The organism is Sphingobium rhizovicinum (genome assembly GCF_042647625.1).
Lineage (GTDB): Bacteria > Pseudomonadota > Alphaproteobacteria > Sphingomonadales > Sphingomonadaceae > Sphingobium > Sphingobium rhizovicinum.
This window is the reverse complement of sequence record NZ_JBHRVU010000005.1, coordinates 519045-576568: the sequence shown is the minus strand read 5'-3', so window position 1 is coordinate 576568 and position 57524 is coordinate 519045. Positions and strand designations below refer to the sequence as shown.

Annotated in this window: 51 protein-coding genes and 1 riboswitch (1 of these 52 only partly in view); of the genes, 29 read left to right on the top strand and 22 right to left on the bottom strand. The window is 64.2% G+C overall.

Annotated elements, in window-relative coordinates:
* Positions 1–996, bottom strand: the 5' portion of a protein-coding gene (locus tag ACFOKF_RS21310) for an FAD-dependent oxidoreductase (RefSeq protein WP_380798554.1). Its footprint begins 402 nt before the window's first position; only the first 996 of its 1398 coding nucleotides appear in the window; its start codon is at positions 994–996; its stop codon lies off the left edge, out of view.
* Positions 997–1165: 169 nt separating this feature from the next.
* Here ACFOKF_RS21310 and ACFOKF_RS21305 point away from each other — a divergent pair, with 169 nt between their 5' ends.
* Positions 1166–2287: an alcohol dehydrogenase catalytic domain-containing protein gene (locus ACFOKF_RS21305; protein WP_380798553.1), complete on the top strand. Its 1122-nt coding sequence runs from the start codon at positions 1166–1168 to the stop codon at positions 2285–2287.
* 6 nt (positions 2288–2293) lie between these two features.
* Here ACFOKF_RS21305 and ACFOKF_RS21300 read toward each other — a convergent pair whose 3' ends face one another.
* Positions 2294–3076: an IclR family transcriptional regulator domain-containing protein gene (locus ACFOKF_RS21300; RefSeq protein WP_380798551.1), complete on the bottom strand. Its 783-nt coding sequence runs from the start codon at positions 3074–3076 to the stop codon at positions 2294–2296.
* Between the two features lie 200 nt (positions 3077–3276).
* Here ACFOKF_RS21300 and ACFOKF_RS21295 point away from each other — a divergent pair, with 200 nt between their 5' ends.
* The 4 genes from ACFOKF_RS21295 to ACFOKF_RS21280 are packed head-to-tail and all read left to right on the top strand — an operon-like array spanning position 3277 to position 9075.
* Positions 3277–4470, top strand: a complete 1194-nt coding sequence (locus ACFOKF_RS21295) for an FAD-dependent oxidoreductase (RefSeq protein ID WP_380798550.1) — start codon at positions 3277–3279, stop codon at positions 4468–4470.
* Positions 4471–4486: 16 nt separating this feature from the next.
* On the top strand, positions 4487–5116 hold the full coding sequence (locus ACFOKF_RS21290) for an isochorismatase family protein (RefSeq protein WP_380798549.1): 630 nt from the start codon (positions 4487–4489) through the stop codon (positions 5114–5116).
* Between the two features lie 31 nt (positions 5117–5147).
* Positions 5148–7190, top strand: a complete 2043-nt coding sequence (locus ACFOKF_RS21285) for a hydantoinase/oxoprolinase family protein (RefSeq protein WP_380798547.1) — start codon at positions 5148–5150, stop codon at positions 7188–7190.
* 19 nt (positions 7191–7209) lie between these two features.
* Positions 7210–9075, top strand: a complete 1866-nt coding sequence (locus ACFOKF_RS21280; protein WP_380798546.1) for a hydantoinase B/oxoprolinase family protein — start codon at positions 7210–7212, stop codon at positions 9073–9075.
* A gap of 61 nt (positions 9076–9136) precedes the next feature.
* On the opposite strand, the gene ACFOKF_RS21275 is transcribed toward ACFOKF_RS21280, so the two are convergent.
* The 6 genes from ACFOKF_RS21275 to ACFOKF_RS21250 all read right to left on the bottom strand — a co-directional run bounded on the left by ACFOKF_RS21275 (position 9137) and on the right by ACFOKF_RS21250 (position 14435).
* The gene (locus ACFOKF_RS21275) at positions 9137–10381 is read right to left on the bottom strand and encodes an MFS transporter (protein ID WP_380798544.1); all 1245 of its coding nucleotides are present in this window, start codon (positions 10379–10381) and stop codon (positions 9137–9139) included.
* Positions 10378–11091 carry a hypothetical protein gene (locus tag ACFOKF_RS21270; protein ID WP_380798543.1) on the bottom strand — a complete coding sequence of 238 codons (714 nt, stop codon included), beginning with the start codon at positions 11089–11091 and terminating at the stop codon, positions 10378–10380. The genes ACFOKF_RS21275 and ACFOKF_RS21270 overlap by 4 nt, the downstream gene beginning before the upstream one ends.
* Before the next feature lie 205 nt (positions 11092–11296).
* Positions 11297–11623 (bottom strand): hypothetical protein, encoded by a 327-nt coding sequence (locus ACFOKF_RS21265; protein WP_380798542.1) that lies wholly within the window; start codon positions 11621–11623, stop codon positions 11297–11299.
* A complete protein-coding gene (locus tag ACFOKF_RS21260) occupies positions 11623–12372 on the bottom strand; it encodes a class I SAM-dependent methyltransferase (RefSeq protein WP_380798541.1) in 750 nt (249 codons plus the stop codon). Before ACFOKF_RS21260 ends, ACFOKF_RS21265 begins: the two co-directional genes overlap by 1 nt.
* Before the next feature lie 11 nt (positions 12373–12383).
* Positions 12384–12755, bottom strand: coding sequence for a hypothetical protein (locus ACFOKF_RS21255; protein ID WP_380798540.1), 372 nt, complete (start codon positions 12753–12755; stop codon positions 12384–12386).
* Between the two features lie 327 nt (positions 12756–13082).
* Positions 13083–14435 (bottom strand): FAD/NAD(P)-binding protein, encoded by a 1353-nt coding sequence (locus ACFOKF_RS21250; protein ID WP_380798539.1) that lies wholly within the window; start codon positions 14433–14435, stop codon positions 13083–13085.
* 100 nt (positions 14436–14535) lie between these two features.
* On the opposite strand from ACFOKF_RS21250, the gene ACFOKF_RS21245 reads away from it, so the two are divergent.
* Genes ACFOKF_RS21245 through ACFOKF_RS21230 form a run of 4 tightly spaced genes read left to right on the top strand, consistent with a single transcriptional unit; the run spans position 14536 to position 17800 of the window.
* On the top strand, positions 14536–14679 hold the full coding sequence (locus ACFOKF_RS21245; RefSeq protein WP_380798538.1) for a hypothetical protein: 144 nt from the start codon (positions 14536–14538) through the stop codon (positions 14677–14679).
* Complete coding sequence (locus ACFOKF_RS21240) at positions 14657–15658, top strand: ABC transporter substrate-binding protein (RefSeq protein WP_449325400.1); 1002 nt, start codon at positions 14657–14659, stop codon at positions 15656–15658. The genes ACFOKF_RS21245 and ACFOKF_RS21240 overlap by 23 nt, the downstream gene beginning before the upstream one ends.
* Positions 15659–15663: 5 nt before the next feature.
* Positions 15664–16851, top strand: a complete 1188-nt coding sequence (locus tag ACFOKF_RS21235; RefSeq protein WP_380798537.1) for an acyl-CoA dehydrogenase family protein — start codon at positions 15664–15666, stop codon at positions 16849–16851.
* Position 16852: 1 nt separating this feature from the next.
* The gene (locus ACFOKF_RS21230) at positions 16853–17800 is read left to right on the top strand and encodes an NAD(P)-dependent oxidoreductase (RefSeq protein ID WP_380798535.1); all 948 of its coding nucleotides are present in this window, start codon (positions 16853–16855) and stop codon (positions 17798–17800) included.
* 139 nt (positions 17801–17939) lie between these two features.
* Here ACFOKF_RS21230 and ACFOKF_RS21225 read toward each other — a convergent pair whose 3' ends face one another.
* A complete protein-coding gene (locus ACFOKF_RS21225) occupies positions 17940–18776 on the bottom strand; it encodes a LysR substrate-binding domain-containing protein (RefSeq protein ID WP_380798533.1) in 837 nt (278 codons plus the stop codon).
* Positions 18777–19067: 291 nt separating this feature from the next.
* On the opposite strand from ACFOKF_RS21225, the gene ACFOKF_RS21220 reads away from it, so the two are divergent.
* From ACFOKF_RS21220 to ACFOKF_RS21195, 6 genes are read left to right on the top strand one after another with little or no spacing between them, the layout of a single operon-like run.
* On the top strand, positions 19068–19901 hold the full coding sequence (locus tag ACFOKF_RS21220; RefSeq protein WP_380798531.1) for an ABC transporter permease: 834 nt from the start codon (positions 19068–19070) through the stop codon (positions 19899–19901).
* A 2-nt stretch (positions 19902–19903) separates the two neighbouring features.
* On the top strand, positions 19904–20683 hold the full coding sequence (locus ACFOKF_RS21215; protein ID WP_380798530.1) for an ABC transporter ATP-binding protein: 780 nt from the start codon (positions 19904–19906) through the stop codon (positions 20681–20683).
* Complete coding sequence (locus tag ACFOKF_RS21210; protein ID WP_380798529.1) at positions 20680–21306, top strand: cysteine dioxygenase family protein; 627 nt, start codon at positions 20680–20682, stop codon at positions 21304–21306. The genes ACFOKF_RS21215 and ACFOKF_RS21210 overlap by 4 nt, the downstream gene beginning before the upstream one ends.
* Positions 21303–22577: a rhodanese-like domain-containing protein gene (locus ACFOKF_RS21205; RefSeq protein ID WP_380798528.1), complete on the top strand. Its 1275-nt coding sequence runs from the start codon at positions 21303–21305 to the stop codon at positions 22575–22577. The genes ACFOKF_RS21210 and ACFOKF_RS21205 overlap by 4 nt, the downstream gene beginning before the upstream one ends.
* A gap of 19 nt (positions 22578–22596) precedes the next feature.
* Positions 22597–23685: an LLM class flavin-dependent oxidoreductase gene (locus ACFOKF_RS21200; protein WP_380798526.1), complete on the top strand. Its 1089-nt coding sequence runs from the start codon at positions 22597–22599 to the stop codon at positions 23683–23685.
* A gap of 3 nt (positions 23686–23688) precedes the next feature.
* Complete coding sequence (locus ACFOKF_RS21195; protein ID WP_380798525.1) at positions 23689–24672, top strand: ABC transporter substrate-binding protein; 984 nt, start codon at positions 23689–23691, stop codon at positions 24670–24672.
* Between the two features lie 439 nt (positions 24673–25111).
* Here the strand turns inward: ACFOKF_RS21195 and ACFOKF_RS21190 are convergent, their stop codons facing one another.
* The 8 genes from ACFOKF_RS21190 to ACFOKF_RS21155 form a co-directional block, all read right to left on the bottom strand.
* Positions 25112–27172, bottom strand: coding sequence for a TonB-dependent receptor plug domain-containing protein (locus tag ACFOKF_RS21190; RefSeq protein ID WP_380798524.1), 2061 nt, complete (start codon positions 27170–27172; stop codon positions 25112–25114).
* Positions 27169–27936, bottom strand: a complete 768-nt coding sequence (locus ACFOKF_RS21185; protein ID WP_380798523.1) for an energy transducer TonB family protein — start codon at positions 27934–27936, stop codon at positions 27169–27171. Before ACFOKF_RS21185 ends, ACFOKF_RS21190 begins: the two co-directional genes overlap by 4 nt.
* The gene (locus tag ACFOKF_RS21180) at positions 27936–28286 is read right to left on the bottom strand and encodes a DUF3325 domain-containing protein (RefSeq protein WP_380798522.1); all 351 of its coding nucleotides are present in this window, start codon (positions 28284–28286) and stop codon (positions 27936–27938) included. Before ACFOKF_RS21180 ends, ACFOKF_RS21185 begins: the two co-directional genes overlap by 1 nt.
* Positions 28283–28600: a DUF3649 domain-containing protein gene (locus ACFOKF_RS21175; RefSeq protein ID WP_380798520.1), complete on the bottom strand. Its 318-nt coding sequence runs from the start codon at positions 28598–28600 to the stop codon at positions 28283–28285. Before ACFOKF_RS21175 ends, ACFOKF_RS21180 begins: the two co-directional genes overlap by 4 nt.
* The gene (locus ACFOKF_RS21170; RefSeq protein ID WP_380798519.1) at positions 28597–30201 is read right to left on the bottom strand and encodes a PepSY-associated TM helix domain-containing protein; all 1605 of its coding nucleotides are present in this window, start codon (positions 30199–30201) and stop codon (positions 28597–28599) included. Before ACFOKF_RS21170 ends, ACFOKF_RS21175 begins: the two co-directional genes overlap by 4 nt.
* Positions 30202–30232: 31 nt before the next feature.
* Positions 30233–32725, bottom strand: coding sequence for a TonB-dependent siderophore receptor (locus ACFOKF_RS21165; protein WP_380798517.1), 2493 nt, complete (start codon positions 32723–32725; stop codon positions 30233–30235).
* Between the two features lie 157 nt (positions 32726–32882).
* Positions 32883–33884 carry a FecR family protein gene (locus ACFOKF_RS21160; RefSeq protein ID WP_380798516.1) on the bottom strand — a complete coding sequence of 334 codons (1002 nt, stop codon included), beginning with the start codon at positions 33882–33884 and terminating at the stop codon, positions 32883–32885.
* 77 nt (positions 33885–33961) lie between these two features.
* On the bottom strand, positions 33962–34570 hold the full coding sequence (locus ACFOKF_RS21155; RefSeq protein ID WP_380798515.1) for an RNA polymerase sigma factor: 609 nt from the start codon (positions 34568–34570) through the stop codon (positions 33962–33964).
* Positions 34571–34693: 123 nt separating this feature from the next.
* On the opposite strand from ACFOKF_RS21155, the gene ACFOKF_RS21150 reads away from it, so the two are divergent.
* From ACFOKF_RS21150 to ACFOKF_RS21125, 6 genes are all read left to right on the top strand, one after another.
* Positions 34694–36118 carry a sensor histidine kinase gene (locus tag ACFOKF_RS21150; RefSeq protein ID WP_380798514.1) on the top strand — a complete coding sequence of 475 codons (1425 nt, stop codon included), beginning with the start codon at positions 34694–34696 and terminating at the stop codon, positions 36116–36118.
* Positions 36085–36795, top strand: a complete 711-nt coding sequence (locus ACFOKF_RS21145) for a response regulator transcription factor (RefSeq protein ID WP_380798513.1) — start codon at positions 36085–36087, stop codon at positions 36793–36795. The genes ACFOKF_RS21150 and ACFOKF_RS21145 overlap by 34 nt, the downstream gene beginning before the upstream one ends.
* Positions 36796–37063: 268 nt before the next feature.
* Positions 37064–38761, top strand: coding sequence for a methanol/ethanol family PQQ-dependent dehydrogenase (locus ACFOKF_RS21140; protein WP_449325404.1), 1698 nt, complete (start codon positions 37064–37066; stop codon positions 38759–38761).
* A gap of 121 nt (positions 38762–38882) precedes the next feature.
* Complete coding sequence (locus ACFOKF_RS21135; RefSeq protein ID WP_380798509.1) at positions 38883–39533, top strand: pentapeptide repeat-containing protein; 651 nt, start codon at positions 38883–38885, stop codon at positions 39531–39533.
* Positions 39534–39592: 59 nt separating this feature from the next.
* Positions 39593–39842: riboswitch (cobalamin riboswitch) on the top strand.
* A gap of 180 nt (positions 39843–40022) precedes the next feature.
* Positions 40023–42146, top strand: coding sequence for a TonB-dependent receptor (locus ACFOKF_RS21130; protein WP_380798508.1), 2124 nt, complete (start codon positions 40023–40025; stop codon positions 42144–42146).
* Positions 42133–43638, top strand: coding sequence for a hypothetical protein (locus tag ACFOKF_RS21125; RefSeq protein ID WP_380798507.1), 1506 nt, complete (start codon positions 42133–42135; stop codon positions 43636–43638). The genes ACFOKF_RS21130 and ACFOKF_RS21125 overlap by 14 nt, the downstream gene beginning before the upstream one ends.
* A gap of 206 nt (positions 43639–43844) precedes the next feature.
* Here ACFOKF_RS21125 and ACFOKF_RS21120 read toward each other — a convergent pair whose 3' ends face one another.
* Both ACFOKF_RS21120 and ACFOKF_RS21115 read right to left on the bottom strand, forming a co-directional pair.
* A complete protein-coding gene (locus ACFOKF_RS21120) occupies positions 43845–44951 on the bottom strand; it encodes a phosphotransferase family protein (protein ID WP_380798506.1) in 1107 nt (368 codons plus the stop codon).
* Complete coding sequence (locus ACFOKF_RS21115) at positions 44948–46180, bottom strand: acyl-CoA dehydrogenase family protein (protein WP_380798505.1); 1233 nt, start codon at positions 46178–46180, stop codon at positions 44948–44950. The genes ACFOKF_RS21120 and ACFOKF_RS21115 overlap by 4 nt, the downstream gene beginning before the upstream one ends.
* Before the next feature lie 162 nt (positions 46181–46342).
* On the opposite strand from ACFOKF_RS21115, the gene ACFOKF_RS21110 reads away from it, so the two are divergent.
* From ACFOKF_RS21110 to ACFOKF_RS21095, 4 genes are all read left to right on the top strand, one after another.
* Complete coding sequence (locus tag ACFOKF_RS21110) at positions 46343–47149, top strand: enoyl-CoA hydratase/isomerase family protein (RefSeq protein ID WP_380798503.1); 807 nt, start codon at positions 46343–46345, stop codon at positions 47147–47149.
* Positions 47150–47184: 35 nt separating this feature from the next.
* On the top strand, positions 47185–47934 hold the full coding sequence (locus ACFOKF_RS21105) for an SDR family NAD(P)-dependent oxidoreductase (RefSeq protein WP_380798501.1): 750 nt from the start codon (positions 47185–47187) through the stop codon (positions 47932–47934).
* A 17-nt stretch (positions 47935–47951) separates the two neighbouring features.
* Entirely contained in the window at positions 47952–49406 is a 1455-nt protein-coding gene (locus tag ACFOKF_RS21100) for an aromatic ring-hydroxylating oxygenase subunit alpha (protein WP_380798500.1), read from the top strand.
* A 289-nt stretch (positions 49407–49695) separates the two neighbouring features.
* Positions 49696–51417, top strand: a complete 1722-nt coding sequence (locus ACFOKF_RS21095) for an acyl-CoA dehydrogenase (RefSeq protein WP_380798498.1) — start codon at positions 49696–49698, stop codon at positions 51415–51417.
* A 113-nt stretch (positions 51418–51530) separates the two neighbouring features.
* Here the strand turns inward: ACFOKF_RS21095 and ACFOKF_RS21090 are convergent, their stop codons facing one another.
* Positions 51531–52469: an ABC transporter substrate-binding protein gene (locus tag ACFOKF_RS21090; protein WP_380798497.1), complete on the bottom strand. Its 939-nt coding sequence runs from the start codon at positions 52467–52469 to the stop codon at positions 51531–51533.
* Between the two features lie 224 nt (positions 52470–52693).
* On the opposite strand from ACFOKF_RS21090, the gene ACFOKF_RS21085 reads away from it, so the two are divergent.
* The 4 genes from ACFOKF_RS21085 (at position 52694) to ACFOKF_RS21070 (ending at position 55857) form a co-directional block, all read left to right on the top strand.
* Positions 52694–53572, top strand: coding sequence for a LysR family transcriptional regulator (locus tag ACFOKF_RS21085; protein ID WP_380798495.1), 879 nt, complete (start codon positions 52694–52696; stop codon positions 53570–53572).
* Between the two features lie 131 nt (positions 53573–53703).
* Entirely contained in the window at positions 53704–54693 is a 990-nt protein-coding gene (locus ACFOKF_RS21080; protein ID WP_380798494.1) for an alpha/beta fold hydrolase, read from the top strand.
* A 64-nt stretch (positions 54694–54757) separates the two neighbouring features.
* Complete coding sequence (locus tag ACFOKF_RS21075; protein ID WP_380798493.1) at positions 54758–55387, top strand: pyridoxamine 5'-phosphate oxidase family protein; 630 nt, start codon at positions 54758–54760, stop codon at positions 55385–55387.
* A complete protein-coding gene (locus ACFOKF_RS21070) occupies positions 55387–55857 on the top strand; it encodes a nuclear transport factor 2 family protein (RefSeq protein WP_380799320.1) in 471 nt (156 codons plus the stop codon). The genes ACFOKF_RS21075 and ACFOKF_RS21070 overlap by 1 nt, the downstream gene beginning before the upstream one ends.
* A 123-nt stretch (positions 55858–55980) precedes the next feature.
* Here the strand turns inward: ACFOKF_RS21070 and ACFOKF_RS21065 are convergent, their stop codons facing one another.
* Positions 55981–57357: a glycoside hydrolase family 27 protein gene (locus ACFOKF_RS21065; protein ID WP_380798491.1), complete on the bottom strand. Its 1377-nt coding sequence runs from the start codon at positions 57355–57357 to the stop codon at positions 55981–55983.
* 5 nt (positions 57358–57362) lie between these two features.
* Positions 57363–57494, bottom strand: coding sequence for a hypothetical protein (locus ACFOKF_RS21060; protein ID WP_380798489.1), 132 nt, complete (start codon positions 57492–57494; stop codon positions 57363–57365).
* Between the last annotated feature and the right edge of the window lie 30 nt (positions 57495–57524).

Here is a 57524-nt window from a genome sequence, read left to right as displayed (position 1 = left end):
CAATTGCGCAAGCTGCTCTGGCTCGAACTTGAAGAGTTGCGGCGATTCCCGCCGCGCCTTTTCGTCATAGACGACCCAGAAGGCCCAGCCGGGCTGCCGCATGATCGCCCGCTCGCGCGCGTCGATGATCTCCTCATCCTCCGGCATGAAGCGTTCGCCATCGGCATTGAGGTAGATTTCCCACGGCGGGCGCAGGATCGGGTTGATGACGGTGTTCATCCATGCCGATGCCGGCGCGCCCAGATTGCGCGTGCCGCCGAAGGAGGGGAGCAATGTGTCGCGATACCAGATGTCGCCGCCCGCCGCTGTCGCCAGATCGATGCCGTCGCCGACCACCGTGTCGATATGATAGCGTAGCGGGGTGATGCCATGGATTTTCTGCCAATGATCCGCGCTGCCGCTGAAGCCGCCGGTGGTGAGGATCACGGCGCGCGCATCAAGGCGTATTTCGTCCTCGCCGCGTGTCGCAATCACGCCGCTGGCGACGCCGTCGTTCACGATCACTTCCCGCACCCGCGTGCCCAGGAACAGCGTGAGATTGCCCGTATCCGCCAGTTGCGCCAGCGCGTTGCGATAGGCGTGGATCAGCGAGAAACCCTGCTGCGTGCTGCGATAGGTGCGCGGCGTGGTGTAGAGATCATGTTCCGGGGCGAAGACCGGCTCGAACGGGGTGCAGGTCCAGCCCTTGTCCAGCAACCAGTCGATCGTGTCGGCCGCGCGGTCGATCCAGGCGCGCAGCAGCACATGGTCGCCGGTGCCATGGTTGATCCGCAGCGCGTCGGCGAAATGGGCGTCGGTGCTGTCCTCCACCCCGGCCGCCTTCTGCATCGGCGTGCCCGCCGCGCTGATCGACCCGCCCGACAGGACCAGCGTGCCGCCAATATCCTGCGCCGCCTCCACCAGTGCTACGCGCAGACCGCGTTCGGCCGCGGCGACCGCAGCTGGCACCCCGGCGGTTCCCGCGCCCACCACAATGACATCGAAAGTCTGGCTCACTCGCTACTCCGCTTGGCTGATCGGGACAGGCTGTCATCTTGTCGAGGACCGCCTGTCCCCGCGAGTGGACAGACATCAATGTTCGTCACGCGAACAAGATGGTACGGAGCCAGCCCCATGTCGGCGCGTTCGTGCGACAGCGGCGATGGGTCAGAGCAGGAGAGCGACCATGAAGATCAGAGCGGCCATGCTGGCGCAAAGCGGGGACCATGCCCTGCCTTATGAACAATCGCAGCCGCTGACCCTGCCGCAGCTGACGCTCGATCCGCCGGGGCCGGGCGAAGTGCTGGTGCGCATCGACGCGGCGGGGCTGTGCCATTCCGACCTGTCGGTCATCAATGGCGATCGACCCCGCCCGATGCCGATGGTGATCGGCCATGAGGCGACCGGCATCGTTGAGTCGCTGGGCGAGGGGTGCGACGGACTGGCGGTGGGGGACCGGGTGGTCTTGGCCTTCCTGCCTGCTTGCGGCCATTGCCCCCGCTGTCTGGCCGGGGAGGTGTGGCTGTGCGGTCCCGGCACGGTGGCCAACGGGCGCGGCACATTGCTGTCGGGGGCCTGCCGGCTGCATGACGATCATGGTCCGGTCCATCATCATCTGGGCATTTCCGCCTTTGCCAGTCACGCCGTGGTCGACGCCCGGTCGGCGGTGAAGGTGGACAGCGACATTCCGGCCGAAATCGCCGCTTTGTTCGGCTGCGCGGTGCTGACCGGCGTGGGGGCCGTGGTCAACGCCGGGGCGCTGCGTCCGGGCGAAAGCGTCGTCATCCATGGTCTGGGCGGGGTTGGCCTGTCCGCGTTGCTGGGCGCGAGGGCCGCCGGCGCGGCGACGATCCTGGCGATCGACCCGTCTGCCGAGAAGCGCGCCATCGCGCAGGAACTGGGCGCCCATGCCTGCGCGCCGGAGGAGGCTGCGCACCTGTCCACTTCGCTGTTCGTGGAGGGCGGGGCGGACCTGGTGATCGAGACGGTCGGCCATGCCGCCGTGCTGCGCGCCGCCATCGCATCGGGCCGCCGGGGCAGCCGGATCGTGACCGTGGGCCTGCCCCATCCCGACCAGATGATTGACCTGCCCGCGCTGACACTGGTGGCGGAGGCCAAGACGCTGATCGGCAGCTATCTGGGCTCCTGCGTGCCCGCGCGCGACATTCCCCGCTTCATCGCCCTGTGGAAGGCCAGGCGGTTGCCGGTGGAACGGCTGCTGACCTCGGTCGGGCCGCTCGACACGATCAACCATCTCCTTGATGAAATGCAGGCGGGCAGGGCGATCCGGCAGATCGTGAAGCCCTGATAGGGTTCAGGCGCGCCCGATCATGTCGGTGCCGATGCTGTGGGCCGTCGCCCGCAAATGCGGCAGGTATCGGGTGACGGCGTCGTCCAGCGTCATCGCCGCTGCAAAGAAGACCAGCGTGAGCGTGCCCAGCACTTCCTCCTCGCAGAAGATCGGCACGGCGAAGGAGGATGTGCGCCCCGGATTGGCGGAATAGGCGGTGCGGGCGACCGCAGCATAGCCCTGCCGCCGGATCTTGTCCGCCTCACCGCTCGATTCGAAGGCGCGCAGCATGCGGATTTCATGCTCGGTCCCCGAATCCTCGATATGCGCGATCAGCGTGTCGCGAATGTCCTTGCTGGTATGGGCCAGAAAGGCGCGTCCGGACGCGGACTGGATCAGCGGCACCTGCCAGCCGGGATAATAATGGTTGAAGGTCATCGGCGTCTGGGTGCTGGTCGAATCGCGCACCACCATGAAATTGCCGACGCGGGTGACCACGCTGATCGGCCAGTGCACCGATTTGGTCAGCGCTTCGATATGCGGGCGCGCCTGGGTGACGAGCGCGTCATGACTCTGGAAACCATAGGCCAGCGCCTGCACCAGCGCGGTCGCGCGATAGCGTTTGCGGTTCGGCTCCCGCTCTATCACCCCTTCCTCGATCAGCGCGCGCACGATGCGCAAAGCCGTCGGATAGGGCAGGTCGACCGCCTGCGCGATCTGCGTCATGCTGGGCGCGCCCTGAAGGTTGATCACGCGCAATATGTCGAGCGCGCGCCCGATCACCCGGATTGATGCGTCTTCGGTCAAGTCGGACCCTGTCTTTCTTCCGCCAGCGGCGCGTTTCGGCGCGTTTCTCTGTGCCAGTAGAGCCTGACTTCCTTCACCACGCAAAGACATTTGTTCATCAGACGAACATCGTCGGGAACGGCGCTGGTTTCGCGTGCGCACGTTCCGCAAGCCTTGCCTTGTCGACGCACAGGGGCGTCGCCTTTCCACAAGGGGGCCAAGTGCTTCAGACCGAAGTTCTTATTGCGGGCGCTGGCCCGGTCGGCGCGATCGGCGCGGTGCGGTTGGCGTCGATGGGCGTGGACGTCATCTGCTGCGAAAAGACCGACAGTTTCGCCAGCGACCTGCGCGCATCCACCTTTCATCCGGTGACGGTAGAGATGCTGGATCAGGTCGGCGCGGCGGCGCCGCTGATCGAACGGGGGCTGAAGGCGCCGGTCTATCAATGGCGCGACCGGCGCAGCGGCCAGTTCCTCAATTTCGACATGGCGGAGATTGCCGACGCGACCCGCTTCCCGTTCCGCCTGCAATGCCCGCAGCATCATATGGCGGCGATGCTAACCGATCATCTGCCCACGCTGGCCAATGCCGACATGCGTTTCGGCACGACGCTGGTCGCGGCGCGGGAGGATGGCGAGGGGGTCGTCGCCACCGTGGTGCGCGACGGGCGCGAGGAAGAGATACGCGCCAAATTCCTGATCGGTGCCGATGGCGCGCGGTCGACCGTGCGGTCGATCATGGACGTGCCGTTCGACGGCTTCACCTATGAGGAGAAGTTCGTCAGCATTTCGACCGCGCATCCGATCGAACAGACGCTGACCGACATCGAATATGTGAATTATATCGCCGATCCGGACGAATGGCTGGTGCTGCTGCGCGTGCCGGGATTGTGGCGCATTCTGGTGCCCGCCAGCGTCGATGCGGACAATGACGCCCTGCTGTCCGACGAAAGCGTCGCCGCCATATTCGACCGGATCGTGCCGGGCGTGCCCATCGAGACGGTGTTCCGCAAAATCTATCGCGTGCATCAGCGCGTGGCGCGATCCTTCCACAAGGGGCGGATGATGCTGGTGGGCGATGCCGCCCATCTCAACAATCCGCTGGGCGGGTTCGGCATGAACAGCGGCATCCATGATGTGTGGAACCTGGCCGACAAGCTGTGGAGCATCTTGCGCAAGGATGGCGACGCGGCGTTGCTGGAGCGGTTCGACCGGCAGCGGCGCGGCATCACCACCGCCTTCATCCAGGCGCAATCGATCGAGAACAAGGCGTTCATGGAGCATGGTCCGGGCGAAAGCCATCAGGGCCGCATGGACAAGATGGAGGCGATCGCCGCCGATCCGGCGCTGCGCCGCCGCTATCTGTTGAAGCAGGCGATGATCCAGAGCCTGGCCGACGCCGACAAGATCGCATGACCCGGAAGGACCGCATATGAGCGACGAGCTGAACGACAATTACCAGCGCGCCTATGGCCGTTCCGTGGGGTTCGGCCAGCGACCCGCGCTGATCCTGATCGATTTTGCGCAAGGCTATTTCGATCCGGCCTGCGATCTCTATGCGGGCGTGGACGATGCGCTGGCGTCCGCCCTGCGGGTGCGGGAAGCGGCAAAGGCGGCGGGCGTGCCGGTGATCCTGACCAATGTGGTGCTGCACCCCAATGGCATGGATGGCGGGCGCTTCTTCGAAAAGTCCAAGCCGATGCGCTATTTCATCCGCGGCAATCCGATGGGCGACTGGGCCAAGGGGCTGGTCCCGGACGACGACGAACTGGTCGTGTCGAAACAATATGCCAGCGCTTTCTTTGGCACGTCGCTGGCGGCGACGCTGACCTCACTGGGCGTGGACAGCGTGCTGCTGACGGGCCTGACCACCAGCGGTTGCGTGCGGGCGACCTGTGTCGACGCGATGCAGCATGGCTTTCGGACGCTGGTGGTGGAGGAAGCCTGTGGCGACCGCCATCCCGATCCGCACCGGGCCAACCTGTTCGACATGAACGCCAAATATGCCGACGTCGTCAGCGAAGCCGACACGATCGCTTATCTGGCCGCGCTCCGCGCCTGATCCCATCCTCCATCGAAAGAGGGTTCTGACCATGACCTATCGTCTCGGCGTCGATGTCGGCGGCACATTCACCGACCTGCTGCTTTTCAACCAGGCGTCCGGCGCCTTCTGGCGACACAAGACCCCGTCCACCCCGCATGACAGTTCGCAAGGCATATTGAACGGCCTGACCGCGATCTGCGAGAAGGCGGGGATCACGCCGGCCGCCATCGACTATTTCCTGCACGGCACCACCGTCGCGACCAACGCCATATTGGAAGGCAAGGGATCGCGCGTCGGCCTGATCGTGTCGGAAGGCTATGGCCAGGTGATGCAGATCGCCCGGTCCTTCGTGCCCGGCGGCCTTGCCGGCTGGATCGTATGGCCCAAGCCCGAACCGCTCGCCGCGCTGGAAGATACGGTGGAAATCACCGGCCGCATGGACGCCCAAGGCAATGAACTGCGCCCGATCGATGAGGACGGCATTCGCGCGGCATTGAGCCGCTTCACCGGGTTCGAGGCGCTGACCGTCAGCCTGATGAACAGCTACCTCAATGGCGCGCATGAAAAGCGGGTGGGCGAGATTGCCGCGGAAATGCTGCCCGGCGTGCCTGTGTCGCTCAGCCATGAAGTGCTGCCCGAAATGCAGGAATATGAGCGGACGCTGACGACGGTGGCCAATGCCGCCGTGCGGCCGGTCGTCGGCAAATATGTCCGCAACCTGCGCGCCAGCCTGCGCGATGGCGGGATGGCGGGATCGCTGTCGCTATTGCGGTCCGACGGCGGCCTCATGTCGTCGGAAAAATCGGAGGAGCATCCCGTCGCGCTGCTGATGTCCGGCCCGGCGGGCGGCGTCACCGGCGCGCTGTGGGTGGGCAAGAATGCCGGCATCCGCAACATCTTGACGCTGGACGTGGGCGGCACCTCCACCGACGTCGCGCTGATCGAAAATCTGGAGGCGCGCCGGGTGCGCACGACCGAGGTCGGGCATCTGGCGGTGCGGGCCTCCGCACTGGACGTCAAGACGGTGGGCGCGGGCGGCGGATCCATCGCTTATGTCCCCGAACTGACCGGCGCCCTTCGGGTAGGCCCGCAATCAGCGGGCGCGGTGCCGGGGCCGGTCGCCTATGGCAAGGGCGGTACGTTGCCGACCGTGACCGACGCCAATGTCGTGCTGGGCTATCTGCCCGAAAATCTGCTGGGCGGCGCCTTCAAGCTGGACCGCGAAGGGGCGACCCGCGCGGTCCAGACCATCGCTGACCGGCTGGGCATCGGCCTGATGGAGGCGGCGCGCGGCATCATCGACATCGTCAACGAGAATATGTTCGGCGCGCTGCGGATGATTTCGGTGCAGCAGGGCTATGACCCGCGCCATTTTGCGGTGATGGGCTTTGGCGGCGCGGGGCCGCTGCATGTAAATGCGATCTCGAAACTGATGGGCGCCTGGCCCGCCGTGTCGCCGGTCAGCCCCGGTGTGCTCTGTGCGCTGGGCGATGCGACCACGCGGATGCGGACGGAAATCGCGCGCAGCTTCTCCCGCCGGTTCGATGAAACCGACGAGGGGCAGGTGACGGCGCTGCTGGCCGAGATGGCGACGCAGGTCACGGCCGAACTGACCGGAGAGGGCATCGCCCCCGCCGACATCACGGTCCAGTTCGAACTGGACGTCCGCTATGAAGGGCAGGCGTTCGAAGTGCCGCTGGCGATTGATCCGGCCATGCTGGCCAGCGACGGTCTGGCGGGGGTCGCTGCGCGCTTCGATACCGAGCATAAACGCCTCTTCACCTTCAACATGGACAGCGCGCATGAGCTGGTGAACCTGCGCGCCGTGGCGCTGGGGCCGCTGCTGGAACTGGAGGCGCAGCGCCTGCCGCAGGGCGATGGCGATCCGATCGCCGCCAAGCTGCGCGATCATCAACTCTGGGCCGACGGGGCGATGGCGCCCGCGGTCATCTATGATCGGGCCAGATTGCGGGCGGGCGATGTGATCCCCGGCCCGGCCATCGTCACCGAAATGGATTCGACCACCCTGATCGAAGCGGACTGCGTCGGCACGGTGGACGCATTCGGCAACATCCTCATCAACCTGGCCTGAGCGCGAAGGAGCAAGACCCATGCCGGCACAGATCATCCAGGCGAACCAGACCCCCTTCCAGAGCGTGGACATCGATCCGGTGACGTTGGAAGTCATCGAAAATGCCCTGCGCAACGCCCGCATCGAAATGGACGCGACATTGGTGCGCACCGCCATGTCGCCGGGCATCCGCGAACAGGGCGACGCCTTCCCGCTGATCGCCGACCATCAGGGTCGCATGATCGTGGGCCAGTTCGGCAGCTATATCGGCCCGTTCCTCGACGGCTATGACGGCACAGTGGAGGATGGCGACCTCATCTTCCTGTCCGATCCCTATTCGGTCGGCGGCGCGATCAGCCATTGCAACGACTGGCTGGTGCTGCTGCCGGTGTTCAAGGATGGCCGCCTGATCGCCTATACGTCGATGTTCGGGCATCAGTCCGACATTGGCGGCATGGTGCCCGGATCGATGCCGATCCACGCGACCGAAATCTTTCAGGAAGGCGTGCGCATTCCGCCGGTCAAGATCTGGAAGAAGGGCGAATATAATGAAGATCTGGTCCGGCTGGTCATGCACCAGTCGCGCACGCCCGACTGGTGCAAGGCGGACCTTAACGCCCTGATCGCATCCTGCCGCGTCGCCGCCCATCGCGTGGTGGAGATGGCTGGGCGGTTCGGCGACGATGTGTTCGTGTCGGCCACCGAATTGCTGCTCGATCGCAATTACCGGGCGATGCAGCATCTCATCGAAACCTCGATCGGCGAAGAGAAGGTCAGCTTCGAGGATTATATCTGCGACGATGGCATGGGTTTCGGCCCCTATCGGATCAAATGCACCATGTGGCGGGAAAATGGCCGGGTGGTGCTGGATTTCGACGGCACCGATCCGCAGTCCAAAGCGTCGATCAACATGTTCCTCAACGAGAACATGATGCGGATGTTCTTCGGCATCTACATGATCATGGTGTTCGATCCGCAGATCCTGTTCAACGACGGCTATTATCCGCTGATCGACGTGCGCATTCCCGAAGGATCGCTGCTCAAGCCCAAATTCCCCGCCGCCCTGTCGGGCCGCACCCATGTTCTGGGCCGGCTGTTCGACATTCTTGGCGGGCTGCTGGGGCAGAAGACGCCGCAATTCCTCAATGCCGCCGGCTTTTCCTCCTCGCCGCATCTTTTCTACGCCGGGACCGACCGGAACGGGAAATGGTTCCAACTGTTCCAGATCGGCTTTGGCGGCATTCCGGGTCGGCCGCTGGGCGACGGGCCGGATGGCCATTCGCTCTTCCCCGGCTTCACCAACGTGCCCAACGAGTTTCTGGAACGCTATTTCCCGCTGATCATCGAAAGCTATGCGACGGTGGCCGACAGCGGCGGGCCGGGCCTGCATCGCGGCGGCAACGGCATCGACATGGTCTATCGTTTCCTGGAGCCGGGCGTGATCGCCATTCATGACGATCGCTGGTTCGTGCCGCCCTGGGGCGTGAATGGCGGCCTGCCCGGCGCCCGCGCCCGCAAGCTGCTGGTGAAGGCGGACGGGACGGAAATCGTCGTCGGCAACAAGCTGGAGGATTATCCGGTCGAGGCGGGCGACAAGCTGCATTTCATCACCTGGGGCGGGGGCGGTTGGGGCGACCCGCTGGACCGCGATCCGGCGTTGCTGGCCAAGGAACTGACGCAGGGGCTGGTGAGCGCGCAGGGCGCGCGGCGCTATGGCGTGGTGCTGGTCGACGGCGCGGTGGATGAGGCCGCGACCGAGGCGTTGCGGGCCGAGATGCGCAGCGCGCGCGGCGATGTGTCGGTGTTCGATTTCGGACCTGATCTGGAGACGTTGCGGGCCAACTGCCTGGAAGAAACCGGCCTGCCCGCGCCAAAGGCGCCGCAATGGGTTCGCCCGATCGCCTGATCCGGCGACCAGCCGGTTGCGAAAAGCCTCCTCCCTCGGATCGAGGGAGGAGGCTTTTTCGTTACTTGTTCTGCGTAAATTCGGCGGGGTAGCGCCCCAGCGTGAAGAACAGCATCGCCGCCCCCGCGAGCATCGCCGCCGACAGGAACAGCAGCAGATCATAGCTGCCAGTCTGCGCGCGCAGATAGCCGAACAGGATCGGCGCGACGCCCGAACCGATCGCGAAGATCGCGAATTGCAGTCCGAAAATCTCGCTATAGTGGCGACGGCCGAAATAGCGGCCGGTGATGAAGGCCATCAGGTCGAACTCCGCGCCGGTGATCAGGCCGACCAGGATGACGCAGCCGATCGCCATGGCCGGATGGATTGCATCGGTGGTGAGCAGCAGCGCCCCCGCCATGGCCGGCACGATCAGCGCCAGCGCGGCGACCGGCGCCCAGAGCCGGTCCAGCAGCAGGCCGCACAGTAATCGCCCGCCGGTAATGCTGAGCGCCAGCACCGACAGCGCCTGCAACGCCTGTTCATGGGCCAGGCCCGCTTCGGTCAGCAGCGGCAGGAAATTGGTGAGCAGGCCGCCGCTCGCCGCATTAAGCAGCATCGCCCCCAGCGCGGCCGCCCAGAAGCGGTAATGGCTGACGGCTTGTTTCAGGGTGAAGCCGATCGCGTCGCCGTCCTTCGCCTGTCCCTCGTCCGGCGCGCTTTCCGCCAGCCAGCGATATTGCAGGGGCAGCGATAGCAGCAATGGCAGCAGTGCCAGCCCGATGAAGGCGCCGCGCCATCCCGCCGCATCGATCCAGCGGTCGATGTAGAAGGGGTAGATGGCGCCGGCGATGCCAGTGCTGGCCAGCATCAGCCCCAGCGCCAGCCCGCGCCCGCGATTGAACCAGCGGGTCACGATCTTCGCATAGGTCATGGGCAGCGTGCCAAGCCCCAGGACGGTCAGCAGGCCCCACAAGCCGTAGAACAGGGTGACATTGCCGCGCGGCGTGGCGGACAGCAGCAGCAGGCCGATGGCCACCCCGACCGTCGACCAGAGCGCGACCCGCCGCGCGCCCAGCCGATCGACCAGACGGCCCATCGTCGCGCCCAGCAGGATCACTGCGATCGTCGCGGCCATGGTCGCGCCCAGCACGCTGGCGCGGCTCCAGCCCAGATCCTGCCCCACCGGGCCGGCGATCAGGCCGATGGTATAGCCGCTATGGGGCGACAGACCCAGCGCCAGGCCAACGCAGCTGGCGACCAGCGGCCGCCAGCCGCGCCGCATCTCCGCCATGGCGGATGCCGGCGCGGCGACGGCGGCGGTCAATAGCCGAACTCGCGCTCGTCGGAAAAGTCAGTCACGTCATAGCGCGACAGTTCATAGGCGTGGCCCTTGCGATAGCCATTCATGCGCGCGACAATCTCATCCTCGCCAGTCGTCCAGATTTCCAGGTCGCCGTCAATATCCCCGGTGCGCCACATATAATGATGACAATTCATGATCTTGCCGGCAACGCTGATGTCTTCCATTCCCAGATATTCGACTGGCATCTCGACCTTGCGGCCATGGCTGATCGTGCCGCCATTCCAGGTGAGTGATGTGGTGAGCAGCCGGATGGTCTGCACGCCGCTGACGGCGCGGTCGAGCTTCATCAGCTTCCATCCTTCGGCCGTGGTGGGGTGATAGCCCAGCACTTCCTGCGCCCGGTCGATCGGGAAGCTGGATTCATCCACCGGCCCGCCATCGGGCGGCAGTACGATCGACGTCACGGTGTCGCCGCTGACATGCCGCACCAGCGACCCCAGATAGACATTGTCGGAGAACAGGCGGACGAAGCCGTCGCGGGGCGTGAAATCGCGATCCACCGTCTGGGTCACATGCCGCACGATCGCGCAGCCGGGAAAGCGCGACAGGCTCATCGCGGTGCGCGATCCGTCCGGGTTGCGGGTGACGATGAAATCCTCCCAGTCGATCGCCTGATCGGGATGGCCCAGAGGATAGGTGACATAGGAACCGATGGTACGGGTGAGGGGCATGAGGCGGAACATCCCTGGCTGGCGTTGATCGAGAGGCTGGACGGCGGGCCGTTCAGTCCGTCAGCCATGGCTCCGCGAAGCGACAGGGGGTGGCAAATATCGGGTGATGAATGTTCGCGTGGCGGATAGTGCCGGCGGCGCACATGGCAAAAGGGGCCAGCGCTTGCGCACCGGCCCCGTTTGGTATCGCGATGTAGAGCGGGTCTCAGCTCTTGCCGGTCAGCCCCCCGACGATCGGCGCGAGGATGGACTGGATCAGCCTTTCCCGCTCCACGCGGCGGGCGTTGTCGTCTTCGGCGTCCGGCGCCAGCGTCTCTATGCCAGACGACACATGCAGCCCCTGATTGTCCAGCACCTGCTCCAGTGATTTCAGCCGCTCGCGGGTGACGGACAATTCCATCGTCAGCGTGACGACGGCGCGCAGCAGATTGTCGACCACCGGATCGGGCAGGAAGGTGACATGGCGGTCGGCCGCCGCCGGGCCTGTCGGCAGGCCGGTGTCGGCATCGGCTTGCGGGTCTTGCGTCGTCATCACGGCTTGCGCCCTCCGAAGAAGAAATAGGCGGCCGGGCCGACCGCTTCATAATCGGCAAAGGCGGTCTGCGGATCGAAACCGGCCTTTTCCAGTTCGGCCTGCATGTCGAGATCGACAAAGCCGGTCCAGAAGGGTTCGCCATTATGCCGCACCTGCCAGTCGTTCGTGACCTGTTTGGCCAGCGGGATACGGTGGGCGTGATAGGGCACGTCGAGGTGCAGCACCAGACCGCCCGGCTTCAGTAGCCGCCAGCATTCCTTGAGGATGCGGGGCACCTGCGCGGCGGACGTTTCGTGGAACATGATGATCGATGTGATGAAGTCGAAACTTGCGTCGGGAAAGTCGGTTTCGGCGGCATCCAGTTCGTGGAAATGAATGGCGAGGCCCGCGCTTTCCGCCGCGCCATGGGCGTAGCGGACGAAGGGGCGGGCGCAGTCCAGCCCGTGAACGTCGGCATCGGGCCAGAGCCGCTTATAGGCATGGGTCTGTTCCGCCGTGCCGCAGCCCATGTCGAGGATGGCGGTGGGGACAAGGTCAGGCGCGCGCCGGGCCGCGACCTGCGCCACGAACTGCCCCAGCGTGTCCTTGGTCGCCGACTTGCCGGCCGACATGCCCTTGGCCGCGCGATACATTTCGACCGTGCCGGTATAGACCAGCCCCGCCTCGATATCGTCGGGTCGCCGTTCACGCCAGTAGCCCCCCGGCTGGCGATGGATTTCCGTGGTCTTGACCGGCGCCTTGACCACCAGTCGATCGTTCAGGTGCAGACTGCCCCGCTTGCGGGCCGGTCGCGGATCGCGCGGAAGGTGGCGACGCGATCGTCGATGATCCGGTCGGTGGTCTGCTGGACGGTGTCCCACATCATATTCTGGCTGTGCCAGGTCAGCGATGCCCAAAGCTGGAACAGCGGATCGGCCGCGCTCGCCGCACCGGCTTCCTTCCGGTTGGCGGGCGGCTGGCCATGCGCGCGGGCATGGGCCGGTGCGATTTCCTTGTCGAACCGATCCTGAAAGGCGGCCTCGACGGTGAAATTGACATATTTCTTGAGCGCGCCGACGAAATTCAGCCGCGCCATTTCATCATGGACGGGCGTGAAGTCGAAGGGCTGGGCAGGGGGGCTTTCGGTCATGGGAGGAGCATCGCCAGAGTCGCCGGCATGACAATGGCTTTTGCGCCTTTTTCCGCAGTGCGAACAGTCTATTGGGGGGCATAGGGAAAGGGTCTGCCTTGGCGACGCCATTTTGTGGCTTTGCGTTTTGTTTTGCCTGATTCCCTGCCAGATGTGCCAGCTATGGGCTTAGAGCCTCGTGCGTGAAACCTGTATCACCCAACCTCCGTTCGGGCTGAGCTTGTCGAAGCCCTGCATTTTGCCTTGAACACGCTAAGAAAAGTACAGCCCTTCGACAGGCTCAGGGCGAACGGATCATACTCAAAGCGCGACGCTCTAAACCAAGTTTTATAGCCCCTCCGCCTCGACCCAGTGTGCGCCGGTGATCTGGCGGGCGAGGGTCCAGACCTGTCGCCTGATGTCGGGCACGGCGACGATTTCCCAATGCGCGCCGCGCGTCATCGGCCCGACCACGAGCAGTCGGTCCTGCGCGCTTCCGTGCTGCGCCAAAGCGCGGCCCTGCTGATCGACGTCGATGCCGATCGCCAGCGCGTCGGCGCGGATGTCGCCTCTGTCCGCCAGTGCGCGCAGCAACGGGTCGCCGGCGCGGCGCAAATCGCCCAGCGGGCCGGTGCAGTTGACGACGCGCGCTGCCTGCATGCTTTCTCCCTGATTCGCGCCACGGCGACGGATCGTCACGGCCAGCGCGTTATTGGTTGGCGTGGCGTCCAGCACTTTGGCGGCGAGGATGGAGAGCCGCCCTTCGGCCCGCAGCGCATCCAGGCGCGCGGCCACGGGCGGGGCGATTCGATGCCGGTGAACGTCCCAATAGGGGCGCAGGTGACGCAGGAACCGCTCCCGCTGCGCGTGAGAGGCGGCGCGCCACATATTTTGCGTGAAGGGACGCAATTCATCGACTGCATTGCGCCAGCCAACCTGAACGGCGCGATCCCTGACCTGATGGAGCAAAGTTGAAAGAGGTCCCGACGGCTTTTCGCGCGTGGGCGTGAAGGCGTCTGCGGGCGCATGGGCGTGCGGGGCCAGACCGCGACGGGACAAGGCCAGGATCGAACCGGCAAAGCCGGCATTGACGAGGCTGAGGATCGAATCGACGGCGGTAAGGCCGGTGCCGAGCAGCATCACCCGGTCCCGCCGGCTAAGCCCCGCCGCCAGATCGCGGCTCCAGGGATCGTTGACATAGGCGTCGCTGTCGACAGTGGCGAAGGCGGCGAGCCGGTGCGGGGGCAGATTGCCGGGCGCGATCGTTGCGACGTCTGCATCGATGAAGCGCCCGGACGCCAGGGTCACGCGCGCACCGTCGGCATGGAGCGTCAGATCGACCGCTTCATCCGCGATCACGCTGAAGCGGCCCGGCGCGGCGCGCTGCATGTCCTCCAGCAAGGCGCACAGATAGTCGCCATAGACGCGCCGCGTGGCGAAACTGGTGTCCGCGCCCATGCCCCGGTTCCTGAGCCATGTTGCGAAATGATCCGGCTGGTCGGGAAAGGCGCTCATATTGGCGGCGCGGACATTGAGCAGATGATCGGCATGCGCCGCGCCATAAGCAAGGCCGCGGCCAAGGCGATCGGACCGGCGTTCGACCAGCGTCACCCGTTGCGAGCCGTGCCGCAGCAGGTTGATGGCCAGCAACGTGCCGCTGAATCCGCCGCCTATGATGGCGACATGGCGGGCGATCAGCATGGATCAAGCTTTTCTAATGGATGATGGAGCATTGCTTGTGAGACATATCTCTACTTCATGAATAGATAAAGAGGCCATTTAACGCTCCGAAAGGTCGGAAATGAGTCTGTTGCTGTCTGCCCTCCAGCGCTGGCGCGCCCTGCATGATGCGGCGCGCCGCGAATTTCTGCGCGATCCCAACGTCATATTGTTCGAACGCGCGTCAGCGTCGGCGGCATCCCGTGACGGCGCACATGGGCGCTGAGGCTGTTTCACGACGCGCCGTTCTGGCCGGATGTGCAGCGAGCACTTTATTTCTGTCCGCCTGTGGCGCGACCAAAGGCGGCCGCCCGACTTTGCGCCTGTCGATCACCGGCAAGGGGGAAGGGGATGCGCGGCTGTTGTTCAAGGCGGCAGGCATCCGGCCCGAAGGGTTCGATCTCGCCTATAGCGAGTTTCAGTCTGGTCATCTGGTGATCGAGGCGCTGAATGGCGGTTCGCTCGATTTTGGCGGGATGAGCGAGATTCCGCCGATCTTTGCGGCAGCGTCCACCATCCAGAGCTTTCGCCAGATTGCGGTGACGCATGGCGACGTCAACAATCAGGTCGTGCTGGTGCCCAAAGGCTCTACGGCGAAATCCATCGCGGACCTCAAGGGCAAGCGCGTCGGCTATGTCCGCGCGACGACATCGCAATATTTCCTCATCCGCATGCTGGAGGAGGTCGGCCTGACATGGGACGACATCAAGCCGGTGGCGATGGGCGTGTCGGATGGCGCGGCGGCCTTTTCCCAAGGGGCGCTGGATGGCTGGGCAATTTACGGCTTTCCGATCCAGCGCGCGGTCGCGACCGAGGGCGCGCGCATCCTCAAGACCGCCTATGGCATATTATCGGGCAATTATCTGGTGTCCGCCCATGTCGACGCGCTGGCCGATCCGGAAAAGACGCGGATCATCGGCGACTATCTGGGGTTGCTGCAAAAAGCCTATGGCTGGGCGGCCGCGCATCAGGCGGAATGGGCGGACATCATCGCCCAGGATATTGGCGTGCCGCGCGAGTATGTGCGCGACCAGTTCCGCCGCAAGAGCGCGAGCTATGAATTGCGGCCGGTCACGGCGGAGGCGATCGCGTCGCAGCAGCGCGTCGCCGACCTTTTCTTCGAACAGAAGCTGATCCCCAAGGCGGTCGATGTGCGGCCATTGTGGGACGACCGTTTCAATTCCCAGATCACCAAGAGAGGCTGAAATCTATGGCCAGCCAGCCACTGTCCCGCGACGCCGCAACGCCGTCCCTGCCTTCGCCCGTCAGCGCCGACCTGCTGGACCGCATCACGCGGCAGCTGGCCGAAACGGCGGAGCAATATGACCGCAGCGGCGCATTCCCCCGCGCCAATTTCGATCTGCTGGCAAAGGAAGGGCTGATCGGCCTGACCGTGTCGCGCGATCTGGGCGGGCGGGGCGCGTCGCTGTCCGAAGCCATCCGCGTTCTCGGCGCGGTGGCGAAGGGGGAGCCTTCGACAGCGCTGATCCTGTTCATGACCTATCATTATCACGCCACGCCGGCGCGGGCGCGCAACTGGCCGCAGTCCATTTACGAACGGCTGGCGCGCGAAGCGGTGGCGGGCCGGGGCCTGATTGGCGGATTGCGGGTGGAACCGGAACTGGGCACCCCGGTGCGCGGCGGCCTGCCGGCGACGGTGGCGCGGCGCACGGCCGATGGCTGGGCGCTGACCGGCACCAAAATCTATTCCACCGGATCGACCGGGCTGGACTGGTTTTCCGTCTGGGCGAAGACGGATGAAGCGGAGCCGCGCGTCGGCAATTTCCTGGTGCGCGCCGACGGTGCGGGCATCGACATAGAGCCGGTATGGGACCATCTGGGCATGCGCGCGACGGTCAGCCATGCGGTGCATTTCACCGATACGCCGACGCCGCTGGACCATGCGGTCGACATTCGCCGACCCGACCAATGGGCGACGGGCGCGGGCGACCCGAGCCTGGCCATCTGGAACGCGCTGTCCATTTCCACCATCTATGATGGCGTGGCGCGGGCCGCGCGCGACTGGCTGCGCGCCTATCTTAACGATCGGGTGCCGACCAATCTGGGCGCGTCGCTGGCCACATTGCCGCGCGTGCAGGAAAAGTTCGGTGAGATCGAGGCGCTGTTGCAGGTCAACCGCACATTGATCCGCGACGCGGCGGCCCGGCACGATGCGGGCGATTTGCCGAGCGCGGTGGAAGTCAATACTATCAAATATCTGACCACCGCCAATGCGATCCGCGCAGTCGAGATCGGTCTGGAGTTGACCGGCAATCCGGGCATCAGCCGCAAGAATCCGCTGGAGCGCCATTATCGCGATGTGCTGTGCAGCCGCATCCATTCGCCGCAGACCGACACCATATTGATCGCCGCCGGGCGGGCGGCGCTTGGGAACTGACATGAGCCTGATTATCGCCAGCCAGCTGGACGCGGACTTTAATCGCGGGCTGGGCCAGCATCCTGCCGCGCCGATCCTGATCGATGTGGCCGATGAAGAACCCTGGGCGGCGGCGGCCGAGGCGGACATGCTGTTGATCCGTCCCTCCCCCGCATGGCGCCAGCCCGCAGCAAAGCGTCCGCCGGCTTGGCCGGGGCGCCTGAAATGGGTCTACAGCGCGTCGGCCGGGATCGATTTCTATCCGCAATGGCTGCTCGATGCGCCGCTCGTCACCTGCGGCCGGGGGGTCGCGGCGGATGAGATTGCCGATTATGTGATCGCCGCCATCTATGCCCATGCCAAGAATCTGGAGGCGGTGACGGTGCGGTCGCGGGCGCAGTGGATCAATGTGCCGCTGGGCCGGGTGTCGGGCACCACGATCGGCATCGTCGGGCTGGGTGCGATCGGGCAGGAAGTGGCGCGGCGCGGGCTGGCGCTGGGTGCGCAGGTTATGGGCCTGCGCCGGTCCGGCGCGCAGTCGGGCGTCAGCGGGGTCGAACATGTGCGCGATGTCGAAGCGCTGGTGGCGCGATCCGACCATATCGTGATCGCCGTGCCGGCTACGCCGGAGACCCGCCACCTGTTCAATGACGCATTGTTACGCAAGGTGAAGCCGGGCGCGCACATCATCAACGTCGCGCGCGGATCGGTGATCGATCAGGCGGCGCTGATGCAGGCGCTGGACCGGGAAGACGGGCCGGGCTTCGCCACGCTGGACGTAACCGATCCTGAACCGCTGCCGGAGGGGCATGCGCTCTACACCCATCCGCGCATCCGCCTGACGCCGCATATTTCCAGCAATCATACGCTGGTGCGCCATCGACTGCTGGAAAAGGTGCGGGACGATATTTCCCGCTTCGTGCGGGGCGAGGCACCGAGCGACATCGTCGATCCGGCGCGAGGTTATTAGAGCATTTTCGAAGCAGATGGCATCATCTGCTGGCTCGGAAAATGCGGAAAACAAAAGAGAAATAGAGCATAATCCGATTCAGAATGATCGGATTATGCTCTAATGAGAGTCGGGCGTCGGGTGCGCCCGCCATATCAGGTTATAATGCCTGCACGGTTTCCAGCGCCAGTTCGGCCAGACGGCTGGCGGCCTTGTCCAGCTTGTCGCCCGCGCGCAGGATGGCCGCGACGCGCGGTAGCTGGGGCAGGCGTTCATGTTCCAGCGCCTGCGCTTCATCCAGGAACAGGTGCGTGCGGCAGGTGATGCCCAGCCCGGCGCCCACGGCCGCCTTGAGCGTCGCCAGATTGGGCGTTTCCACCGCGATCCGCCATTGCAGGCCGGCATCCTCCAGCCCCCGGATCGCCGCTTCGCGGAAACGGCATGGCTCCTCCAGCACGGCCAGCGGAATGACAGGGCGATCGGCCAGCGCCGTATCGCCATACCAGCTCATCGGCGCGACAGTGACGGCATGGGCGTCATTGGGCGCAGCGAAGCCCAGCACTATGTCGAGTTCGCGCCGCTCCAGCAGCGTCTGCAATTCGGCGGTGCCGGCAACCCGCGCATAGATTTGCGCGTCGGGATGCAATTCGGCAAAGCGCGACAGCAGGCCGCTCAGCAATGTGTCGGCGAAATCCTGCACCATGCCGATGCGCGCCGGCCCGGCGAACCGCCCGGCGCTGACCGCCGCCACCGCTTCGTCGTGCAGCAACAGCACCCGCCGCGCATAATCCAGCAGCACATCGCCCGCCGCCGTCAGGATTAGGCGACGCCCTTCGCGCAGGAACAAAGTCTGCTGCACCAGTTCCTCCAGTCGCTTGATTTGCAGGCTGAGCGCGGACTGGGTCACGAACACCTGTTCCGACGCATTGAGCATCGATCCGGTGTCGACGATCGCGACGAAGCTGCGGAGCAAATTGGTCGGCAAATTGACCGGCACGAGCGAACCTCTTCATAAATAGGGGAAAGGCCGATCCGGTGTCGGGAACGGAGCATATGCTTATCGCCGATGCTTATATATCAATCAAAATAGTAGAGATTTGGGCGGCGAAGGAAAAACTTGGGCTGAACGATCGACGCGCTGGAAACCGCCATTTTCGGCGCTGTTCCGCCCCATATCGGCGGTGAAATGCGACCTATGATCAACGCTGATAGGTCGACGCAGAAAAACTTAATTGAATAGGTAGACAATTCATGTTGGGCTTGTCGGGACTTCACAAAAGGCCCGGACATGGCGGTTTTGACGATCCATAACCTATCAACAGCAGGGCGGGGCCGATCGGCCGCCGCGCCGCGTCGCTTCTCCCTCTCGCGTTTTGGCGGGCGCTGGCTTTCGCCGGTTGCGCTGCTGTTGCTTTGGGAAGCCGGGTCGCGCATCGGCCTGATCCCCGAACGCACTTTGGCCGCGCCGTCCGCCGTGCTCGGCACCCTGTTCGAAATGGTCCTGTCGGGCGAATTGCCGTCCAATCTGCTGGTGTCCTTCGCCCGTGTCGCCGCCGGCCTGCTGATCGGGGTCGGGCTGGGGCTGGCGCTGGGTCTGGTGGCCGGCCTGTCGCGCGCCGGCGAAATGGCGGTCGATCCGCTGATGCAGATCAAGCGCACCATTCCCGCGCTGGCGCTGACGCCGCTGTTCATCGTGTGGTTCGGCATCGGCGAAACGCCCAAGGTCGCCCTGATCGCATTCGCCACCATCTTCCCGGTCTATCTCAACCTCTACAGCGGCATCCGCAGCGTGGACCTGCGCCTGCTGGACGCGGCCAAGAGCTTCGGCCTCAGCCGGTGGGAGCAGATATGGCATGTCGTGCTGCCATCCGCCTTGCCGTCCCTGCTGGTCGGCCTGCGCTACGCTTTGTCGGTGTCGATCCTGGTGCTGGTGGTGGCGGAGCAGATCAACGCCTCGGCCGGCCTTGGCTACCTTATCAACAACGCCCGCGATTTCATGCGGACCGACATCATCGTCGTCTGCCTGATGGTCTACGCCATCCTCGGCCTTGGCGCCGACTGGCTGGTCCGCACCGTCGAAGCCCGCGCCCTGATCTGGCGCCCCAGCATAGTGGAGCAATAAGCATGGACGCTCGCCTCGGTTTCTCTACGGTGGACTCTGCCGTCCATCTTCCCCACCCGGAACCCGTCGTGCGGCTGCGCGGCTTTACCCGCCGCTTTGGCGCCAACACCATCATCGACGGCCTCGACCTCGACATTGCGCCGGGCGAGTTCATCGCCCTGCTGGGCCGGTCGGGATCAGGCAAGACCACCTTGTTGCGCACGCTCGCCGGGCTGGACGAAGTGCGCGGGCAGGATGTGGATGTACCCGACTCGCGCGCCGTCGTGTTTCAGGATGCGCGTCTGCTCCCCTGGAAGCCGGTCTGGAAAAATGTGTCGCTGGGCCTGAAGGGCGACGTTCGCGCACGGGCTGAAGGGGCGCTGCGCGAAGTCGGGCTGGGCCACCGCATCGACGCCTGGCCGCTGACCCTGTCGGGTGGCGAGGCGCAGCGCGCGGCGCTGGCCCGGGCGCTGGTCCGCGAACCCGAATTGCTGCTGCTGGACGAGCCGTTCGCCGCGCTTGATGCGCTGACGCGCTATCGCATGCATGATCTGGTGCTGTCGCTCTGGCGCACGCACAAGCCCGCCGTGCTGATCGTCACCCATGATGTGGAGGAAGCGATCGCACTGGCCGACCGGGTGCTGGTGCTGGACAAGGGGCGTATCGTCGCGGAGGAGCGCATCACGGCGCCGCGCGGCGAACGCGCCAGCTTCGCCGGTCGCCTGCGCGAAAAACTGCTGTCGCACCTTGGCGGCGACGATCATGGCGAAGGCGTCGTGCCTTTCGCGGTGGCGGCCGAATGAGCGGCCTCGCGACCTTGGAGCGGCCCGTCGATGCGCCCGTCAATATCGGTCGGCTGCGCGGTTTCGTCACCGCCTTTGCCGATCTGCTGGCGGCGACGCGCGATGAACAGGCGATATTGGAAAGCGGCCGGTCGCTGCTCGCCCGGCTCATCGCCGCCGACGACTGGTTGCCCGCAGAATTCGCCCGGCCCAACCCGGACCGCTACCAGCAATATCTGCTCCATTGCGACAGCCGCGAACGCTTCAGCATCGTCAGCTTCGTCTGGGGACCGGGACAGGCGACGCCGATCCATGATCACAGCGTCTGGGGCCTGGTGGGCGTGCTGCGCGGCGTTGAAAAGGTGGAGCGCTTCCGCCGCCTGCCGACCGGCGGGCTGGTCGCGGCAGGCGAGGAATGGCTGCGCGAGGGGGAGGTGGACGCCGTCTCCCCGCGCGTGGGCGACATTCACCGCGTCACCAATGGCCTGGCCGACCGGCCCTCCATCAGCATCCATGTCTATGGCGCGAATATCGGCGCGGTCGAACGGGCGACCTACGCCACCGACGGCACGCCAAAAAGCTTCATTTCGGGTTACGCCAATGGCGTGATCCCCAACCTTTGGGACAGATCGAAAAGCGCATGAGCACCGACACACTCGACCGCATAGGTGAACGCACTTTGGCAGCCACCCCGCAGGATATTCGCCACGCCCTGCTGATCGGCAGCGAAATCGCCGTCATCGATGTGCGCGAAGAACATGAATTTGCGCAGGGCCATCCGCTGTTCGCGGCGCAGATTCCGCTGCGGCGCATTGAGGAGGAAGCGCGCTGGCGCATTCCGCGCCTCGCCACGCCGATCATCGTCTATGACAATGGCGAAGGGCTGGCGCACAAGGCTGCGGTGCGTCTGGAAGCACTGGGCTACAGCGATGTGCGCGAACTGGACGGCGGCCTGTCGGCCTGGCGCGATGCGGGCTATGAACTGTTCGAAGACGTCAACAGCTATAGCAAGGCGTTTGGCGAACTGGTCGAACATCGCCGCCACACGCCCAGCCTGGCCGCCGAAGAGGTGCAGGCGCTGATCCGTGAAAAGGCGGACATCCGCATCGTCGATGCCCGCCGCTACGACGAATATAATACGATGAGCATCCCGACCGGAACCAGCGTGCCTGGCGCCGAACTGGTGCTGCATGCGCGCACCGTGGCGCCTGATCCCGACACCACGATCATCGTCAATTGCGCCGGCCGCACCCGTTCGATCATCGGCGCCCAGTCGCTGGTCAATGCCGGCGTGCCGAACAAGGTGTTCGCGCTGCGCAACGGCACGATCGGCTGGACGCTGGCCGGGCAGGATCTGGAAACCGGCCAGACCCGCGTCGCGCCGGAAGTGGACGACCTGTCGGCGGACGAGGCGCGCGCCTATGCCCGCGACGTCGCCTATCGGGCTGGCGTGAAGCGGATCGGCTGGGACGAACTGGAGGCGTTCCGGGCGGACAGCGCCCGCACCCTCTATCTCTACGACGTGCGCCAGCCGCGCGAATATGAAAGCGGTCATCTGCCCGGCTTCCGCAACGCGCAGGGTGGCCAGCTGGTGCAGGAGACCGATCATAATGCGCCGGTGCGCGGCGCGCGCATCGTCGTGACCGACACGGTCGGGCCGCGCGCGGACATGACCGCGTCCTGGCTGGCGCAACTGGGATGGGATGTGTCGATCCTCGATGTCGATTGGTCCGCCGCCGCTCTGGAAACAGGCAAGGACGGCGCGCCGCCCCCCCGCGGGCCGGAGGGGCGCTACAAACGGCCCTATGAAGGCACCGACAATAAGGCGGCGGCGATGCAGGCCTATCTCGACTGGGAATATGGCCTCGTCGCCCAGCTGGAGCGCGACGGCACCCACGGCTTTTTCGTCATCTGAGCATAGCAGGAGAGTTCCCATGAGCGTCAAATTCATCGGCTATATCGGCTTCAACAACGGGTCCGAAACCCAATCGGCGGTGCGCAGCCGTGCGCTCGACACCGATTATGTGAACGCAGCGGCCAAGGCGCAGGAAGAGGGCGGGTTCGACCGCGTCCTCATCCCCTTCGGATCGAACAGTCCCGAAAGCCAGATCGTCGCGGCCCATGCCGCCGCCATCACGACGAAGCTGGGCTTTCTGGTCGCGCACCGGCCCGGCTTCACCCAGCCCACGGTGGCCGCGCGGCAGCTTGCCACGCTGGACCAGCTGTCCAATGGCCGGGTTGCGGTGCACATCATCACCGGCGGCGCGGATGAGGAAATGGCGCGCGACGGCGATACCCGCACGGTCAAGGCCGAACGCTATGCCCGCACGGACGAATATCTGACGATCCTGCGACAGGAATGGACCGCGGTGACGCCATTCGACCATCAGGGCAAGTTCTACGACATTCGCCAGGCCTATAGCGCGATCAAGCCCGACAATCTGCCGGTCTTCTTTGGCGGGTCGTCGGATGAGGCGATCGAAGTCGCCGGCCGCCATGCCGATGTCTATGCGCTATGGGGGGAAACGCTGGAGGCGGTGCGCGATACGGTGCGCGCGGTGCGCAAATCGGCGGCGCGCCATGGCCGCGATCCGGGCTTCTCCCTGTCCCTGCGGCCGGTGATCGCCGATACCGAAGAAGCGGCGTGGAAGCGCGCGGCGGAAATCGAGGAGCAGGTGCGCGACAATCGCGTCGCCGCCGGCCTGCCGATCAGCGGCCACCGCCCGCCCAATGCCGGGTCGCTGCGCCTGCTCGACACCGCCAGCAGCAACCGGCGCGATACGCGCCTCTGGACCGGCGTTGCGGCGCTGACCGGCGCGGCCGGCAACAGCACGGGTCTGGTCGGCACGCCTGAACAGGTGGCCGACGCCATGCTCGACTATTATGACGTCGGCATCGACCATTTCCTGATCCGCGGTTTCGATCCGCTGGGCGATTCCATCCTTTACGGCCGTGAATTGCTGCCGATCGTGCGTCGCAAGGTCGCCGATCGTGACGCGGCCGGCCTCGCACTGGCGGGCTGATCCATGTCGAAGAAGACAGTCGCCCTCCTGTCGGCGACCCTTGTTGCGGTGGCGGGCCTTGGCCTTGCCGCCGCGACCTTTAAACGCGGTGACGACACTATCCTGCGCGTCGCCAATCAAAAGGGGCAGGTGCGGGCGATGATGCTCGCCTCCGGCGCGCTCAAGGGCGCTCCCTATACGGTCGAGTGGTCGGAATTTCCGGCGGCCCAGCCGCTGCTGGAGGCCGTGGGCGGCGGCGCGGCCGATCTGGGGCTGGCGGCCGATGCGCCGTTCATCTTCGCCTATCAAAGCGGTAGCCCGGTCAAGGCGATCGCCGTGCAGGCGCCCGTCAATCAGGCGCCGGAAGCTTTGGCCATACTGGTCAAGACCGGATCGCCGATCCGCAGCACGCAGCAACTGGTCGGCAAATCCATCGCCACGACACGCGGTTCGATCGGCCATCACCTGTTGTTGCAGGCGCTGGAGCGGGCGAACATCCCGGCCGACAAGGTGCGCGTCACCTTCCTGCCGCCGGGCGACGCCAAGGCCGCGTTCGACAGCGGAGCGATCGACGCATGGGCGACCTGGACGCCCTACACCAATGTCGCGATCAAGGAAGGCGCACGCGCCGTCGTCGATGCCAGGGATTATGGCCTGCCCCTCTATATCGACATCGCCAATGCCGACTCGATCGAACCGAAGCGCGCGTTGCTGGCCGATTTCCTCCAACGGGAGGCGAAGGCCGTCGCCTGGGCGCGGGCGCATCCTGACCAGTTTGCGCAGGTGCTGGCCAAGGAGACCGGCCTGCCTCTCGACATTGCCCGCGCCAGCTTCGACCGCAACAATCGTGTGTCGCAGCCGATCGACGACGGGATCATCGCGCATGAACAGGCGATCACCGCCCGTTTCCGGAAGGCGGGCCTGACAGATGGCAAGCGGTCCGTTCCCGCCGCATTCGATGCGAGCTTCGCCAGGGTGGACAAAGGACAGGCCTCGTCCGGAATCTAGAGCGTCGAGCGTGAAATCGAGATCGCTTCTGTATCCGTTCGCCCTGAGCCTGTCGAAGCCTGTCCTGAGCGACTCCGCAGGCGGCGTCGAAGGGGGCCGTACTTCTTGAAGAACAAGACGGGGCTTCGACAGGCTCTCCTGAGCGAAGTCGAAGGGCCGAACGGTTCTTATTTAAAGCGCGATGCTCTAGGCGTGTCTTGACGTCATCCGGGACAGGCCGGCGGATATGTGACAGCCGCCTGTCTGTCCTACAGGGGCCGTCTCTCCTAACCTGCCATCGGCTCTTTCGATCGTCGGCACAAAACAGCGCAGGTTCGCCCGGACGGCCACGATAAAGCGACATAAAGCGACAATTTCGCACCCATTTTGCGGTGCTTTTGTCGCTTTATCGCCGGTTCCGGGTGATCGGAATATCCGCGCCGCCAGCGGCGTTGCCGCTTCACAAGGCCCGCGCCAGCGTCAGCGACAGGATGGCGCCCTGCCATTGATCGCGTTGCTCCTGACCGGACGCCATGCCCGCCCGGCTGGGGGTGTAGAAGCGGCGCAGGCGGTGCGTATCCTGTCCGTTGATCGCACTGGCCTTCAGCGTGGTCTTGAACCCGGCCAGCGCCGTGGTTTCGACATAAGCGCCCCACAGGGCGTCGTCGCGCCAGGTCAGGCGTTCGCTGATATAATAGACATGGCCCCGCTCCGCCGCCGTATAGGTGACGCCCCAGGATGATCGCAGCGCCGGCACGTCATGGCGGAACTCGGCGGTCAGGCTGCGGGACGGAATATCATCCATGGTGCGGATGCGCCCGGTCACTCGATCGCGCAGCCGCGATCCGCGCAACGTGCCGTCCAGCGTCAGGCGTGCGCCGCGAATGGCCGCGTCCAGCGGCAATGTCGCCTGACCGGAAACGCTCCATTGCCGCGCGTTGCCGATGGTCCCCAGCGCCTCGTCGCCCGATGGCAGCAGCAGATAGCCCAGCAGTCCCTGATGCCATTGATGATAGGCCTCGACAGCGATGGCGCCGCCCTGTCCCCAGCGATGATCGATCCGCGCCAGCGCGCGCGTCACGCGGGCCGGGCGCAGGCCGGCGTTGCCGCCCAGCGGTCGCCCGTCCGCCTGATTGACCGATGCTGCAAAATCGCCGAAATCCAGCTGGTCCACGGTGCGGCGCGCACCCACTCTTATTTGTGTCCTGCCCGATGGCGACCAGACCAGCGCGGCCGAGGGCTTCCAGTAGGACAGGCTCTGTTCGTTGGGGAAATCGCCGGTCACGCGAATGCGCGACATTTCGAACGCCATGCCGCTTTCCACATTGAGCCTGCGCGCGACCCTGACCGTCAGGTTGGCGAAGGCTTCCCCGCGCAGTTCCGATACGCGCGTGTCCGCATTGGCGAGCGTGACCGGCGACAGGCCGTTGCCGACATCCTCCGCATAGTCGAGCCGGCTGGACAGACGATTATAGGCGATTTCCACGCCCAGTTCGGGGCGGACGGCATGATCGCCCTCGCGCGTCAGCGTGGTGCGGCCCACCAGTTCCAGCGGCTTCTGCTTCAGGGCCGAAACGCCCTCATATCCCGGCTCGGCATAATGTTCGTCGGTCGTGCCGTCCTCCAGCCGGGCCAGGCCGACCAGCTTGGTCGTCCATCCTTTCCCCAGCGTGCGGGTCCAGTCCAGGCCCAGTTCGCCGCTCTTTCCCTTCTCCTCATAGGCGATGGTGCGAACGGATTGGGGCGTCCCTGCGCGCACGCCGGCAAAAATGTCGATGCTGCGATCGGACTGATAGCCATCCTTGTTCAGCCGCAGATTGACGGTCAGCGCGCCGCCCGCAACCGCGCCGGATGCGGATGCCGCCAGCCCCAGTTCGGGCGCCTTGCCCTTGATCCGTTCGAAACGCGTCTGGGCGATCGCCCCCGCCGCATCGCGATCCAGATAGAGGCCGTCGGTGGGATAGCGCACCACTTCGCCCGACAGCTCGACATTGGTCTGCCAGCCGGCGATGCGGCGGGCATGGCTGATCTGCGCGGATGGAGAGATGCGGCCATCGGCGGTATGGTTCAGCGTCAGCGCCGCATTGCCGGACCCGCCGGCATCGGCGCGCAGCACGACATTGGCGACCAGAGTCTGTCCCTGCGCCTCGGCCGCGTCCGCGCCGCGCAGCAACAGGATGCGCTCCACCCGCGATGCGCTGATCCGTCGCAGCACCTGGCTGATGCCGCCGGCCTTCACCGTGGGGCGCTGGCCATCGATCAGGACATTGCCCGCCGCCCCGCCAAAGCCGCGCAGGCTGGACCCTTCGGTCAGCAGAAAGCCCGGCGTCCGCTCCAGCATGTCGAGCGCGGTCTGGGGCTGGAAGGGCGCGTAGAAATCGGCCGGGTAGACCGGATCAGGGCCGGCCGGCACCACCGCAGGATGCGGCCTTTGCACGGCGGGCGTGGATGTTTCCTGCTCGTCAGCTATCGGTCCGGCCGCCACGGCCAGACTGGCAAGCATGATATTGGCAAGGCTCATCGCAGGAAGAACTCTACCGGAACGACCAGTTCAATGGTGTCGCCTTCAACCGAGGCCGGGGGCTTGGGCAGGGGTTGCGCCCGTTTGGGCAGGCTGACCGCCTCCGCATCCAGCGCCGCGATGCCGGACGATCGTTCCAGCCGCACCGTCAGAACCTTGCCCTCCCGATCCATCAGGAAGCGGATATAGGGCACGCCCTGCTGCTTGCGGAACAGGGCGTCGCGTGGGTAGCGGCGCACCTTGTTGAGCGCGCCCAGCACCTGTCCCTCCCAGGTCGGCTTGGCGTTGCCGGGCGGCGGGGGCGCGGCGGCCGGCTTCACCTCGGGCGGCGGCGTCTTGTCGACCGGCGGGGTTGGCGGCGCGGGGCGCACTGGCGGCGTCGGGATCGTCACCGGCGTCGGGATCTGGATCTTGGGCGCTTCTGGCTGGGGCTGTTGCGGCTGCTGTTGCGGCGGGATGATTTCGGGCGGCGGGGGTTCGTCCGCCACCATTTCCGCCGGTGGCGCAGGCGGGGCGACATCAAAGACGCTCAACGTCGCCGCCTGCTTCTTCACATATTCGCTATGCCATTTGACGAACATCAGTCCCGCCGCGATGACATGGATGGCGATTGTCAGCGACAGGCCCAGCGTCCGGCTCCGACCATGGCCGCCGGCGCGATAGCCTCCGTCCGACGGTTGGAGTGGCGTGACGACGGGAGACGGAACGACGGGCGTCGTCCCGCTCGTCATATCCTCGTCCAGGCGACGTGCGGCTTGCAGCATTAGGAGACTCCCGAAAGAACCGCCACGCACAGCGACAGCGGCGCAGCAAGAAGACCAGCCCGCGGCAACAGGCGGGGATGATAGGTAAGGCCAAGGATGGTGAGAAGGGCGGCGAGCGTCAGCATCCCCAACCAGAAGGTCAGGCCCACCCCCGGCCCGAAGCGCAGCATCAGCGGCAGCGCGGCCAGGCCGATCGCGCTCCATCCCGCCGCCTTGTGCGCTGTCAGCCTGCGCCCTTTTGGCAGCGCGCCGGTCATGTCGCGATGATGCTTGTCCATCGCAAAGGCCAGCGCGGCAAAGCCGGCGAAGCAGGCCAGCAGGGCCGACAGTGCGCAAAGAGGCCCGGTCATGATGCCGCTCCCGGCTGGACGATCCAGAGGATCAGTCCGGCAGGAGCGGCCACCGCCACCAGCCCCAGCCATGCCCGGGTCGCACTGGAGGCATGGAAGACAGCCATGATGATGGCGGCGTATAAAAGGAAGCTGGCCATCGTCGCCGCGTGCAGGGCATCCGCCGTCGATACGCCCAGCCATGGCAAGGCCAGCGTCGCCAGCAAGGCCAGCGCACTGGCCAGGACATAGCCGCCGATCACGGCGGCCATGATGCGCGACAGCAGCGGCCAGTCGACGGGCAGGGTTCGGATCATGTGCAGGACAGCTTTCATGCGGGAACCACCTCGGCCTTGCGGGCGCGGGGCTTAGGAGACAGCCTTGCCGCCGCCCGCTGCTTGCGGATCAGGATGCGGCGCATATGGACGAACAGCAGGGCAATGCCGATCGCGCCCAGATCGATGCTGGCCAGCGTCCAGTCGCCCGCAGGCAGGCTGACACCCAGATGCCGGTCGGTGGTCAGCAGATTGACGACCGGAATCAAGCCGAAGGCGGCGATGGCGGCGCTGATCAGTTCCACCCACGCCCTGGGCGCGGGCCGCCAGATCGCATAGAGGAATGTCGCCCCCCAGGTCAGGAACAGCGCATGGATTTCCCACGCAGCGCGTCCTTCCATCGCCGCCGGGATCAGCCGGTTAGCCCAGAAATAGGCGGCGACGCCAATCGGCAGGCCGACGATCGTGCCCAGGTTCAATATGTCGACCAGAATGATGCCGAAGGGCAGTCTGCCCGCCTTGGCCAGCTTCGCCTTGCGCTTGGTCGACCAGAGCAGCAGCCCGGTGGCGATCATCGCCGCGCCGCCCAGCCCGGACAGGATATAGAGCGCACGCAGCAGCGGCCCGGCGAAATGCCCCTCATGTATGGCCAGCAACGCCAGAGAGAAGCCGGCCGATGCCGCTTCCTTGTCGCCCTCATCAGGCAGGCGCGATCCGGTGACGCCGTCGAAGCGCATATTGGGTCCGTTGCGGCTCAGCCTGGTGAGCGTATGCGCTGCGATCACGACCTTCGCATCCGTGCGGCCGGGATGCTCCACCGTCAGGCGCGCAATCTTCCCTGCGCCCCATTCCCGTTCCGCCTGCGCCAGCATCGGCGCCAGCGGCGCATTGGCGGCGGTCGCTTCCTTCGCCTTCCCGCTTTCCTCCCGGCCGTAAAGCTGTTCGTAGAAACGGTCGCGCGACGGGCCTTGCGGATAGAGGGTGTCGATCGGCAAGGGCATATAGGTGTAGAGGAAGAAGATCAGTCCCGACCAGGTGATCATCAGATGGAAGGGCAGGGCGGTAACGCTCAGCAAATTATGCGCGTCGAGCCAGCTTCGTTGCCCCTTGGCCGGGCGGAAGGTGAAGAAATCCTTGAAGATCTTCTTGTGGGTGACGATGCCGCTCAGGATCGCCACCAGCATGAACATGGCGCAAATGCCGACAATGCGGATCCCCCAGTCATAGGGCATGTAGCGCAGCGCATAATGCATGGCGTAAAGCTCGTCGCCGCCGCCCGTCTCGCGGATGCGGCCCTTCTCCTCCGCTCCGGTCGCCGGGTTGATGACGGCGCGGGTGAAGGCGCCATAATCCTCGCCCGGTCTGGGCCAGGCCTGCCACCCCGCCTCCAGTTGCGTCTCGCCGCGACGACCGGGGAAAAAGATGTACCAGCGTTCGGCATCCTGCCCCTGCGCCCGCAGCCATGTTTCGGCCGGGGGCAGCAGGGACGGGGCGCCGGGCGGCGCGCTTTGCAATGGCAGTTCGGGCCGCATCCAGCGACTGACTTCGCTGTTCACATAGCCGAACGTGCCGGTCACGAAGACGAAGAACAGCACCCATCCGACCAGCAGGCCGGTCCAGGTGTGCAGCCACGCCATGGATTGGCGAAAGCCGTCCTTCATGACCCGGCATCCATGCGCGCCGCCCGCTGCATCAGAATTTGCCGCGCAGCGTGACCATGACGTTCCGGGGATCGCCATAGAGATTGCCGTAGCCCGGACCGTCGATGGTCACATAATAGGTCTTGTCGAAAATATTGTTGAGATTGGCGCTGATCGAAAAGCGATCGTTGAAATCATATCCCGTGCGCGCCGACCAGATGGCGTAGCCCTTCACGCGGAACTGATATTCATAATAATCGCCGTCATACAGGCCGGTTGCCGGATTGAGTTCCTGCACCCAGCCGGACCGGAAATTGCTGCTCTGCGCCGTGACGCCCACGCCAAGGCTCAGCCCCTTGAGCGCGTCTCCCTGGAATTTATAGTCGGTCCACAGCTTCAGCAGATGCTTGGGCGTCGTTTCCGAATAGCGGGCGTCGCTGTCCCGCTTGTTGACGTTGTTGTTGTAGGTATAGCCGAAGGCGACTTGCAGGCCGGGGAAGATCTCGCCGTTCAGTTCGACTTCGAACCCCTGGCTCTTGATATAGCCGTCCCGGATATAGCAGCAATTGTCTCCGCCGATCGGCGGATTTGCGGGATCGGACACCGCCGCACCCTTCTTGTTCACCCGATACCAGGCGATGGAGCCGGTCAGCCTGCCGTCGGCCAGTTCGCCCTTCACGCCTGCCTCATAATTGCGGCCGGTGACGGGATCGAGCGGCGTGCCGGGGCGTGGGCCGCTATTATATTGCGCCTGCGACTGATAGATTTCGGCGATGCTGGCGTACAGGCTGAAGCCTTTGTAGACGTCCCAGATGGCCGCGCCATAGGGGATGAAGACGCTGTCCTGCTTCACCTGATTGCGCAGCGCGTTGGTGATCAGATTATAGTTGCTGGTCTTGTCCCGGAACGCCAGCCGGCCGCCGCCGATCAGCGACAGGCTTTCGACCGGACGAATGCGCAGCGATCCGTAAAGCCCCATCCGCTCGATCGTCTGGCGGTTGCGATAGCTCCAGGCCGGCGGGAAGGCCGGCTCTTCGGGATAGACCGGATTGAAGATGTCGCCTTCGCCGATATAGGTCCACAATTGCTGATAAACCTGCTGATAACGGACATAGTCGGCGCCCAGGATCAGATTATGGGTCTGTCCGAACAGTTCGAAACTGCCCTGCGTGTTCAGGTCGACCGTGGTTTCCTTCGTCGCCTTGTCCTGCTGGAAATACCACCAGTCGACCCCCGATCCGTCAATCGGATCGACGGCATTTTCCATCTCCGCCGCATTGGTCTTGTCGCGGTTGCGCATATGGTTGGCGGTCAGCTTGACCGTCCAGTCATCGCCAATCCGCTGTTCCAGCCGGCCGAAGAAGACGCTGGTGCCGCGTTCGATCGCGTTCCATGGCGTCCCCATGTTGAAATCGCGCGGCAGGCCGATGTCGACCCCGTTGCGATAGCGCGGCAGCGACACGTTGAAGCCGTCCTTCTGGTCCTCCTGACGGGTGAAGCCGGCGACCAGCAGGGTGGACGGGGTCAGATCGGCTTCGATCAGGCCGTGGATCAGCGCGCGGCGATCCTGCTTGAAGCGCTGGAAGCCATGGCCATTGTCGATCACGCCGATCACCCGGCCGCGCACGCGACCATCGCTGGTCAGCGGCCCTGTCGCGTCAGCCTCCAGCCGATAATTGTTCCAGCTGCCGCCAAAGGCGTTGAGTTGCAGTTGCGTGTCTTCCAGCGCGCGCTTGCGGGAAAAGTTGAGCACGCCGCCCGCCTCGCCGGCGCCGAACAGGCCGTCCGCCCCGCGGACCAGGGCAATGCTGTCATAGATGGCGGTGTCGATGTCCGACATGCCGTCCACCCGAAAGCTGGTCGCGCCGCCATCATAGCGGGCGAAGCTGATCGGCAGGCCGCGGCTGTTATAGGTGGAGGACAGCCAGTTGCGATCGACCGTCACGCCGGTCGTTTGCAGCATCACATCTTCGATGCTGATCAGATTCTGGTCCTCCAGCCGCTGGCGGGTGATGACCGTGACCGACTGGGGGATCTGGCGCAGGCTTTGCGCCGCCTTGCCGACATTGGTGGCGAGCGGGGCATAGCTGCGCGTGCCTTCGGTCACGACCGGATCGCTGGATGCCCGCAATCCGCCGATCGCGCCGCTGCCGCTGCCATTGCCGCTGGCTTCAACCCGCACGGGGCCAAGCGAAATCGCATCTTCGCTGACTTCCGGCGCGCGTTCCAGCACCACCGTATTGCCCATCAGGCGGAAGGACAGGCCCGTGCCGCTCAGCAATTTACCCAGCGCCGACAGCGCCGACATGCGGCCGTTGACGCTGGACGACGCGCGCCCGGACAGAAGATCGGCCGGCGCGCTGACCTGAAGCCCGGATTGCTGACCAAAGCTGGTGATGGCCGTCGACAGCGGTTGCGCGCCGATGTCGAATTGCCGCTCTGCCGCCGCCGATTGCGCCATTACCGACGATGGCGCAATCGTCACCGTTGCCGCCCCTGCCAGCAACATGGCCGCCAGAATCTGATCTTTCCGTCCGAAACGCATATTATCCCCCGAATTTCATTCCCTTTGAGGGCGCGAAACATGCAGCTGCGCTGCACATGCAAATGCGATGCAATCGCGCCCCTTGTGCAAGAGACGTTTGGGCTGATCCGCTTTTCGGTGGGTGCGTGAATTTTTTCTGGTCGGTTTCCCGACCCGTTCAATCCTGCGAATAGATGATCAGCCAGCCGCCTATCACCGTGACACGCCCGCCATAGGCGCGGGCCATGCCGCGCAGGGCTTCGACCGGGTCGGATGCGTTGAATATGCCGGTCAGCCGTTGCTGCGCCAGCCCTTTGCCGCGCGTCACGATCATGCCGCCAAACCAGGGGCGCAATCGTTCGATCGCGTCGGTGACGGGTTCGTCCTGGATGATGATCTGGCGCGCCCGCCATGCCGCGACCTGAGCCGCCGGCATGGCCTGCTGGCTGATCTTGCCTGACAATGTCACCGCCGCAGACTGGCCGCCCGTCAATAGTGTGCGCCCGCCATGGGTTGAAGCGACCCGCACCCGGCCGTGCTCGACACCTATGAAACTCGCCTGCGCATCATCGTCGGCCTCGCGCACGTCAAAGGCGGTGCCAAGCACCGTCACGCGCGTTCGGGCGCCCAGCACGCGGAAGGGCCGCTGCGGGTTGGGGGTGACGGAGAAGAAGGCTTCGCCTTTCAGCAGTCGTATATCACGCCGCCCGGCCGAATAATCGACGGCGATCGCCGATTGCGGCGCCAATTGCACCATGCTGCCGTCCGCCAGCATCACCTGCTGCACCTCGGCGACGCCGCTGCGGTGATCGGCCTGCCAGCGCAGGCTGGCGGCAGGAGCCAGCAGCAGGCCAAGGCACAGGGCGCACCCGGCCATGATTGTGACGCTGCGCCAGGCGCGCGCCCCCCTGGCCGCGCCGCGCGCTGCGGGCCATCGCACCTGCCCCCGGCCGGACCGCGCGGCATAGGCCGGTTCGACGTCTCCGACGCGTTCATAGACATAGCGCATTTCCGCCCAGGCACGCCGATGCCCGGCATCCGCATCCAGCCAGGCGCGGAAATGCTGTTGCAGCGTCGCGTCTTCAGGATATTCGCGCAGGCTGATCGCCCACAGCACGGCCTGCTCTTCCGGATCATCCCGAAAAGCGGGGAATTGCTCACCCTCCCTGTCGGAGCCCATGCGTATCCCTATCCTGTGATCCTGGCCATGATCATCAGACGTTAAACTAGCCGCTTTTTTCGCTCGAAGGAAAGCAATCACCTCCGGGCATCGGGATATTGGCGCAAAGCGGTACGACAATGCCGCAGGGCGGCGGCGACCAGTTCGTGCGCACGCGTGACGGAAATATCCAGCGCGGCGGCGATGTCCTCCAACCGTGCGCCTTCAAATCGGTGCATTTCGAATGCGACGCGCGTGCGATCGTCCAGCGCCGCCAGCGCATCGCGCAATATGTGCAGTTCGCTGCGCGCGATGACGACCCGTTCGGCCGACGGCCTGTCATCGGCGGCCTGCCAATGGAGAGAATCCGGATCGCCTCCCTGAGAACGGGCCCGTTCGCGCGCCAGGCTGCGGCTGCGATCGATCGCCAGGTTGCGCAGCACGCGGCGGAAGAGATGGCCGGGATCGACGATGCTTTCCCGGTTCTCGATCGTCCGGCAACGAATCCAGGCCTCCTGCACCAGATCCTCCGCCCCGAACTCATCGGAACTGACCGCGCGCGCATAGCGAACCAGGCCGCGATGCTGCCGTTGATAAAAGTCGCTTAGCCCCTTCACGGGGTCGCCCATGCCGCGAATGAGAATGATTCGCAAGCGCCAAAGGGGGATATTGTGATCCGCCTCCGGCTCTGCATCCATGGTCGTCATCGCGCACCTGAGCGTGAACACGGGCCTCACCCAGCGCCTTATCCTCCTTTGGTATAAGGGACGCTCCGGTCCGCTTGCTTTAGCCTTCTTCCGTCAAAACAGGCTCCAGGCGGGAGAGGCGTCGTGGGAACTCTGATCGGATTTCGCGGCCTTTTTCTGGTCGGCGCCGTCACCATGGCGCTTGGGCTGGGCGCGTTGCTGGGCACCATTTTCCATCTTCAGGGATCGACCCGCACATTTGCGCAACGGGCCGACATGGCGCAAAGGCAGGCTTTGCTCCTCACCCGCATCGACGCGCGGGCCGCACAGCTTGCCCTGACCCGGTCGAGTGCGGCGCGGGTCGAACTGGGGGATGCGGTGCGGGCCTATCTCACCAGCATTGCGGATGAAGAGGCGCTGATGGACGGGGACGAACCGGATCGTCATTATCAGGCGCAGGAACATGCCAACGCCCAGCGACTGGTGCGGTTGCTGATGGCGCGTCCCGATGATCTGACCAACATCCGGGTGATGATCCGGCATATTGCCGCCCGGGAAAATGAAGAGGCGGAACTGGCTACGGCGCAGGCGCGACAGGCGCAGACGCATGCATGGCGGACGATCCTGATCATTCTCTGCCTATTGTTGATCCTGCCGCTCTGGGCCAGCCTGTTCCTGTGGCGTCACCTGATCCGGCCGCTGGATGCATTGGCCCGCGCCAGCCGCTCCATCGCCTGCGAGGCTTTTCGCAAGCCGCTTCCCAGCAGCCGCCTGTCGGAAATGCAGCATCTGATCAGCCAGTTCGACAATATGGCGCAGGCCGTCGAGGAGAAGGTGGTCGCCCGGACAGGCGCCTTGCAGCAACTCAATCAGCAACTTGCCGATACCGATCAGCGCCGCCGCCTGTTCCTGTCAAAGGTCAGTCATGAATTGCGCACGCCGGTTACCGTCATGCGCGGCGAAGCGGAAGTGGCGCTGCGCATGAATGGCGACGCGCCCAGTTTGCGGGACGCGCTGCGGCAGATACTGGACAGCAATCATTTCCTGGAACGGCGACTGAATGACCTGCTGACACTCGCCCGCGCGGAAGATGGCGCATTGCCGATCCGGCATGATCCGGTCGATCTGGCGCAACTGGCGCGTCAGGTCGGGCAGAGCGCGTCCGGATTTGCCAATGCCAGCGGCGTCCGGCTGGAACTGGAGGCGCTGGATCGCCCCATGCTCGCCATCGGCGACGCGGATCGGCTACGACAGGCGATGCTGGCGCTGGTCGACAATGGGGTCAAATTTTCTCCGCCGGGCGGCACCATCAGATTGGAGAGAAGCTGCGCGAACGGCCAGGTGGGCGTCCTTATCAAGGATGAAGGGCCGGGCGTGGCGGAGGGCGAACTGGATCGGATCTTCGATCCCTATGTGCAGGGGAGGGCCGGGCGATCGCTTGGTGGAACCGGGCTGGGCCTGTCGCTGGCGCGCTGGATTGCGCAGGCCCATGATGGCGTGATCAGCGCCTGTAACAGGAATGAAGGAGAGGGCTTATGCGTGTCGCTCAGGCTGCCGGCGCGGGTTTGAGGATTTTGCTGGTGGAAGATGATCCGGGCATTGGCCGGTTCGTCCATCGCGGCCTGACCGCGGAAGGCTATGCCGTCGAGTGGCAGACGTTGGGGAAGCGCGCGCAGGCGCGGATGGCATCGGGCCAGTTTCATGCAGCGATCCTGGATCTGGGCCTGCCCGATGCAGATGGCGCCGATCTGTGCCGCGAAGCCCGCGCCAGAGGCAATGATCTGCCCATTTGCATGCTGACCGCCCGGGCCGAACTGGAGGACAGGCTGGATGGCTTTCGCTGCGGCGCGGACGATTATCTCACCAAGCCTTTTTCCTTCGAGGAATTGCTGGCCCGACTGAATGTCATGGTCCGGCGCAGTCTTGTGCAATCGCGGGACCGGATCGTGCTGGATGGACTGGTGATCGACCTGCGCAGCCGGTCCGCCCGGGTGGAGGAGGCATCGCTGTCCCTCAGCCGGCGTGAATTTGACCTGCTGCATTGTCTTGCGCGGCAGGCCGGACAGGTCGTCACCAGAGGCCAGATATTGGACGAGGTATGGGGGCAGGATGCGGACGTTACCGAAAATGCGGTCGACGTCTATATTGGCTATCTGCGCAAATATCTGTCCGCCCATGACAGCGCGCCAGACCTGTCGACGGTGCGTGGCGTGGGCTTTGTGCTGCGTCATCGGACCAAAGCATAAGTCACTCTGAGAGAAATCTCATAAAGCCATCAGGACCATCTCATAAAGCCCCGCCTACTCTTGGTTTCGACAAGCGGTGATGGCCGCAGTCTGGATTTAGGAGGATGCGATGATGGGAAGACGGGGGCGTCTGCTGGCTTGCGCCATGACGATGCTGGTTGCGGTGCCGGCGATCAGCCAGCCAGTGGCGCAGAAGCATGATTTCAGGCTGCCCGGCGTCGGCTGGGACGATATTCTCAATGACGAACATAGCACCGACAATGTGCTGATGTACGGTCTGGGGGTGAAGGCGCAGCGGTTCAGCACGCTGGACCAGATCAACAGCGACAATGCGAAGAAAGTGGTGCCCAAATGGGTCTTCTCCTTCGGGGACGAGCGGCAGCGCGGTCAGGAAAGCCAGGCGCTGGTCTATGACGGCGTCATCTACGTCACCGCATCCTACAGCCGCGTGTTCGCGCTGGATGTGAAGACGGGCAAGAAAATCTGGTCCTATACCGCCCGCCTGCCCGACGACATTCGCCCCTGCTGCGATGTCGTCAATCGCGGCGCGGCCATTTATGGCGACAAGATCTTCTTCGGCACGCTGGACGCGGGGATGGTCGCGCTGGACCGCAAGACCGGCAAGGTGGTGTGGAACAAGAAGTTCCAGGATCACAAGGCCGGCTACACGATGACCGGCGCGCCCACGATCATCAAGGACAAGAAGACCGGCCGGGTCATGCTGATCCACGGATCGTCGGGCGACGAATTTGGCGTGGTGGGCGAACTTTATGCCCGCGATCCCGACACCGGCGAGGAAATCTGGATGCGGCCGATGGTGGAGGGGCATCAGGGCCGGCTGAACGGCAAGCCATCGACCTTCACCGGCGATCCCAAGGCGCCAAGCTGGCCCAATGACAAGGATGGCAAGAAGGTCGAGGCGTGGAACCATGGCGGCGGCGCGCCCTGGCAATCGGCCACCTATGACGAGAAGACCAACACCATCGTCATCGGCACCGGCAACCCGGCGCCGTGGAACACATGGAAGCGCTCGCCCGGCGACAGCCTCTATACGTCGGGGCAGGTCTATATCGAACCCTCGACGGGGGAGCCGGTCGGCTTCTTCCAGCATACGCCCAATGATGCGTGGGACTTTTCGGGCAACAACCCGATCGTGCTGTTCGATCTGGAAAAGGACGGCAAGACGGTCCGGGCCGGCGCCCATGCCGACCGCAACGGCTATTTCTTCCTGACCGATCTCGACAAGCTGACCAAGCGTGACGGGAAGATCAGCAAGCAGAAGGGCAGCGCGCTCGGCATCTATCCCTTCGTTCCCAACATCAGCTGGGCCAGCAAATGGGATGTCGCCAATGGCCGGCCGATCGAAAATCCGGGCCAGCGCCCCCCACCGCCAGCGCCCGGCAAGGACAAGGGCGAAAGCATCCGCGTGACGCCCAACTTCCTGGGCGGGACCAACTGGATGCCCATGTCCTACAACCCCGGCACCGGCCTGTTCTACATCCCGTCGAACGACTGGTCGGAAGATTACTGGACCGAAAATGTCACCTATAACAAGGGTGCCGCCTATCTGGGTCAGGGCTTCCGCATCCGTAAGCAGTTCGACGATCATGTCGGCGTGCTGCGGGCCATGGACCCCAGGACCGGCAAGATCGCCTGGGAAGCCAAGGAGCATCTGCCGTTATGGGGCGGCAACGTCACCACCAAGGGCAATATCGTCATTCAGGGCACCAGCGATGGCTATGTAAAGATCTTCAATGCCAAGACCGGCGAGGAACTCTGGAAATTCCAGACCGGCTCCGGCGTGGTGTCCGTGCCGATCGTCTGGGAAGAGGATGGCAAGCAATATATCGGCCTCGCTTCCGGCTATGGCGGCGCCGTGCCGCTATGGGGCGGGGACATGGCCGACCTCACGCGAACGGTCAGCCAGGGCGGCTCCTTCTGGGTGTTCGAACTGCCCGAAGCCTGATGATCTTGGCGCGGAGCCCGACACTCCGTGCGAAGCGCCCGGCCGGACCGCGACCTCCCTCGCGCCTCCGGCCGGGCACCCCATTTCCTCATCCTGTTTTCGCCATGGATCGGATCTTCCCATGCGCCTTGCCTGCCTTGTCCTGCTGGCCGCTTCTGTCGCCGCCCCTGCCTTCGCCCAGCAAAAGATCGTCAATGTGGAGGAGCGCCCGACGCCATGGGTCGTGAACGGATGCACCATCGTCCCCCATGCGTCCTGCGCCGGCGCGGATTTGCGCTTTGCCGATCTCGCCAATGCGGACCTGACCGGCGCGGACCTGCACGGGGCCAAATTGTCGCGTGCGGACATGCGGCATGCCAATCTGACAGGCGCCAATCTCGACGGCGCGGATCTTGATGGCGCGGATATGTCCATGACGTTCCTGAATGGCGCGCGGCTGAACGGCGCGTCGCTGCGCGGGGCCAATCTGGCCTTTGCGCGCGCCGGCCACGCCATGTTCGACGGCGCCGATCTGACTGCGGCGACGCTGGAAAAGGCGCTGCTGAAAGGGGCTTCGTTCAGGGAGGCGAAGCTGATCCACGCCGATCTGCTGGAGGCCAAATTCTATGAAGCCAATCTGGAACGGGCGACCATGGACGCATCCCGCATCCGCTTTGCCGTGTTTCAGGATGCGTGGATGAAGGATTGTGCCGGCTGCCCGTCCAGTTGGCAGACCGGCGACACCGTATGGCAGACCGAAGAGAAGGAACGACTGCGCAATCGGGAACGATGACTTGCGCAGGACCGGCTTGCATCATAAGGAGCCTTGTCCTTGACCTGTTTCGGCAGGATGAGGGCGAAGATCGCGTCGGTTCCCCGGAGACGGGGATTAAAATGGGAACGCGGTGAGGAGGGTGAAAGCCCTCCGAATCCGAGGCTGTCCCTGCAACTGTAAGTGGCGAGCGCGATATACAGGTGCGGACGGCATGAAGCCCGATCCGCCAGCCACTGGGCCGGACGCTAAATCCTGCGAGGCCTGGGAAGGCCGTATATCAAGCGATGACCCATGAGCCAGGAGACCTGCCGGCGTCTGGTCGCTCTTGCCCTGGTCCAGGGGATGGCCGCGGCACGGTGAACTCCGTCTGAGCGACGAACGAGCGGCTGGGGCCGCATCGGACGCTGTGTGTCGGTCGCCCCTGGCGTCCGGCCGATGCCGGCTGCCGACCGTTCGTGAACGGCACGCCCCCGCCCATATGTCGTGCGACGCCGACGGGGGATTATAATGTTGAAGTTCACATCGGCTGCGCTCGCGGCCTTTTCACTATGCACGCCTGTCGTTCTGGCCCAGCCTGCCGCCGAAGGAGCGGATGGCGAAGCCTCCACCATCGTCGTGACCGGGGTTGTGGACCCGCTGCGCCTGAATATGAAGTCGCAAGGCGCCAGCCGGCTTGGCCTCACCGCGCTGGAAATGCCCGCCAGCGTGGAGACGCTGGATGGCGACGCCATTCGTCTGCGCGGCGATTTGACCATTCAGGATGCGGCCGCCCGCGCGACCGGCATCGTCAACACGTCGGGCGTGTTCGGCTTTGGCCTCTCGTCGCGCGGCTTCACCGGCCAGAATTCGGTGATGACGCTCTATGACGGGATGCGCATGTATAATAACACGCTCACCTTCCCGGCCGATCCGTGGATGGCGCAGAGCGTGGAAATTTTGCGGGGGCCTGCCTCCGTCCTCTATGGTGAGGGCGCCATTGGCGGGGCGGTCAATGTGGTCCGCAAGCAGCCGTCCGACGATATGCAGGTGAGTGGGCGGATCGGCCTTTCCTCCTTCGACAGCTTCAATGTTGCGGCCGGTGCCGGCGGTCCCATCAGCGAAGGCCTGTCCTATCGCGCCGACGCCAGCTTCCGCCGGTCGGAAGGCTGGATGGATCGGGGCGACAATGATGCGCTGGCTCTGGCCGGGGCGATCCGGCTGAAGCCTGCAAACAACCTCAGCATCACCCTGTCCCACGACTTCAGCGATCAAAATCCCCGGACCTGGTTCGGCGTGCCGCTGGTCAATGGCCAACTCGACCGATCGCTGCGGAAGAATAACTATAATGTGACCGACGCCAGCCTGCGTTTCCGCGACAACTGGAGCCAGGCAAAGGTCGAATGGAGCGTGTCGGACGCATTGACCATTCGCAGCAGCTTCTACCATCTCTGCGCCAATAAATATTGGAAGAATGCGGAAAATCTGACCTACATCCCGGCCACTGCCACGACCCCCGCGCAGGTGCGGCAGAGCAGCTTCCTGGAACTTTATCATATCCAGAAGCAGACCGGGAACCGCACCACCGCCAATCTGGATCATGACCTGGCCGGTCTGGAAAACCGGCTGGTCGTTGGCTTCGACGTCAATCGCATCAGCTACAAAAATGTCAGCAACAGCGGCAACACCGCCACCCGGTTGGTTGACGCCGCAAACCCGGTTCCCGGCCTGTTCATCCATCAACCCGGAGCAGTGACGAAGGCGCGCTACACCAATCGCATCCGCCAGTTTTCGATCTTTACCGAAGACCGGCTGAAATTCAGCGACCAGTTTTCGCTCGTCGGCGGGCTGCGTTATGACCGGCCGGAAATCACCAAGACCGACTATGTGAATGCGGCGAACAACTTCACCGCCACGCCCGATGCCGTCACCTGGCGCGTGGGCGCGGTCTATAATCCGATGCCCAGCCTGTCCCTCTATGGCCAATATGCGACCGCCGCCGATCCGGTCGGCGCGCTGGTGTCGACCAGCGTCGCGCAGAGCGATTTCGATCTGTCGACCGGGCGCCAATATGAAGCAGGAATCAAGCATATCTTCTGGGGCGCACGGGGCCAGTGGACGCTGGCGGTCTATGACATCGTCAAGCGCAAACTGCTGACGTCCGACCCGCTGATCCCGACCATCCAGGTGCAGGTTGGCCAGCAAAGTTCGCGCGGGGTGGAAGCATCGCTGTTTCTGGAGCCGGTCGACCGCGTCAACATCACGCTGAACGGCGCGCTGCTGCGGGCGCGCTATGACGATTTCGCCGAATCCGTGGGCGGCGTCCTGTTCCAGCGGGCCGGCAACCGGCCCAGCAATGTCGCGACCCGAACGGCCAACGCTTTTGTCAGTTGGGAATTTGCAAAGGGCTGGGTCGTGGATGGCGGCGTCAGCTATGTCGGCAAACGCTATCAGGACGCGGCGAACAGCCGGGTCGTGCCCGCTTATGCGCTGACCGACGCAGGGTTCCGGTTCCAGTTCGTCGAAGGCGCCAGCATCGCCCTGCGCATGCGCAACATCTTCAACGAAACCTATGCGCGTGCAACCTATGGCCAGACCCAATGGGTGTTGGGCGATCCCCGGACTGTCGAGGCGACCATCAATGTCGCCTTCTGACGGGCTGGTGGCGCGGCGGAGGGCATCGCCCTTCGCCGCGTCCGCCCTGTGGAAGGGCATGAAGCGCTGGCTTTATGTTTTCCATCGCTGGACGGGCATCATCCTGTGCCTGTTCTTCGCCATCTGGTTCCTGTCGGGACTGGTGATGCTCTATGTGTCCTTCCCGTCCTTCCGCGCAGCCGAGCGGGTGGAAACGGCTGCGCCGATCGATTGGGGGCGGGTGCATGTTGGGCCTGACCATGCGCTGGCGCAACTGAACCTGCCCGATTTTCCGGGCGAGATGCGATTGGACATGGTTGGTGGGGAGCCTCTCTACATCTTTGTCACGGCCGACGGGCGGCGGGCGGTGTCGGCCCTGACGGGGCAGGAAACAGGATCGGTCGACGCGTCCCGCGCAGGCGTGATAGCCACCGCCATGGTGCAGGCGCCCGTCGCCTCCATCGTGGCGGTCGATCATGACCAGTGGGTTGTGACCCGCGCCTATAAGGCGCTGGCGCCGTTCTGGCGCGTTCGCATGGCGGACGGGGCGGCGACGGATCTCTACATCCGTCAGCGGACCGGGGAAGTTGTCCAGAATGTGACGGCGCATGAACGCTTCTGGAACTGGCTGGGCGCCGTGCCGCACTGGATCTATTTTGAAGCGCTCCGCATCTTTCAGGAACCATGGCGTCAGACTGTGCTCTGGACATCCGGCATCGGCATGCTGGGGGCGATGGCAGGCATGTGGATCGGCCTGTTGCGGGTCCGGCTGAAGCGCCGCTACAAATCCGGTTCGGTCAGTCCCTATCGCGGCTGGATGAAATGGCACCATGTCGTCGGCATGGTTGCGGGGCTGTTCCTCATCAGCTGGGTCTTCAGCGGCTGGCTGTCGATGAGCCCCTGGGGCGGTCTGCGTGACAGGGGGCATCGCGATGCCGCCAGCCTCTACGCCGACGCCCGCGCGCAATTTCCCGCGACCGACCTCCCTGGGCTGGCGCGACGGGCGCAGGACGCTCGCGAAGTCCGCTTTGGCTGGCTGGGCGGACGGCCGGTCATCACCTTGTGGGGCAAAGGGCGGCCGCAACTGTTGGACGGGGTCGGCGCGCAGCCCATGGCGATCGATCAGGCGTTCGTCGTCGCTGCCGCCCGGCATGCCATGGCTGGCGCAAAACTGACGGCCGTGGAGCATCTCGATCATGCCGACCGCTATTGGTACGCGACCGGCGATCCCCGCGATGACAACCGGCCGCTGCCGATCTTGCGGCTGAAATTCGCCGATCCGGCGCAAACCTGGCTGCATATCGATCCCGCAACAGGAGCGCTGCTTGGCCAGACTGGTTCAGGCGCACGCAGCTATCGATGGCTGTTCAATGCGCTGCACAGCCTGGACTTCCCATGGTTGCTGATCTGGCCGCCGTTGCGCCACATCCTTGTCTGGCTGCTGTCGACGGGGGGACTGCTGATTGCGATCAGCGGTATCGTGATCGGCTGGCGACGGCTGATGAAGGGATGACGGCGTGGTCGGGGCGTGGTCGGGAAGGATGTCGACAGCCGTTCTGGCGGAGGGACTGTCTGTCCTACAGCGGCGACCTCGCCTATCCCGTCATCGGCTCTTTCGATTGTCGGCAGCATCTGGTTAAGCCCGCGGATGCGGCCCTGATAAAGCGACATAAGGCGACAATTTCGCACGCATTTTGCGTCTCTTTTGTCGCTTTATCGTCAAATCCGGGGCGATCGGACGGTGTCAGCGCCGTCGCGCGCCAGAAGCTGTTCGAGGGACTGGCGCGCCATGGCGGCGATCCGGACGACCCGGTCCTGGCTGTGAACCATGACGCGGGACGATGCCGTGCCATCGGCTGCGCGCTTCAAAATGCCCTGCACCATCGCAGCATAGCGGAACTGCGCATAGGCAAGATACCAGGACATGTCGGGCACCGCTATGCCGCGTCGGCGGCAATAGCGGGCGACATAGTCATCCATCGCAGGAATACCGAGCGAAGGCAGGTCGGCTCCCACAAGGCTTGTCGCAGCCAGCCCGGCATCGGGCAGATCCCACCATGCGCGCAGATGATGGGCAAGGTCGATCAGCGGATTGCCCAGCGTGGCCATCTCCCAGTCCAGAACAGCCGATATGCGCGGTTCGTTGGGGGCGATGATCAGGTTGTACAGTCCATAATCCCCATGGATGAAGCATATCTCCTCCGTCTTTGGCAGATGCCGGGGCAGCATCTCCATCAGCCAGTCCATGTCTGCGATCGGCGTCAGTTCCGCTTGTCGGTAGAGAGACGACCATCGCATCAGATTGCGCGCGGCATAGCCATCAGCTCTGGCCAGGTCGCCCAGCCCGACGGCGCCGGGATCGATCGCATGCAGGCGCGCCAGAATGTCGTTCATGTCTTCATAAATGGCGGCGCGCTCCTGCGGCGCGCATCCCGCCATGTCCGCCTCCCAGAATATCCGGCCCGCGACATGCTCGACGATATAGAATTCGGACCCGATGACATCCGTGTCGGCGCAATAGAGATAGGGACGCGGCGCTGGTATGTCCGTCTTCGCCAGCGCAGACAGGATATGATATTCGCGGTCGATGCGGTGCGCCGACGCGACAAGCTGGCCCGGCGGCTTGCGGCGCAGCACGAAGCTCCCGGCCGGGCCGGCAAGGCGATAGGTGGGATTGGACTGGCCGCCTTTGAACTTGGTGGCGGACAGATCCCGGCCCATGCCCGGCAGGCGGGGGGCGAGATAGGCTGCCAGCCGATCCAGGTCCAGCAACAGATGGGCGGGCGGCGCTTCCTCGCCGGAAAACTGCTCCTGACGGCTGATCATGCCTCGTCCCCCATGCTGCGGGCGGGCCGATATTTGTCGAATTCGGCGCGGGCGATCACTCTGTTGTGAACATCGTCCGGCCCGTCGCCCATGCGCAGCATCTGCATGCGCGTAAAGCCATAGCCAAGACCGAAGTCGTTGGTCAGGCCGGCGGCGCCATGCGCCGCCACCGCAATATCGGCGACCATCCGGCCGATCCGGGTTGCCGCGACCTTGATCTGGGAGATTTCGCTGCGCGCTTCCTTATTGCCGACCATATCCATCAGATGCGCCGCGCGCTGCGTCAAAAGACGGGCCATGTTGATCTGGATGCGCGCATCCGCCACCCTTTCCTGCCAGACCGACTGGCTGGCCAGCGGCTTGCCGAAGGCGACCCGGCTCAGCAGGCGCTGGCAGGTCAGTTCCAGCATACGCTCACACTGGCCCAGAATGCGCATGCAATTATGGATGCGGCCCGGCCCTAGCCGTCCCTGCGAAATCTCGAACCCGCGCCCCTCCCCAAGGATGATGTTCTCCGCGGGAACCCGGACATTTTCGAACAGCAACTCCCCTTGTCCCTTGGGCAGATCGAAGAAACCCATGACCGGCAGCGGCCTTATCCAGCGGATGCCGGGCGTATCGGTGGGAATCAGGATTTGCGATTGTTGCAGGTGACGGGGCGCGTCTGGATCAGTCTTGCCCATCAGGATGAAGATGCGCGTATTGGGATGATAGGCGTTGGTGATGAACCATTTGCGACCGTTGATGACATAGTCGCCGCCGTCGCGCTCTATCCGCGTCTGGATGTTGGTCGCGTCGGATGAAGCAACCGCCGGTTCCGTCATGCAATAGGCCGAACGGATTTCGCCTTCCAGCAGCGGCTTTAGCCAGCGATCCTTCTGCGCCTGCGTGCCATATCGGTCGAGCACCTCCATATTGCCCGTATCCGGCGCGGAGCAGTTGAATATCTCCGACGCATAATGGACCCGGCCCATGATTTCGGCGAGCGGCGCATAGTCGAGGTTGGACAAGCCTGCGCCATTGTCTGAATGGGGCAGAAACAGGTTCCACAGGCCTTGCGCCTTCGCTTGCGTCTTTAACTCCTCCAGGATCGGCGGCACGCGGAATTGTTCGGGACCGGCGTGAAGTTGATCCTCATATAATGCTTCATTGGGATAGACATGATCATCCATGAAGCGCTGGAGTCGGGCAGCGAGCGCCTGAGAATGGGCGCTTTGCGCGGGTATCATATGGCAGGACTCCTCACCTCCGGTTTCTGACTTGCCGCTTAGATAGCGCGTAAACGAATAATGTGCCAGCATACTATCTTGACAGGCGGAGCAAGTGCGTTAGCCTGTTCGCCGAAAGATGACGCCCGGCGAGGATGGGCGCGGCGATAAGGAGAGGCAGGCATGGCATCCAACATTCAGGTGGAGTGGCCGGACGCAGCCATTGCATTGATCATAGTCGGGGACGGCGGCACGCCCGGCCATACGACCAGTTGCGCCACAGTGTCGGCGCTGGCGGATGCGTTGGATGCTGCCATCGAACAAGGCGCGCGGGTTATCGTGCTGGCGTCGTCGGTCGCGGGGCATTGGCTGGAACATGCCTATCTCGACGATATTGTAAAACTGGTGGAGGGACAGGCGGCGACGGGCGATCCGGCCGGCTGGTTCCGGTCGCTCCAGACGCTCAATCGCGGCAGTGCCGTGACGATCGCGGCGATCAGCGGCGACACGTCGGGCGGCGGATGCGAACTGGGCTGGGCCTGCGATCTGCGCATTGCCGAGGAAGGCGCGCGCTTCAGCCAGCCCGAAGTCATTATCGGCGCGGGTACGGGCATTGGCGGCACGTCGCGGCTGATGCGCCTGATCGGGCGGACGATGACGGCGGAAGTGGTGCTGACCGGGCAACCGCTGACGGCGGAGCGCCTGTACGCACTGGGCGGCGTCAACCGCGTCGTGGCGAAGGGGGAAGCGGTCGAGGCGGCGCTGGCCATGGCGCGCCACATTGCCGCGCTGCCGCCGCAGTCGGTGGCCGGCATGAAGCGGATGCTGGGCGAGGCGGAAGATCTGAACCAAAGCCAGGGCATCGAAAATGATCAGGCGATCAGCCAGACTTTGTTCGCCCATCCCGACAGCCTGGTGAGCATGAAGGCAATCCAGCAGCGCTTCGATGCGGGCGAAACGATGGACGCAATTTATTGGACGCGGGGCTGACCCCTCGACGGTACATTTTTCCAAGGAGAGTGACGATGGATCTGGGGCTTTCCGGTCTGAAGGTGATTTTGGGTGGCGCGACACGGGGCATCAGCCGGGAGACGGCGAAGCTGCTGGCCGCCGAAGGCGCGACATTGGGCCTGTTCTCTCGCAATGGCGATGCGCTGGATGATCTGAAAGCCGAACTGGGCAGCACGGTCGAGACGCAGGAATATGTGCTGGAGGATCGCGAGGGTTATCGCACGATGCTCACCGGCCTTGCCGAGCGGATCGGCGGGTGCGACATTTTCATCCACTCGATCAGTTCGTCCGGCGCGCAGGGATCGGGCGACTGGGACGAAAGCTATCGGCTGGACATGCTGGGCGCGGTCGACGGATGCGAGGCGCTGGAACCCTGGCTGGAAAAATCTGCCGCCGGATCGATCATCCTGATGTCGAGTACGGCGGCGGTTGAGACATTTCTGGTGCCGCAGGCGTTCAACGCGATCAAGGCGGCGGTCATCACCTATGGCAAGCAATTGAGCCAGGCCTGGGCGCCCAAGGGCATCCGCGTGAACATGGTGTCGCCCGGCCCGATCACCTATCCCGGCGGCAATTGGGAAGGGGCAAAGGCGCTGGCGCCGGACCTTTATGCGGGGATCGTCGGTCAGATTCCGATGGGCCGCATGGGCACGCCCGAAGAAGTTGCGAAGGCGATCGCTTTCCTCGCCAGTCCTGCGGCCGGCTATGTCACCGGCGCCAATCTGGTGGTCGACGGGGGCTTCACCAAGCGCGTCCAGTTCTGACGCAGGAGGACAGGCAAATGGCGACCAAGGCGCGCTACGCGGAAATCCGTTTCAACGACCGGCCGATCAAGGAGATGCGCGCCAATCCCGAAGCGCTGCTGCTGGAGCCGGGCGAGATCACCGCCGATTATGAGGCGAAATCGCCCTGGCGGCTGGACGAACTTTATCCCGACATTGCCCGCTATCGGGCGGTGTCGGTCCGCCCCTTTATCGATGCCGATGCCAAGGCGCGCGAAGAGGAGAAGATGTGGAGTCGCGTCTGGCTGCTGGCCGGGGTGTCGAGTGACATCCCCGATGCTGGCGACTGGTTCCGCTTCGATATCGGCACCCAGTCGATCATCGTCGCGCGCGGCAAGGATGGCGAGGTCAACGCCTTCTACAATGTCTGCAAACATCGCGGCAATGAACTGGTGCAGGAGGATTTCGGCAAGGGCGCCACATCCTTCACCTGCATCATGCATAGCTGGCGCTATAATATGAAAGGAAAGAATGTCCGCGTCACCGACCGCGAGACATTCGGACCCGAAGCGCTCTGCCAGAATCTGGACCTGACGCCGGTCCATGTCCGCGACTGGGGCGGGCTGATCTTCGTCAACATGGCGGCCGACCCCATGCCGCTCGAGGCGTATTTCGCCGACCTGATGCCGATGCTGGCCTCCTACCGGATGGAGGAAATGCATGTCGTCAAGGATTTGACGATCGAAGTGCCGGCCAACTGGAAGACCATGTATTCGGTCTTTAACGAGAACTACCATGCGCATGCCACGCATCCGCAGATCAAGCCCTATGTCGATGACTATAATGTCCAATATGACCATTATCGCCATGGTCATAACCGGCATCTGTTTCCCGTCGCGGTCGTGTCCCCGCGCTGGCCCGACAGCCGCTTCATCAATGTCGGCCTGGCCTTCATGATGCAGGAGGCGGGCGTCAAGGCCGTCGGGTTCAAGGGCGACGCGCGCCATGTGCGCCGGGCCATTCAGGCGGCCAAGCGCCGGCCCGACAATGTCTATGGCATGGATTTTTCCGGCTTCACCGACAATCAACTGACAGACGACTGGAACCCGTCGCTCTTTCCCAACGTCACGCTCAACATGCATCCCGAAGGCGTGTTGTTGCAGCGCTTCCGCCCTCATCCGACCGATCCGGAAAAGGGCTATCATGATGTGATGGTGCTGTCGGCGCGACTGGGCGAGGGGCGGCGTCCGCCCGCCTATATGGGGGTGGAGGATGATGTCGACGTGTCGGGCAAGGTGCGCCCGCCGCGTCGGCGAACCACCCATGAAAATCCGCAGGGCGGTGAAGTGGTGGAGCAGGACATCGCCAATATGGTGACGCTCCAGCGCGGTATGCGGTCCAAGGGGCTGAACGACATCATCGTCTTTTCCGAGCAGGAAAGGCGGATACAGCAGTTCCTGGCGGAACTGGACCTGTATCTGACGGATGCGAAGGAACCTGACTGGACGCCATAGGCCAATCCCGAGCGTTCGGGATCTGACGATAAAGTGACAAAAGAGACGCAAAATGCGAGCGAAATTGTCACTTTATGTCACCTTTGGCGTGCTTGTACGGGATGATTATCAGCGCGTTTTTATCGACAGTCGAAGGAGCCAATCGCAGGATGATGGCGATCGGCGCTGTAGGACAGGCACATATTCCGCCGCCGGGCATGCAGCCCGGAAGCGCTCGCTGTATAGCTGCTCCATTGACTGTAACAGATGTTTGGTATTATCAGGGTCGCAAGAAAGGCGGTCCTGACCCATGTACAACTATATTCCTCCCATTGACGATTATCGCTTTCTGCTGACGCGGGTCCTGGGGTTCGACACGGCGATGAGCGCGCTGGGGCAGGATGTGGATGCCGATCTTGCCGCGACCGTGCTGGAGGAAGCCGGACGGATGTGCGCCGAGCGCCTGCATCCGATCAATCGCGAAGGCGACGAGCATGGCAGCCGTCTGGTGGACGGCGCTGTGCAGACGCCGCCGGGCTTTGCGGACGCCTATCGCGATTTCGCCGATGCCGGCTGGGCTTCTTTGTCGGCCGATCCTGCTTATGGCGGACAAGGGCTGCCCTTCATCCTCCAGCTGTGGCTGGACGAGATGTTTTCCGCGACGAACCTGTCCTTCGGTCTGTTCTTCGGCCTGACGCGCGGCGCGTGCGAAGCGATCGCGGCTCATGCCAGCGACGATCTGAAAGCCGCTTATCTGCCCAAGATGGTAAGCGGCGAGTGGACCGGGGCTATGGCACTGACTGAAAGCGGTGCGGGCACCGATCTGGCGCTGCTCAAGACCAAGGCCGTACCCGCAGCCGACGGCAGCTATGCCGTGACGGGACAGAAGATCTTCATTTCCTCTGGCGATCATGATTTTGGCGGCAACATCGTGCATCTGGTGTTGGCGCGCCTGCCCGATGCGCCGCCGGGGGTGAAGGGGATCAGCCTGTTCCTGGTGCCCAAATATCTACCGGATGGCGCGCGCAACGCCATGTCCGTCGGGGCGCTGGAACAGAAGATGGGCATCCATGCCCAGCCGACCTGCGTGATGAATTATGACGGCGCAACCGGCTGGCTGGTGGGGGAGCCGCATCGCGGACTGGCCGCCATGTTCACGATGATGAACGCCGAACGGCTGATGGTCGGTATTCAGGGGCTGGGCGTGGCGGGTGCGGCCTATCAGCAGGCGGCGGGCTATGCCAGGGAACGGTTGCAGGGGCGCAGCGCCGATGGCGCGCGCGGGCCGGTGACGATCATCGAACATGCCGATGTGCGCCGCATGCTGCTCAACATTCGCGCCTTTGTGGAGGCTGGCCGCGCGCTGGCCGGCTGGACCGCGCTGCAACTGGACCGCGCCCATCGCCATCCCGACGCGGCCGAGCGGGCGGAGGCGGACGCCTTCGTTGCGTTGCTGACCCCGGTGGTCAAGGCGGCCTTCACCGACTTCGGCTTTGAAAGCGCGGTACAGGCTCAGCAGGTGTTCGGCGGCCATGGCTACATTCGCGAATGGGGGATGGAGCAATATGTCCGCGATGCCCGCATCGCCCAGATTTATGAAGGCACCAATGGCGTGCAGGCGATGGATCTGGTCGGTCGCAAGCTGGCGCTGGGCGGCGGGGCCGTGGTGGAGCGCTTCTTCGATCTGGTGTCGGGGGATCTGGATGCCGCCGATGCGCCCCTGACGGCGGGCGCCGTGCGGGAGGCTCTGGGCCTGTTGCGCGATGTGACCTCGTCGCTTCAGGGCGCGTCGGTCAACGCGGCGGGCGCTGCGGCGGTGGATTATCTGCGCCTGTTCGCATTGGTGTCGATGGGGTGGATGTGGGTGCGTATGGAAAGCGCGGCGGCGCAGGGCGATACGCCGCTAGAGCAGGCGAAGCTGGCCGTTGCCCGTTTCTTCGTCGATCGTATGCTGCCCCAGACGAAGGGGCTCGCCGTCGCTATTCAGACAGGAGAGGCCAGCATGATGGCGCTGGCGCCGGACGCTTTCTAGGCAAGGTCAATCGGCTTGGGGTCGGGATCGATGCGCAGCGGCGCAGTGTCGGCGCTGCGTCTGGCGCCCCGGACGTGACTTATAGCCGTCCCAGCGGGCGGCGGAATAGCGCGTCATGAAAAGCTGGTGTCGAACAATGGGCGCACATCGAGTTTGCGAGCAATCACCCCTGCGCGCAGATAACGGTCGGCCGTTTCCTGCTGTTGGGCGATCAGGGCGTCATCCACCCTGGCGGGCACGCGATCCGCACGCCCCTGCATGATCCGCAGAATATCGATCGCCAGGCCGGTATCCCTGTGCATCAGTTCGGCATAGGCGTCGCGATTTTTGGCCGACCACAGCCAGCCGGCGTAAAGACGGTCATGATAATCCTGCAAAAGCGCGCGCTTCTGCGCAATTGCCCCCTCCCGCCCGAATAGCAGCCCATAGCCCGGCACCAGATCCTGTTTGCCCGGCAGGATGCGCGCGCCTTCCTGTTCGGCCATGGCGGCGTTGGGATCCCAGATCGCCCAGGCGTCGACAGCCCCGCTCTGCAACGCGGCGCGGCCGTCCGATGGGGACAGGAAAGCGAAGTTCACACTGTCATAAGGCTGGTGATAGGCTTCCAGCACCGCCAGCACATGATTGTGGCTGATGGATCCGCGCGGCGTTGCGATCCTGTGGCCGGCAAGATCGGCGAGGGAGCGGATGGGGGAATCCCGGCGCACCAGCACCACCGGCCCCATGCCGCGCGTCGCCTGCGCCCCGATCGCCTTGATCTTTGCATCGGTGCCGGCCGCGAAGATGAAGGCGGAATCGCCACCGATCCCGCTGTCGATCGCGCCCGCGTTCAGCGCCTCCAGCAGCGGGGCGGCGTTGGGGAATTGGGACCAGACAACAGGATAGGGAATATTGTCCAGCCGCTTTGCGCCCTGAAGCACTACGCGCGATCCGCCGCGTTGATCGCCCACGAACAGCGTGTCCCTGGCGTCCGCGCCTTTGCCGCTACAAGCCGCCAAGGCTGATCCCGCCAGCATGAACAGGGCGGCGCGGCGGTCGAGAAGCATGGACATGGTGGGAAAAGCCCTTTGGAAATGCACTTCCCTTTAGCAACCGGAATGCGCGTTGAGGCATGAAGATGCCAAATAGGTCGGGCGATCCTGCTCAACCGGGGTGATGCAGGCAGGCACGAAGATGCCGGGCACACACCAGAACGTGCATTGACCGGCAACGGACATTGCGCCCAAATCTGCCATTGGAAATAATATCGGGGATGGGCGTGGACCGCTGGCAAGCCATGAAGATATTCGTTCGCGTGGCGGACGCGGGCGGCTTTGCCGAAGCGGCGCGGCAACTGCATCTGAGCCCGCCGGCGGTCACGCGGGCGATCGCGACGCTGGAGGAGGAGATTGGCGTCCGGTTGCTGACCAGGACGACCCGGTCGGTGAAGCTGACCGAGGCGGGGGGCGGCTATCTGGACGATTGTCGGCGCATTCTGGCCGACATGGCCGATGCCGATGCGGCGGCGGCGGGTGCGCATGGCAATCCGACGGGGACGTTGCTGGTGACCGGATCGGTGCTGTTCGGCCATATCTATGTGCTGCCGATCCTGCTCGACTATCTGGATCGCTTCCCGGCGGTGACCGGACGCAGCCTGTTCGTCGATCGCATCGTCAATATCGTGGAGGAAGGGATAGATGTCGCCGTGCGGATCGGCCATCTGCCGGATTCGGGGCTGAGCGCCCTGCGGGTGGGATCGGTCCGCCGGGCCATTTGCGGCGCGCCCGCCTATTTCGAACGTCATGGCATTCCCCGGACGCCGGCAGAACTGGCCGGTCACCGCATCATCATGCCGACCGGCGCCTGGTCGTCGCCCGAATGGCATTTCGGGCCGGACGGCCGGACCAGCGTGACGGTGCATCCCCGATTGCAATGCAACACGGTCGAGGCCGCGATCACCGCCGCCGAACAGGGGTGGGGGCTGACGCGCGTGCTATCCTATCAGATCGCGCCGGCGCTGGCGGCGGGCCGGCTGGTGACGGTGCTGGACGAACATATGGAAAAGCCGTTGCCGATCCATGTCGTCCATGCCGAGGGACGGCGCGTGGCGGCGAAGGTGCGCAGTTTCGTGGATCTGGCGGTGGAGCGACTGCGGGCCAATCCGCTGTTCCAGTGATCCGGCTATTATTCCATTTTTAGGAATAATAATTTACAATTTCACATAATTATCAAATATCTTCGCAAGGCATATCTCCATCTCCAGAGGCTGAAGCCGTTGCTCAGCGACCCAGGAGGGTGGAGGACATAATGAAGACACTGGTCATTTCGATGTTGCTGGCAAGCACGGGCATCGTCGTTCCAACAGGCGCATTCGCCGCGCCGGCGCAGGTGGCGGCGCAGGTTCCGGCCGCCGCCGTGCAGGCCGCGCCGGCAACGATCCATTATCGCAGCATGACGATCGACGGCGTGAAGATGTTTTACCGCGAAGCCGGGCCTGCCGACGGCCCGGTCCTGCTGCTGCTCCACGGATTTCCCACATCATCGCACATGTTCCGCAACCTCATCCCGCTGCTGGCCGATCGTTATCATGTCATCGCGCCGGACTATCCGGGCTATGGCGAGAGCGATGCGCCCGACCATCGCCAGTTCAACTACAGCTTTGGCCATTATGCCGACATGGTCGATACGCTGATGGGGCGGATCGGCGCCCAGCGCTATGCCATGTATGTGATGGATTATGGCGCGCCGGTGGGATACCGTTTGGCCATCAAGCATCCCGATCGGGTCAGCGGCCTGATCGTGCAGAATGGCAATGCCTATGAGGAAGGGCTGGGCGCCTTCTGGGATCCGATCAAGGCCTATTGGAAGAGCGGATCGGCCAAGGATCGGGAAGCGCAGGGCTGGCTGGTCGGGCTGGACGCGACCAAATTCCAATATCAGGATGGCGTCAGCGACCTGTCGCGGATCAGCCCCGACAATTGGGTGCATGATCAGGCGCTGCTCGACCGGCCGGGCAACAAGGATATTCAGCTCGACCTATTCTATGACTATCGCACCAATTTGCCGCTCTATCCGGCGTTTCAGGCGTTTTTTCGCGAACGCAAGCCGCCGACGCTGATCGTATGGGGCAAGAATGACAAGATCTTCCCGGAAGCGGGCGCGCATCCCTATCTTCGCGACCTGCCCGATGCGGAGATGCATATCCTGGATACCGGCCATTTCGCCCTGGAGGACAAGCTGGACGTGATGGCGCCAATGATCCGCGATTTCCTGGATCGCAAGGTGGCGCCGCGCTGAGGACGGGGTGGGACGGTTCTGCCGGGACCGCCCCACCCGCTGGACCCATGATGGGAGACGAACCATGTCCTACGGATTTCTGGATATTGCGATGACGCCGAGCGTACGCGCGGCGCAGGCCGAGATGGGCGCGGACGCCCAATGGGAGGCGTTCAGCGGCAATCGGTCCTTCGACCGCTTCACCGCGAACGAGGCCACATTTCTGGCGGCGCGGGACAGTTTCTACATGGCCAGCGTGTCGGAAGATGGCTGGCCCTATGTCCAGCATCGCGGCGGGCCGGCCGGTTTCCTGAAGATGGTGGACGATCGGACTCTGGCCTTTGCCGATTATCGCGGCAATCGCCAATATATCAGCACCGGCAATCTGGCGGCGAACGACCGGGCCTGCCTGATCCTGATGGATTATCCCCGGCGGGCGCGGCTGAAAATCTATGCCCATGTCGAAAAGCTGGCGATGGATGCGAACCCGGCGCTGACCGAACTGGTGATGGACGAAGGCTATAAGGCGCGGGCGGAGCGCATCTTCCGGCTGCGGCTGGAGGCGTTCGACTGGAATTGCCCGCAACATATCACGCCCCGCTTCACCGAGCGGGAAATCGAACAGGCGGTGCGGCCGCTGCATGAACGACTGGCGCAACTGGAGGCGGAAAATGCCGCGCTTCAGGAGCGGCTCGGCAAGATCGGAGACGCATGATGGACAGTTCAAGACCACCTCTGCCGCCCTTCACTCTGGACACGGCGACGCAGAAGGTGCGCATGGCCGAGGATGGGTGGAACAGCCGAGATCCGGCCAGGGTCGCCCTGGCCTATACGCCGCTCAGCCAGTGGCGGAACCGGGCCGAGTTTCTGGAGGGGCGGTCGGCGATCATCGCGTTCCTGACGCGCAAATGGAAGCGCGAACTGGATTATCGGCTGATCAAGGAATTATGGGCCTTCACCGATAATCGCATCGCAGTGCGCTTCGCCTATGAATGGCATGACGACAGCGGCAACTGGTATCGCTCCTATGGCAATGAGAATTGGGAATTTGACGCGCATGGCCTGATGCAGCGGCGGCTGGCCTGCATCAATGATGCGCCGATCAGCGCGGCGGATCGGAAATTCCACTGGACGCCCGGCCGCCGCCCCGACGACCATCCCGGCCTGAGCGACCTTGGACTGTAGGAACGAGAGAGCATGGGTGGTCCACGCCGTGATGCGGACGTGGGCCACCCATTGTCATCTATTTCTCTTTTGTTTTCCGCATTTTCCGAGACAGCAGATGATGCCATCTGCTTCGAAGATGCTTTAGCGCCCCTGAACCACCAGCATCACCGCGCCGCGCGCCGGCACGGCGTAGCTGGCGGGCAGGTCAGTGCCGGTAGCGCCCGACCAGAGGTCTTCCACCTGCGAAATGGAGGAAAAACCTGCGTCGGCGGCGGTCAGTCCCAGCGACGCGGCCTGCGTCCCGCGATTGAACAGGGCCAGTGCGACGCGCCCGTCGGCCAGCGGCTTGGCCCAGATTTCGAGATCGCCCTGCTTGCGGATCGCCCTGCCCTGAACCCCGCGCGCGTCCTGATCGATTGCGATGACGCGGCGATTGGTCAACATCGCCAGCGTTTCCGGGCTGGTTTCGCGCAGGTCATGGCCCATCATCAGCGGCGCTGCGGCCATCGCCCACAGGGTCATATGGGTGCGATATTCGTCCGCGCTCATGCCGCCATTGCCGATTTCCAGCATGTCGGGATCGTTCCAGCCATGCGGGCCGGCATGATCGGGATTGCCATTCTTGTCGAAGCCGATCTTCGCCATGGTCGGATAATCGTCGGTAATGTCGCCGGTGGTGCGCCAGAGCTGGCCGCCGACGTCGCGGCCCCAGCTGCCGACGTCGAAGCGGCCGTATTCGCACAGGGAGAAGATGATCTGCCGTCCGGTCGCCTGCAACGCTGCGCCCATTTCATGATAGCTGCGCTTGACCGTGTCCGCATCGGCATAAAACCATTCGCCCGAGCAGAGATCATATTTCAGATAGTCGAAGCCCCAGTCGGCAAAGCTTTTCGCATCCTGCGCGACATGGCCATAGCTGCCCTCATAGCCGGCGCAGGTGCGTGGTCCCTGCGAGGAATAGATGCCGATCTTCAGCCCCTTGGCGTGGACATAATCGGTCAGCGCTTTCATGTCCGGGAATTTGGCATTGGGGTGCAGCACGCCATTGGCGTCGCGCTGACCCTGCCAGCCGTCGTCGATGTTGATATAGGTGTAGCCCGCATCGCGCAGGCCGGTCGACACCATCGCATCGGCCATGGCGCGGACCGTCTTGTCATCAATATGTTCGGCGAACTTGTTCCAGCTGCTCCAGCCCATGGGCGGGGTGGCGGCGAGTTTGCTGGGAATGGGCTTTCCCAGCGGGGGCAGGGGCGCGAACTTGAAGGCGCGGGCCTTGGCGTCCTTGGCGGCGCCGCGATAGCCGTCGATCGAAACCTTCGTTTCCCAGATTTGCCCCTCCAGATGCGGCTTGCCATCGGTCAGGCTGACGCTCCAGCTGCGGGTGGGGTGATCGCGATCGTTGATGTTGCGCGCTTCGAACAGAAGCTTTCCGTCGGCGATGCGCGGGTTCAGCATCTCGACCGGGCCGTACCAGAGCGTCGTGACGCTGCCTTCGATTGTCGCGCCTTTGCTTTTCACCTGCATCATGGTGACGCGGGGGTTGGCGGGGCATCATCGAACAGCCAGACGCCGTCAAAGGCGGTCTTTGCGCTGGCGGGGGCGGCGGCACATAGGGCGGTGGCGAGGGTCAGGCTCGTCAAAAGGGCGCGCGTCATCGCGATCTCCTCCATGGGATCAAAGGGAAA

Bases quoted from the DNA above. Each gene is read 5' to 3' on its own strand.
- ACFOKF_RS21110 (WP_380798503.1), top strand. From the start codon at position 46,343: ATGGCATCCAACATTCAGGTGGAGTGGCCGGACGCAGCCATTGCATTG.
- ACFOKF_RS21075 (WP_380798493.1), top strand. From the start codon at position 54,758: ATGTCCTACGGATTTCTGGATATTGCGATGACGCCGAGCGTACGCGCG.
- ACFOKF_RS21095 (WP_380798498.1), top strand. From the start codon at position 49,696: ATGTACAACTATATTCCTCCCATTGACGATTATCGCTTTCTGCTGACG.
- ACFOKF_RS21250 (WP_380798539.1), bottom strand. From the start codon at position 14,435: ATGCTGATCGCCCGCCATGTCGCCATCATAGGCGGCGGATTCAGCGGC.
- ACFOKF_RS21210 (WP_380798529.1), top strand. From the start codon at position 20,680: ATGAGCGGCCTCGCGACCTTGGAGCGGCCCGTCGATGCGCCCGTCAAT.
- ACFOKF_RS21085 (WP_380798495.1), top strand. From the start codon at position 52,694: ATGAAGATATTCGTTCGCGTGGCGGACGCGGGCGGCTTTGCCGAAGCG.
- ACFOKF_RS21100 (WP_380798500.1), top strand. From the start codon at position 47,952: ATGGCGACCAAGGCGCGCTACGCGGAAATCCGTTTCAACGACCGGCCG.
- ACFOKF_RS21290 (WP_380798549.1), top strand. From the start codon at position 4,487: ATGAGCGACGAGCTGAACGACAATTACCAGCGCGCCTATGGCCGTTCC.
- ACFOKF_RS21190 (WP_380798524.1), bottom strand. From the start codon at position 27,172: ATGAGCCTTGCCAATATCATGCTTGCCAGTCTGGCCGTGGCGGCCGGA.
- ACFOKF_RS21235 (WP_380798537.1), top strand. From the start codon at position 15,664: ATGGCCAGCCAGCCACTGTCCCGCGACGCCGCAACGCCGTCCCTGCCT.
- ACFOKF_RS21145 (WP_380798513.1), top strand. From the start codon at position 36,085: ATGCGTGTCGCTCAGGCTGCCGGCGCGGGTTTGAGGATTTTGCTGGTG.
- ACFOKF_RS21170 (WP_380798519.1), bottom strand. From the start codon at position 30,201: ATGAAGGACGGCTTTCGCCAATCCATGGCGTGGCTGCACACCTGGACC.
- ACFOKF_RS21220 (WP_380798531.1), top strand. From the start codon at position 19,068: ATGGCGGTTTTGACGATCCATAACCTATCAACAGCAGGGCGGGGCCGA.
- ACFOKF_RS21215 (WP_380798530.1), top strand. From the start codon at position 19,904: ATGGACGCTCGCCTCGGTTTCTCTACGGTGGACTCTGCCGTCCATCTT.
- ACFOKF_RS21205 (WP_380798528.1), top strand. From the start codon at position 21,303: ATGAGCACCGACACACTCGACCGCATAGGTGAACGCACTTTGGCAGCC.
- ACFOKF_RS21115 (WP_380798505.1), bottom strand. From the start codon at position 46,180: ATGATACCCGCGCAAAGCGCCCATTCTCAGGCGCTCGCTGCCCGACTC.
- ACFOKF_RS21175 (WP_380798520.1), bottom strand. From the start codon at position 28,600: ATGAAAGCTGTCCTGCACATGATCCGAACCCTGCCCGTCGACTGGCCG.
- ACFOKF_RS21140 (WP_449325404.1), top strand. From the start codon at position 37,064: ATGTACGGTCTGGGGGTGAAGGCGCAGCGGTTCAGCACGCTGGACCAG.
- ACFOKF_RS21080 (WP_380798494.1), top strand. From the start codon at position 53,704: ATGAAGACACTGGTCATTTCGATGTTGCTGGCAAGCACGGGCATCGTC.
- ACFOKF_RS21255 (WP_380798540.1), bottom strand. From the start codon at position 12,755: ATGACCGAAAGCCCCCCTGCCCAGCCCTTCGACTTCACGCCCGTCCAT.
- ACFOKF_RS21285 (WP_380798547.1), top strand. From the start codon at position 5,148: ATGACCTATCGTCTCGGCGTCGATGTCGGCGGCACATTCACCGACCTG.
- ACFOKF_RS21160 (WP_380798516.1), bottom strand. From the start codon at position 33,884: ATGGGCTCCGACAGGGAGGGTGAGCAATTCCCCGCTTTTCGGGATGAT.
- ACFOKF_RS21090 (WP_380798497.1), bottom strand. From the start codon at position 52,469: ATGTCCATGCTTCTCGACCGCCGCGCCGCCCTGTTCATGCTGGCGGGA.
- ACFOKF_RS21130 (WP_380798508.1), top strand. From the start codon at position 40,023: ATGTTGAAGTTCACATCGGCTGCGCTCGCGGCCTTTTCACTATGCACG.
- ACFOKF_RS21280 (WP_380798546.1), top strand. From the start codon at position 7,210: ATGCCGGCACAGATCATCCAGGCGAACCAGACCCCCTTCCAGAGCGTG.
- ACFOKF_RS21185 (WP_380798523.1), bottom strand. From the start codon at position 27,936: ATGCTGCAAGCCGCACGTCGCCTGGACGAGGATATGACGAGCGGGACG.
- ACFOKF_RS21105 (WP_380798501.1), top strand. From the start codon at position 47,185: ATGGATCTGGGGCTTTCCGGTCTGAAGGTGATTTTGGGTGGCGCGACA.
- ACFOKF_RS21070 (WP_380799320.1), top strand. From the start codon at position 55,387: ATGGACAGTTCAAGACCACCTCTGCCGCCCTTCACTCTGGACACGGCG.
- ACFOKF_RS21165 (WP_380798517.1), bottom strand. From the start codon at position 32,725: ATGCGTTTCGGACGGAAAGATCAGATTCTGGCGGCCATGTTGCTGGCA.
- ACFOKF_RS21120 (WP_380798506.1), bottom strand. From the start codon at position 44,951: ATGATCAGCCGTCAGGAGCAGTTTTCCGGCGAGGAAGCGCCGCCCGCC.
- ACFOKF_RS21270 (WP_380798543.1), bottom strand. From the start codon at position 11,091: ATGCCCCTCACCCGTACCATCGGTTCCTATGTCACCTATCCTCTGGGC.
- ACFOKF_RS21135 (WP_380798509.1), top strand. From the start codon at position 38,883: ATGCGCCTTGCCTGCCTTGTCCTGCTGGCCGCTTCTGTCGCCGCCCCT.
- ACFOKF_RS21305 (WP_380798553.1), top strand. From the start codon at position 1,166: ATGAAGATCAGAGCGGCCATGCTGGCGCAAAGCGGGGACCATGCCCTG.
- ACFOKF_RS21060 (WP_380798489.1), bottom strand. From the start codon at position 57,494: ATGACGCGCGCCCTTTTGACGAGCCTGACCCTCGCCACCGCCCTATGT.
- ACFOKF_RS21200 (WP_380798526.1), top strand. From the start codon at position 22,597: ATGAGCGTCAAATTCATCGGCTATATCGGCTTCAACAACGGGTCCGAA.
- ACFOKF_RS21230 (WP_380798535.1), top strand. From the start codon at position 16,853: ATGAGCCTGATTATCGCCAGCCAGCTGGACGCGGACTTTAATCGCGGG.
- ACFOKF_RS21180 (WP_380798522.1), bottom strand. From the start codon at position 28,286: ATGACCGGGCCTCTTTGCGCACTGTCGGCCCTGCTGGCCTGCTTCGCC.
- ACFOKF_RS21245 (WP_380798538.1), top strand. From the start codon at position 14,536: ATGAGTCTGTTGCTGTCTGCCCTCCAGCGCTGGCGCGCCCTGCATGAT.
- ACFOKF_RS21265 (WP_380798542.1), bottom strand. From the start codon at position 11,623: ATGACGACGCAAGACCCGCAAGCCGATGCCGACACCGGCCTGCCGACA.
- ACFOKF_RS21155 (WP_380798515.1), bottom strand. From the start codon at position 34,570: ATGACGACCATGGATGCAGAGCCGGAGGCGGATCACAATATCCCCCTT.
- ACFOKF_RS21195 (WP_380798525.1), top strand. From the start codon at position 23,689: ATGTCGAAGAAGACAGTCGCCCTCCTGTCGGCGACCCTTGTTGCGGTG.
- ACFOKF_RS21125 (WP_380798507.1), top strand. From the start codon at position 42,133: ATGTCGCCTTCTGACGGGCTGGTGGCGCGGCGGAGGGCATCGCCCTTC.